Below are 56,855 nucleotides of genomic sequence, written 5' to 3'. Positions count from 1 at the left end.
CTCTCATATGCAATTGCCAGCCTCGATATAGCCTGCGCGATTGCATCGAGAGCGCCACTCGATTAAGACGCCGTCAACCTATAAATTTTATGAAGCTGCCCTTGGGCAGCTTTTTTTAGTTTGTACGTCCAAAGCCTCAGTGATATAATAGACCCACACTAAAGCAGATTTTACAGGAGATTTTATGAAGCTTGTACTAGGAATTCTGGCGCATGTTGATGCCGGAAAAACGACTTTTTCAGAACAGCTGCTGTACCACACCCGTGCCATCAGAAAGCTTGGGCGGGTGGATCATCAGGACGCCTTTATGGACCATCACCCCATTGAACGCGAACGGGGCATTACCATTTTTTCGGATCAGGCAGTTTTTGAAGTCGGGGGAGACACCTGTTATCTGGTGGACACCCCGGGACATGTGGATTTTTCATCGGAAACTGAGCGGGCCATTCAGGTGATGGATGTGGCCGTCATCGTGGTATCGGGCGTTGAGGGGGTTCAGAGCCATACCGAAACGCTGTGGAAGCTTTTGCGGCGCTACGAGGTGCCGACGTTGATTTTTATCAATAAAACAGACCGGGAAGGCGCAGATATTCCCGGAGTTATAAAAGAGCTGAAAACAAAATGCAGCTTGGACTGCCTGATGTTTACCGGGCACTATGAGGAAGGCCTCATGGACACAACACTGGCGGAGGCTGTGGCGGAAAGGAATGAAGCGCTGCTCGAGGCCTATTTGGATGAGGGCTACAAACCGGAAACGTGGCAGAGTGCTCTGGGGCAGATGTTTAAAAAGGCAGAAGTTTTTCCGGTTTTTGCGGGCTCGGCATTAAACGATACAGGAATTGACGCTTTTATCAAAGCCATGACAATGCTTCTCCATGATAAGGAAAGCCCGGAAGAGGAGCCCTTCAGCGGCCATGTGTACAAGATACGCCACGACAGCGCGGGCAGCCGCCTGAGCTTTGTTAAGGTGACCGCGGGAAAGCTGAAGGTCAAAGACGAGGTTGTGACTGGAATGGACAGTGAAGGCAGACCCATCCGGCAGAAAGTAAACGAGATTCGGATTTACAGCGGCGGGCGGTATACGACAGTGCCGGAAGCAGTGCCCGGGGATCTCTGTGCTGTGACGGGCATGGAGGCCACCCGGCCCGGAGATGGTATTGGAGAAAACCTGTACCATGCCGGCTACGCCACTGTGCCGCTGCTGACCGCCAGCGTCATCTATGATAAAGGCCTGAACGTAAGAACCGTGCTTGAGGCCTTTAAGGAGCTTGAGGACGAGGACCCTATGCTGGAGATCGTCTGGAATGAGAGCCTGCAGGAAATGCAGCTCCACATCATGGGTGCGATTCAATTGGAGGTGCTTGAGGAGATTGTCAGGGAGCGTTTTGGTCTGGAAGTCCGCTTCGGCGACTGTGAGATTCTCTATAAGGAGACCATCGCGTCTCCAGTGACTGGCTACGGCCATTTTGAACCTCTGCGGCATTACGCAGAGGTACATCTCAGGCTGGAGCCCGCCGCGCCGGGCACAGGCATTACCTTTGACAGTGCGTGTTCTGTGGATATTCTGGATACCAATTATCAGAATCTGATAAAGACCCATGTGTTTGAACGTGAGCACAGGGGTGTGCTGACCGGGTCGCCCATCACGGATATGCGCATCGTTCTGGTCAACGGGCGGGCACATCTTAAGCATACCGAGGGCGGCGACTTCAGGCAGGCGGTTTACCGGGCGATTCGTCAGGGACTGGAGCAGGCAGAGTCCGTTTTACTGGAGCCGGTCTACCGGTTTGAGATTGAGGTTCCCTCAGAGGCGATGGGGCGTGTCATGTCGGATATCCAGAAAATGGCCGGGCGTTTTGAAGCCCCCGAGCTCAGCGAGGACCAGGCAGTGATTTCCGGCTTTTGTCCGGTGGCTACGATGATGAATTACAGTCAGGAAATCCTGTCCTTCACCAAAGGCCGGGGGATGCTCAGAGCAACCTTTTCCGGTTATGAGCCCTGCCATAACGCAGAGGCGGTCACTCTGCGCATCGGTTATGATAAAAAACATGATGTGGAAAACACTTCGGATTCAGTTTTCTGTTCTCATGGTGCAGGCTTTAACGTTCCATGGGATCAGGTGGCGGAATATATTCATTGCAAGTAAAGGCGGTGTAAAGAATGGAGCAGACGAAAATTTTAGTCGTTGAGGATGACCGGGAGATTAACAGCATGCTGTGTGAAATGCTGGATGAAAACGGCTATGCGGCAGAGGGTGCGTTTACAGGTATGGAGGGGTTGTCCAGACTGAGAAGCGGAGACTATGACCTGTTGATACTGGATTTGATGCTGCCTTATAAAAGCGGCGACGCAGTGCTGCAGGAGCTCAGGAGTTTTTCCAGCCTGCCGGTCATTGTTATTTCAGCCAAGGATACTGTACAGAACAAGCTTGACCTTTTTCACATGGGCGCGGACGACTATCTGACAAAGCCCTTTGATCTGGATGAAGTGCTGGTACGGGTCGAGGCTGTCCTCAGGCGCTGCGGCAGCAGCGAAGCCCAGAGAGCGCCGGAAATTTTACAGGCTGGAAAGCTGGCGGTGGACACGGAGTCAAAGACAGCCAGCGTGGATGGGCAGGAGCTGGTGCTGACTGCCAAGGAATACGGTATCCTGGAGCTTTTGATGCGCTACCCCCATAAGGTTTTTTCAAAAGCTAATCTTTTTGAAAGTATCTGGAACGAGGAATACGCCTGTGAGGATAATATTCTGAACGTGCATATGAGTAACCTCAGGAATAAGCTGAAGGCAGCAGACCCGGAGACAGAGTATATTAAAACGGTCTGGGGGATGGGGTATCGGATGAATTAAGGTTTTCTTTAGAACTGGGTTAAGAACTTCTTTATTCCTGCGGCATAAAATGAAAGCATCAAGGAAAAGGAGACACTAAAGTGGACGAAATTGTATTAAAAGCGACGGATCTGTGTAAACATTATGGGAGCTTTAAAGCCCTTGACCATTTGAGCCTGACCATTGAAAAGGGGAAAACCTATGGCTTGATCGGCCAGAACGGTGCAGGGAAGACGACCTTTATAAGACAGGTGTGCGGACTTTCCTACCCGTCTGGCGGGGAGCTGGCGCTCTTTGGTAAAAGCGATGAAAAAGGAATGCGCGAGGGAAGAAAGCGCATGGGCTGCCTGGTGGAAACGCCGGCGCTGTACCAGGGCATGACAGCAAAGCAAAATATGGAGGCCCAGCGGATTCAGAGAGGAATCCCGGATAAGAAAGCCGCAGAGAGAACACTGGAGCTGGTAGGGCTTACGGATACGGGGCGGAAAACGGTGAAGCATTTTTCTCTTGGGATGAAACAGCGGCTGGGTATTGCTATGGCCCTTATCAGCGATCCGGAATTTCTGATTCTCGATGAGCCCATCAACGGACTGGACCCGGTGGGGATTGTGGAAATCCGCGAGCTTTTAAAACGGTTAAACACAGAGCGCGGCACCACACTGCTGATTTCAAGCCATATCCTCAGTGAGCTCTACCAGACAGTGGACCATTTTATCATTATCGACAGAGGGCATATCGTTGAATCGCTGACCCAGGGAGAACTGGATGAGCGCTGCCGCCGCCACATCGCCATTGAGGTGGACGATACGGCCAGAGCTGCCGCGGTCATTGAGGAATCCCTCCATACTGATGACTACAGGGTTATGCCTGACGGAACCATTAAGCTTTACGACCATCTGGAGGAGATACGCGCCGTATCAGCAGCTTTATCTCAGAGCGGATTACTTCTGACAGGCATCAGCGTGAGGGGTGACAGTCTGGAGGACTATTTTCTGCAAAGCATCGGAGGCCGGAAAAATGGGTAATCTGCTTCGGCTGGAATGGTACAAGCTCTGGAGGGATAAAACCTTTTACGCAGTGTTTGGCGTGACGGTGCTTCTGGGAATCTGTATCAGCTTTGACGGTCACAGCGTGACCGGGCTGCAGGTTATGGGGGCAGCGCTCCATACAGCCAATCTGCTGATCCTGCCAGTCTGTGTGTTTCCGGGACTCTTCATCGGACGTGAGTTTAACGAAGGCACTATTTATCACGGAATTGAGGGCGGACACAGCCGGCTTCAGGTATTTCTGGCTAAATCAGTGGTGTTTTTTGCCGGGTGTGAGGTGCTTATGATGGCCTTTCCAGCTGCCAATGTGCTTTTTCACAGCCTGGCTTTCGGCTTTGGCGAGCCGATGTCTGCTGAGATTGCCCTGTATCTGGTAAAGGTAGCCGGGATTGTAGCGGTGCTCAACGCAGCTTCAATGGCAACAGGTCTTCTTCTGGGGTTTTTATGCCGGGATGTCGCAAAGACGATTGGCATCAGCCTGTTTATTTTTGGGATTCTGACCTTCGTATTAAATCTTTACGGCGCAAAACTAAGTTTTTTGAATGTCCTGATTCCCATGGCGGCTGAACGTCTGCTCATGACTGAGATTCTCCCAGCAGCGTCGCTGTGGTTAATTTTAGGCTCAGGCGCAGCGTGGATTGGGGTGCTGGGAGCAGGAGCTTTTTTATGTTTTTCCAGACGTACTTTGCAGTAGAGGTGTACCATGATTAACTTGTTGAAGATGGAATGGTACAGGCTCAGGCACAGCCGGCTTTTCGGGGGACTGCTGTTGGGTATTTTTATTGCTGGATTGTTCATCGGCGCGTCCGAAACAGAGGGACAGGCTGTGGCAAGCGCTGCTACCAGTGGAAATGGCGGTGTGCAGCTGATCCTGCAGATGATGTCGGAAGCGGTTCCAATGGGTTTTCTTGCTTCGATTTTTGGCGTCATTTATCTGGGACAGGGATTTGCAGAGCGTACACCAAATCTTGCAGTTGCGGCTGGCAGTGGCAGGCACACTGTTTTTTTGAGTAAAATACTGATTTATCTCATGATTATTTCCTTGGCTATGATGGCTTACATATTGGCGGGCGTGATGGTCGCAGCTGTTACCCTGAACTTCACTGGGGAGTTTCCAAAATTTAATGGACTTCAAATAGCCGTAACTTTTTTTATGACAGGTTATGCAATGTGTGGAATGGCGCCGCTGTTTCTGGCAATATTCAGAGACTCGGCAAAAACAACACTGTTTTCAATACTGGCTTTGATGCTGCATATTTTTATGGGAGTATCCGGCGATGTGTTGAAAGGAGTGCAGTGGTGTATGCCTTTAAACCAGATGTATTCTTCTGGAGCGGGGATGGCAGAATGGCTGACAGCCGTAGGGATCGATTTTGCTTTTCTTGTGCTTCCCTCTTTCCTGGGTTGTCTGATTTTTTCAAAGCGTGAGTTAAAGTAGAGGAGATGACAATATGCTTGCTTTAATCAAAATGGAGTTTTACCAGCTTGTCCGTAACAGGCTGTTCTATCTGATGGCTGGAATCAGTATTGTTTTTGGGGTCTTGATGAGTTCGGGATATATTGGAGATACGAACCCCTTTGGTGTCCCGATGGCAGATGGATTATCTGTATTCGGAGGAATGGTCTATGATTCCACCATGTGGCTCATTGTCATTGGGGCAATGAGCGCTCTGATGCTCGGGCAGAGCGCCTCAGATAAAACGCTGGCGCTGGCTGTATCTGCGGGGCACAGCCGCACTTCTGTTTATTTTTGCAAGGCGCTTGTGTTTTTGCTGGCTGTCAATATTGTGATGTTTTTTTATCCCTTTGCGGGACTCATTGTCACCGGTGCGGCGCAGGGGTTTGACAAAGGCATTATTGCAGAGCCTTTTGCCCAGTATCTTCTCAGAGTTACCGGTATGGTTTTTCTGGCAAACTGCGCGGTTTTCAGCGTTTCAATCCTATTAATGGCCGTTTTTCAGGACGCGGCCAAGACAACGGCCTGCGCAACGCTGGCCATTATTCTGGAGTCCTTTGGGATGATATTTTTTCTGTCAAGGAGGATGCCGCCGCTTTGGCTTCCGCCTTATATGGCGAGGGTAGCGGTTTTTACACCTTTGAGTATATCCCAGGTTATCCTGATTTTGACAGCATGTCTTGGTTTTACGGCTTTACTCCTGGGCGCTGGATATTTTGTGTTCAGGAAGAGAGAGATAAAATAAAACAAAAAGGAAAGCGTGGAGTCAATGTTTGGAATCATCGTGGTTTTAGCTGTGGCTGTGGCGGTATTAGCGGTTCGGACAGTGGTTATGCGGCGGGAGATAAGGAGTATGAGCCGCCAGCTGGAGGACTTATCCGCCGGACGGTCTGAGAAGAAGATCAGTCTGACTTTAGTGGATGCCCGGCTAAACGAGCTGGCGACTCAGATCAACGAGAATATGGAGCTTCAGAAGCAGCTGCGCATTGACACGCGAAAGAGCGAGCAGCGGCTAAAGGATTCCATTGCGGGTGTTTCCCATGACCTGCGGACACCGCTGACAGCGATCATCGGTTATATTCAGATGCTTGAGCGCAGCGGACTGAACGGGGAGCAGCAGGAAAAAGCCACAATAATTCTAAAAAAAGCAAACGCCATGCGGGAGCTGGTTGAAAGCTTTTTTGAACTCTCCGTCATAGAATCAGGCCAGTCGGAGCTCGCGGAGGAAGCTGTTAATTTTACCAATATTGTCTCAGAAGCGGTGGTGGATTTTATTCCACGGTTTGAAGCGGCAGAGCTAGAGCCCGATGTTGACCTTGGGAATAAAAGCCTGTATATTGCGGGAGACACCACAGCTCTGGGGCGCATTGTCCAGAATCTTTTGTCCAACGCCCTTAAGTATACCGCAGGCAGGGTGAAGGTCGCCCTTGAGGAAAGAGACGGAGAAATAATCCTGACAGTTGTCAATGAGGTAAGGCCTGACACACCTCCGGATATGGAGCGGATTTTTGAGCGCTTTTACACAGGGGATGATTGCAGAAACAGCGGAAGTGCCGGACTGGGGCTTTACATTGTGAAATTGTTGGCGGAAAAAATGCAGGGTGCGGTGAGTGCTTCCCTTGAGAATAAAATGCTGTCGGTTTATGTTGTATTCCAAGAGGAAAAAAACAAACAGGCTTGAAGCGATTGCTTTCAAGACTGTTTTTTATATCTGCCCATAATACAGAATCTGGTTTCTGGCATAGTCAAAGTATTCATCCAGCAGATGGTCGGTGTGGTCATAGGCCTCATCGGTGATGGACTGGTTGAGCTGATGAATAAAGCCGACGGTAGTCTGTGTCTTCTTCGGGATGGCTGTGGGATGTGTCATTTTATTGTAAACAGACGTGCTGATTACGCGTTCCCAGGAGGTGTTATAGACAACGGTCAGCTGGCTGTTGCCTGCGCTGGCGATAAAGCAGCTGTTGTACTGATGGGTTTTTTCAATATAGGACGCGTACTGGCGCTCATTCCGGAGGATCTTGGCCTCATCACCGAGGCGCTTTAAGGCGGCAATATCAAAAATGGTTTCGCCGTTTTTGACTTTTTTAACAGCGCTGTGCTCAAACAGGATCATCATTTCCAGAATATCCACCATTTCGCGGCTGGAGGTTTCCCGGATGGAGATGCCCCGGTTTTTATGATAGATAATAAAACCTTCGTACTCCAGCTGTTTCAGGGCATAGCGCACTGGTGTGCGGCTCATGCCGAGCCCCTGGGACAGGGAGGCCTCGGATAAAATATCCCCTGGGATCAGCACGCCGGCCAGGATTTTTTCCTTGAGCTGTCTGTAGGCGTCTTCTTCTCTGTTTTGAATTTTCATAGTCCTTTTCTCCATTAACCGATTATTAACGTTAAATTAACGGGTTTGTGATATTTCATATCGAATACGAGTAGTATACTACAGGTGTCCGACACGGTGAGGTTGGTATTATCATATAATAATTACGGTAGAAAAACAAGTATTCAAATCGATAAATATCTAAAAAGGAGAAAATGATGAAGACAATCACTTTCGCACATCTTTCCGATCTACACATTCTAAAGGACTATGGCAACTCAATGTTTAAGGACATGGTGTGCCATATGGAAAAAAAGCCCTGCGAGGTTCTTGAAGGAATTGCCGGCTGGCTCAGGGGTAATGCCGGAAAACTGGACTTTGTTCTTTTGACTGGTGATCTGGTTCATGAGGGCGGCGCAGATGAATACCGTTACCTGAAAATGCTTTTGGAAGAATATTTTGATGGCACGCCGGTCTGTCCGGTTCTTGGAAATCATGACAGGGTGGCAGCTTTCCACGAGGGCTATGAAAACAGAGAGCCAGACACAGAGCCTGTATGCTATGCAAGAGAATTTGACGGGCTCCAGCTCATCGTGTTGGACTCCAGCGTTGGCTGTGATGCCACGCATCATTCCGGGCGCTTTGACGAGGCGCAGTTTGTATTTCTCGAAAAGGCACTGGAAAAGAAAATGCCCCGCGGGCATATCGTCGCTTTTCACCACCCGGCCTTTGACGAGTGGGCAGACGAACGGGTCAGCGCCTTTGGCGTGGAAGGCTCCGAACGGCTTAAAGAGATTATCAGCGGAAAAAATGTCCTGGCGCTGCTGAGCGGGCACACGCATGAAAATATCAATACCACTTTTTACGGCGTACCAGCCTATACAGCTGAGAGCACCGCTTTTGGTGTGGCCATCAATGAAAAGGGGATGTACATGACCCCGGCAGCAGGCTTTAATCTCTGCACGGTAACAGACCGTACGCTTCGGGTTGAGACCATGTCTTATCCGCCGAATGACCAGCCTATTACAGAGCCTATCCCTCTGGAAGCGCTTGGACAGATGATGAAAAACGCGTAAGCGGCATAAAGAAAAGGAGCAATGAGATGAATAAATTTGTTAAGGGCATTTTAGGCGTTGTTTTGTCAGCAGCGGTCGCAGGCACAACCCTGGCAGGCTGCGGCAGTACAGGCGCCGGAGGAGCCGGAAGTAATTCGGGTGTCAATGCGTCATCAGGAAAGCTTGACCCCAACAATCCCACCGAGATTACCTTTTATTCTTACAGTTTGGGATACCCAACCATGAAAGCGGGCATGGAGCATTTAATCAGCAGCTTTAATGAGACAGTCGGTAAGGAAAAGGGTGTTGTCGTTAAGGGCGTTGTGGACAACAACATGAGCCAGAACAGCGCGGATATCGCCGCGGGTATGGAGGTGGATATTGTCCAGCACGCTTTTGGAATGCTGGACGCTTCCCGGCTGAACCTTGGCTTTAAATCTTACGAAGAGCTGTTTCCTGCGGATGAGCTGGCAGAGCATACAGGTCAGATGATTCCAAATGCTCTGGAACTCGGGAAAATTGACGGGCAGATGTACGGGCTGGCTTTTACCTTCAGCACGCCGATCCTCTACATCAACAAAGGGCTTTTTGAACAGGCAGGCCTGGATACCATAAACCTGCCAAAGACCTGGGATGACGTCTACAAAGCAGCGGTACAGATCAAGGAAAAAACTGGTAAAGACGGTTTTGGCCTCGCGCCGGATAATGGCTGGATCAGCGAGGGCCTGATCTTTTCAAACGGGGGTGAGGTGCTGAGCAGCGATAAAACCGAGGCGAAGTTTGACAGCCCGGAAGCTGTTGAGGCTTATGAAATGTGGAATAAGCTCTACAGCAGCGGCGCAGCCGTAAAAGGCAGCGACAAGGATGTCATGGATGCTTTTATGGCTGGCAACGTGGCAATGAATCTCCAGTCCACCTCCCTGCTCAGCGGTTACCAGAGCGCGGCAAAGGCCGGCGGCTGGGAGCTGTTAGGCGCAGAAATGCCGCAGTTTGGTGATAAAGCCTCTGTTCCGGTCAATTCCGGGAGCTGCCTGGCAGTCCGTTCAGATGATCCGACCAAGTCTGCGGCTGAATGGGAGTTTATCAAATATGCTACCGGAAAGGAAGGCTACACCATCATCACTTCTGAAATCGGCTATCTGCCGCTGAGAATGGATATTACCGAAGATCCGGCCTATCTCAAGGATTTTGTGGACGCCAACCCCATTGTCAAAACAAACCTGAAGCAGCTTGAAAGGATCAAACCGGTGACCATCTGGCCAGGAACTGGAGCAAAGGAAGAGTATCAGGTATTCCTTGATGCCACTGTCAAGTCCATCACTGAAGGCAATGTTCAGAATGTTCTATCGGACGCTGCCAAACAGATGAATGACCTTCTAAAGAACAATTAACAATAAGGTGATGCGCAGATGAAAAAATTTTTAAAGCTTCCGGCCCAGGTTTATACCCTGGCGCCGGATATTGAAAGGGCAGGTGAGCGGATAAAGCCAAGGCCGAAATTTAAGTTTAATTATAAACCCTGGCTGTTTCTGCTGCCCGCACTTGTGCTCATTGCCTTCTGGCTCTACAGGCCTCTGGCAGAGACTGTCTACTACGCCTTTCACAGCTGGGGAATGGTGCCGGGAACCGTACCGAGGTTTGTGGGTATCTCCAATTTTACCAAGCTGCTGACCAGCAAGGATTTCTTTACCTCCATTGGAAACACCGTCTTTTATATCGTTGGCCTGCTGCCCTTTTCGGTGATTATTCCGCTGTTTTTGGCGTCTGCCACCAACGACCTTCCGTCAAAGGCCAAGAATTTTTACCGCGCCCTGTTTTTTATTCCAATGATTATGGCGCCGGTTGCCACAGCCACCATCTGGCGGTGGCTGCTGAACCCCAGCAGCGGGCTTATCAATCAACTCATCGTGGGTCTGGGAATCAGTGATACCAATATCTCTTTTTTCCTGACAGAAGGCGTGGCGCGCATGACGATTCTGCTCATCACAGGCTGGAAAATGATTGGTTTCAGCACCTTGATGTTTTCGGCGGCACTGACAGGAATTAACCGGGATTACTTTGAGGCGGCCCGTCTTGACGGAGCATCCAAGCTGCGCCAGTTTACGACCATCACCCTGCCGCTGATCTCGCCCACTGTCATTTTTATGATGATGATGAGCATTCTTTTTGCCAGCCAGTGGACCTTTGCCTATATTGATCTGCTGACGCAGGGAGGCCCGTACGGTACCACCACCAATATTTACTATGAGATGTACAAGTACGGCTTTTCATCCCTGAACGTGGGCATGAGCTCAGCCTCTGCGGTAATCTTCTTCATTATTTTCGGGATCATCGCCCTGCTGCTAAACCGGCTTTCGGCCAGGTTTGTATTTTATGATAATTAGGAGGCCACTATGAAAGCAACAACCATAAAAGCCAGCCGCAAGGCCTCGGCCGGAGTAAAGCACGCGCTGCTGATCCTGCTCAGCTTTATCGCAGTGTTTCCCCTGTACTGGATGATTGTCTCTTCCTTTAAGAATGAAGCGGAGATTTTTGGCTCGGCACTGCTGCCCACAGCGCCGACCTTTAACAATTATATCTACGCCTTTCAGAGCATGCCTATCTGGCGGATGCTTGGCAATTCGATTGTCATGTCGGTCTTGATGACGACGCTGCAGCTGTGTACCAGCCTGCTGGCGGCCTATGCGCTGACGCGTTGGGACTTCAAAGGTAAAAAGCTGATCTATGGGCTGCTGAGTCTATGCTGGCTCATACCTGTGCAGGCCATCATGATTCCCAACTATGTGACCATTGTCAATATGGGGCTGAAGGAAAACCTGCTGGGAATTGTGCTGCCGACGGCAGCCACAGCCTTTGCGATTCTGAATCTCTTTCAGGTTTTTGAAGCCTTTCCCAGAGCGCTCATTGATGCGGCCCGTATGGACGGCGACAGTGAGTGGGGAATCCTGACCCGCGTTATTCTGCCAAACATTAAGGCTTCTGTGGCCTCCCTGGGAATTTTACTGTTCATCAATTCCTGGAACGATTATATGTGGCCCATGCTCATTACATCAAAGCTGGAGAATGCTCCGATACAGATTGGCCTGCGGACTTTTGTCAGCTCAGATACCAATATGTGGGGGGCTTTGATGGCGGCCACTACAATTTCATGTATTCCCATTCTGTTGCTCTATCTTTTTATGCAGCGGCAGATTGTTGACTCTTTTGTGAAATGGGGGATTAAGTAAACCATGCTTGACTATAAAGAATACCAGATCGAATTGGATGGATGTCACAACTTTCGAGATCTCGGCGGTTTTCCAGGGAGAGACGGTACTACCTGCTATAAGGTAGCCTACCGGGCGGACGCTCTGGGTGAGCTGTCCGAGCGGGATGTTACCTGCATGAAGGATTTGGGAATATCCACAGTCATTGACCTGAGAACGCCGGAGGAGCGAAGCGCAGTGCCGGACGTGATAGCTTCAGATGGGGATTTTGACTATATTACACTGTCCCTTATGAACCAGAGTGCTGCTGATTTAGAAAATATCACACAACTGCCAACGCTGACGGAATTATACATTGACCTGCTGGAAAACCAGTCCGCTGGATTTAAAAAAATTGGCCAGATTATTTTAAATGCGCCCGGCGGCGTGGTGTTCCACTGCACTGCGGGCAAAGACCGAACCGGAGTGACCGCGGCGCTGCTGCTGGAACTTGCGGGAGTAGACCGGCGCCTCATAGTGGACAGCTATGCTAAAAGTGCGGAGCTTATGCGTGAAAAATTCCGGCGGATGCAGCCCCCAGGTCTTCCCAAAAGTGAGGCGATGGACCTGGTGGCAGCCCGGCTTTTGGGCTCAGAACCCGAATATATGGAAAAAACACTGGACTATCTGGAACGGTATTTCAAAAGCGCCAGGCAGTATTTTCTGGAAGCTGGCCTTTCTGCCGGAGAGGCAGAAGACCTGAAGAAAAGGCTTGTGAGAGGAGTATAAAGCATGGGAAAAATAGCGATAGAGCATCTCGTGAAGAACTTTAATAAAACCAAGGTACTAAAGGATATCTCTCTGGAAATAGAGGATGGCTCCTTTACAATTCTGCTGGGACCGTCGGGCTGCGGAAAATCAACGCTGCTTCGGATTATCGCAGGTCTTGAGACGCCTACATCCGGCAGGCTTTTCATCGACGATAAAGATGTGACCGACAGCGAGCCGAAGGACCGGGAGATCGCCATGGTTTTTCAGAACTATGCCCTTTATCCCCATATGAGTGTTTTTAAAAATGTAGAGTATGGACTGAAGATTAAGAAAATTCCAAAAGAGAAACGCAGAAAAATGGTAGACGACGTCTTGAAGATGGTTGATCTGTCGGACCAGGCAGAAAAGCTGCCCGCCCAGATGTCCGGCGGCCAGCGTCAGCGTGTGGCGCTGGCCCGGGCCATTGTCAAAGACCCGCGGGTTTTTCTCATGGATGAGCCTTTGTCCAATCTGGACGCTAAGCTCAGAACTCAGATGCGCTTTGAGCTCATCGAAATGTATAAAAAGGTCAAAAATACCTTTCTATACGTCACCCACGACCAGGTTGAGGCAATGTCCATGGGAACTTATATCGTAGTCATGAACCAGGGGGAGATTATGCAGAAGGGAACCCCGAAGGAGATATACACCAACCCTGCCAACCTTTTTGTGGCGCAGTTTATTGGCGCGCCGCCCGCTAATATTATTGATATGAACCATTTTTATCTTGGGGTACGTCCGGAAAATATTAAAATCGGAAGTACCGGCAGGGAGGACGCCTTTTGCCTGCCAGCCTCTGTTCTGTCAAAGGAAGAGCTGGGCGGAGAGTCCATATATCATCTAGAGACGCGCTTTGGCAAGGTTAATGTCAAGACGCCGACCTGCTGGAATAACCTGCCGCCGCAGATAGATCTGGCCTTTGATCGCAGTGACGCCATGCTGTTTGGCAAAGATGGCAGCCGTATGGGCGTGACTGGTGACGAGGTACAGGCGCTTGAGAATATGCTGGCGTCTTAGTAAAAAAGCCTAATACACATTTCTTTTCCTTATTTTAAGAGGCAGTCCCGGTAAAGCGGCGGCGGCCTCTTATTTTTGTATTAAATTTTTTAAGAAAAACCATTTATAGAAGGCGTAAAAAGTCCTCAATATTTGTATATTTTTTCAAATTATGGTAAACTTATAAAGATTTCTAAGGAAATTTAAAGGTGAGAGAAGTGTTTAAGCCTGTTGAGAACAGCACAGAAAATTTAATAGCCCACACGCGTAATATGAAATACCTTCTGGCTATGGAGGGGATATTTGTCGGCATGATCGCAGGGGGTATCGCGATTATCTACCGGCTGGCCCTGAACTTTTCAGAGAAGAACATGAGCTTTGTTTTATCCTACGCGGGTGAACACCACTGGGCCATTGCGGCATGGTTTGCCGCCCTTATCGTTATGGCGGTAATTGTCGGGAGAATGGTCAAGTGGGAGCCGATGATCTCTGGAAGCGGCATCCCCCAGGTAGAAGGAGAGCTTCAGGGATATTTTGAAGAGCCCTGGCTCAAAGTTATCATCGGAAAATTAATAGGGGGGATTCTCTGCATTATCGGAGGGTTGTCCCTGGGGCGTGAAGGCCCGTCTGTGCAGCTTGGCGCCATGGGCGGCAAGGGCTTTTCGAGGATTTTTAAACGCCTTAACATTGAAGAACGCTACCTGATGACCTGCGGGGCAAGCGCAGGGCTGGCAGCGGCATTTAACGCGCCGCTGGCTGGCATTATGTTTGCCTTGGAGGAGGTTCACAAAAACTTCTCAGCAACCGTGCTTTTTTCTGCCATGACGGCTTCCGTCACTGCGGACTTTGTTTCAAAATATGTTTTTGGCCTGGGATCGGTATTCCAGTTTCAGGTGGACTCCTCGATACCGCTGAAATATTACGGTTTTATTATCCTTCTGGGAATTATTCTGGGAGCAGGCGGCGCTTTTTACAATAAGGTGCTGGCAGGTACCCAGGATTTGTACGCCAGGATGACCTTTTTAAAAGCTGAGTTCCGTCCGGTTATTCCATTTTTAATGGCCGGGATTCTGGGCTTTACACTGCCTCAGGTGCTGGGCGGCGGACATATGATGATCGAGCTTCTGGCGCCGGGTAATCTGCCCCTGACCATGATCCTGCTGCTGCTGGTGGTGAAGTTTATCTTTTCCATGTTCAGCTTTGGTTCCGGTGCGCCAGGTGGTATCTTTTTTCCGCTTTTAGTTTTGGGCGCATACATCGGTGGATTTTATGGTATGGTCGTTGTCCGGGCAATGGGGATGGATCCGCAGCTCATCAATAACTTTATTATTCTGGCAATGGCCGGTTACTTTACCGCCATTGTCCGTGCGCCTATTACAGGAATCGTCCTGATTTCTGAGATGACGGGCTCCTTTACCCATCTCCTGTCTTTGTCGGTTGTCGCCATTGCCGCGGAGATCACTGCGGCGGCGCTTAAATCTGAACCGGTCTATGAAATGCTGCTTGACCGTATTGTCGCGAGACGCGGTGAAGAACCAGTTCCGGAAACCAGCAACAAAACGCTGATCGCCGTCTCTGTACACCACAGCTGCGGTCTGGTCGGGAAGCGTATCTGGGAAATTCACTGGCCGGAAAACTGCCTGCTGGTGGCTATCCGAAGGGGAGAAAAAGAACTGATCCCCAAGGGTGACACTAAAATAAGGCCGAGCGACACCATTGTGGCTCTGGCAAATGAGACCGACCTGAACAGGGTGAACACAGAGCTGCACGCTCTATGTGAAGAAGCGCCCGCCGCTGGCAACGGCTGATTTTCAAGCGGGTGTTACATATATAAGTATAACATTGATATCAATATTATCGGAAATGATTGAGGAGGTAAACTATGAACAAATCAGCAAAGGTACTCGCAGTGGCTGCGGGCCTGGCGCTTGTGCTTATCATTATGGTCAGCGTAGCTCTGGCGTATGCCGGAAGAGACATTACGCTGCTGCAGGACAGAATTGTTCACATCAGCGTGAATGGCTATGCGGTGGAGATTCCGCTTAATGAGGATGGGGCGACCTATGATATCCCCAGCCTTACAACGGAACATGAAAATGAGTTTATTCTGATGAACGATGCCGGAGCATCCATTGAGGTCAATGAGGCAAAGCTTCAGACCAATAAAAAAGCAAAGGTGACCGTCAAGAAAATCGACAGCAATGAAGTGCTGGAGATGGTGGTAACCAACGGTAAAGATACCCGCACAATTTATTTGAGAACCCTTTCCAAGCAGCTGCCGGAAATGCTGGCGACTGGCCAGAGCCCCTACGAAGGTGATTTTTATGTGACAGACACCGAGAAGGCCGCCATGTACAAGCTGGACCAGAACGGGAATGTTACCTGGTATGTGGCCCTGACCCCCGAACAGGCCGATGGCAAAATCTTCACAGATTTCAGACAGCATAAGCTGGAAAACGGCGATATCCGCTACAGCTACCAGATCGTTGACCCGGACGTCAGCACAATGGGGCTGGCCGATTATCTGCCGGGAACACGTGTGGTTCTTGATGAAAAATACAAGGAAGTCAAACGTGACGGCGCCCGTATCTCCTTGCTGGACCCTAACGAAACCAATCATGATAAAAAGGTCATGGGTGATCCGGTCGATGGGCATGACTTTGTTCTTCTTGGGGATAGAAACTGGATTACGGAATCCTATGTGGCAGAAACTGTGGATAATATTCCAGCGGAATTAAATCCAAATCCTCTCGGCTCAAAAGTAGTAGCCGCGGTTATTCAGGAAGTGAAGGACGGGAAACCAGTCTTTACATGGAAATCCACTGATCATCCAGAGCTGTACGCGCTCAGCGAAAAAGGCAATGATTTTGCGAACAGCAATATGAAACCTCAGGACTATCTGCATATCAATGCCATGATACTGGACCCGTCAGACAATAACCTGATCGTATCCTTTAAAAATGCCAACACCATTGTGAAAATCGACCGCAGCACTGGGGACATTCTCTGGAAGCTCTCTGGAAAGGGTGATGAATTCGGCCTGGCCGATAATCAGAAAACCTCTGGTCAGAGCAGCCTCTCCCTAACAGACGATGGCTATCTGGTTGTTTTCGACAATGGCCAGAGCACTGGAAAAACCCGTGTGCTCAAATACAAGCTTGATGAAACCAACAAAAAAGTCATTGATTTTAAAGAATACAGCATGGACGGTTACACTTCCTCCGAATTTGGAAGCGCTCAGAAGGTTGACAACGAGAAAGACGCCTATATCATTGGGTGGGGCGTCAATGGGGCGAACCAGCCTGTACTTACCGAAATGAATTTCACTGACAATAAAAAGCTTCTGGAAGTTGTGTTCCCGAATGGCGAACATACCTTCAAGGTTCAGAAGTTTGACAAAGTAAAAAATTGATAAAAAAGCAGGCGTCAGCCTGCTTTTTTAATGTTCAAGTTTCTATTGTCCGCCTTTTTTGAAAAGGTTTGATATAAACTGGCAACGGTTTTCAGCCGTTTTTTAACAAAAAGCGGCTTCTTATTATCAGGGAAAAGTGATAGAATCATGGTGGAATAAAAATCAAGGAGAACAAAGCGATGGGAATTAAATTAGTAGCATTGGATATGGATGGCACCACGCTTCAGAGTGATATTACACTGGCGCGCGAGACAATCGTAACCATTGAAAAGGCCGTCAGTCAGGGAATCATTGTCGTGCCGACAACCGGACGAGTGTTTGGAGAACTGCCTGAAGAGATTACAGACATCGATGGGGTCTCCTACGCCATTACATCAAACGGTGCGCAGGTAACGGACCTGAACCGCAAGATGACGCTTTACGAAAATCCCCTGACAAAGCAGGATTTAGATACAGTGCTGAAGGTGCTCAGGCAATATGATTTGATGATCGAAGCCTATGTGGGTGGAAGAACCGTTGTGATCGAGGACTGCATGAAAGATCTGAGCAGATTTCATGTACCCGAAGCCTATTGGGATTTCTTCAGGGAAACCCGTCACACCATAGCTGATCCGGAAGACTATTTTAACTTTTTATACAGCCATTCTGTTGAAAAGTTTAATATTTTTTTCAGCCATATGGAAAACCGGAGTGAGCTTAAAACAGTTCTTGAGAATACCACGGATCTGACGATCACATCAGCTGTGGAAAACAATCTGGAGATCAATAACCCGACAGCCAATAAATGGGACGGATTAAAGCATTTGTGCCGCCATTTGAATATTCAAAGCACTGAGGTCATGGCCATGGGCGACAGCAACAATGACTATGAAATGCTCAAGCATGCCGGATTGGCCGTAGCCATGGAAAACGGCATTGACCGTGTTAAGGAAATTTCGGATTTTATTACAAAAACCAATGACGAGCATGGCGTAGCCTATGCGCTGGAAAAGTTTATTCTTAACCCAAAAGCAGATAAACGCCAGGAACTGGCAAGCTGAAGTTGACAAAAATCTGAATTGGGAGTATAATCAATACCGTTCGATTTTAGCGAAGGGAATTTTTATCATGACACTTACAATTGCAAAGGCTCCGAACAGATGGATAACGATGAGACATTGTGCGGAGCTTAATCCGGAGGCATAGCCTCCACCAGTTCATCGGTCAAAAGTGTTATCGGGCGGCCTCAGGCGGCTTTGTTTTCCATACACTTTTTGCCGGAGGACAGCAATTTAGGATAACGGGCTGTGGATGATGTTTTCATCCGCAGCCTTTTTGTTTGGAGCGGGAGAAAACCCCTCAGGCAGAGAGCGCTGTGCGCTCTCTTTTTTATTGGAATTTTTAGATTTGAAAGGAATGATCACAATGAGTTTACTCGAAGTAAAAAATCTGTCTCACAGCTATGGAGACAAGGTATTATATCACGACGCCTCCTTTGATTTATACAATGGAGAGCATATGGGTCTGGTCGGGCAAAATGGTGCGGGAAAGAGTACCCTGATCAAAACCCTGATTGGGGAAGTCATCCCGGATGACGGCCTCATCAAATGGTTCCCAAAGGCCTCTGTAGGGCATCTGGACCAGTATGCCCAGGTAGATGCGGGCATCACGGTCTTTGAGTATCTGAAGCAGGCCTACGCCGATTTATACAGGATGGAGGAGCGGTTAAACGGGCTGTATGAAAAAATGGCGGAGGACAGCAGCGAAAAGCTGATTAACCAGGCGGCCAATTTGCAGGAAACCCTGGAAGACCGGGATTTCTATGCCATTGAAAGCCATATTTACCGTGTGGCCGCGGGGCTTGGCATTACGGCCATCGGGATGGATAAGGTTCTTGAGACGCTGAGCGGCGGACAGCGCGCAAAGGTTATCCTGGCAAAGCTGCTTCTCGAAAAGCCAGAGGTGCTGCTGCTGGATGAGCCCACCAACTTTTTGGACAAAGAGCATGTAGAGTGGCTGTCGAAATATCTTATAGGCTTTGAGGGCGCTTTTATTCTTGTATCCCATGACTTTGATTTTCTGGATCAGGTAACGACCTGTATCGGGGATATCGAGTTTGGCACCATTACCAAGTACCATGGTAACTACAGCGCCTTTCTGAAACAGAAGGGACAGAAACGGGAAGAATATATCAGGCAGTATGAAAGCCAGAAAAAACTCATCGAACGGACTGAGGAATATATTGCGAAGAATAGAGTGCGGGCCTCCACCGCGGCCATGGCCAAAAGCCGTCAGAAAAAACTGGATAAAATCGAACGTATGGCGCCGCCGACTGGCCTTACAAAGCCGGTGATCCGCTTTAAATCCACTGGACTCACCGCGCAGCGGGTTCTGGAGGTTAAGGATCTGGAAGTGGGGTATTACTATCCCTTACTGCCAAAGCTGCACTTTGTGCTGGAGCAGAACCAGCGGGTGGTCATTACCGGCTTCAACGGTATCGGCAAATCGACGCTGTTGAAAACTCTGGTTGGTGAAATTCCGCCCATTTCTGGAAGCTTTGAGTTTGCGAGAAATGTGGTCATTGGCTATTATGAACAGGATTTGAAATGGGATAGAGAGGGGCAGACACCGCTGGAAATCATTACGGAAGCTTTTCCGAAGCTGTCGCAGAAACAGACGCGATCTGCCCTGTCACGCTGCGGCGTCAAGGCGGAGCATGTTCTCCAGCCCATCACCACCCTGAGCGGCGGTGAGCAGTCCCGGGTAAAGCTCTGCAAGCTTACCCTGTCACCCTGCAACCTGTTGATTCTTGACGAACCCACCAACCATTTGGATTATCTGGCAAAGGAAAGTCTTCAGGAAGCACTGCGGGATTTTGACGGCACTGTTATTCTGGTATCTCACGAAGCCGCCTTTTATCGGGATTGGGCCGATAAGGTGGTGGAGATTGAGAAGATGGGTTTTTAAGAAACTTGACAAATTCTGAATAGCGCGTATAATTGAAAGTAGTAATTTACTAAATTTAGTAAATTACTAAATAAAATTTAAGGATAAGCAGTATGAAGATACCAACACATTTAAAACATAAGCCTGTTATTGAGGTTGAAAACTATGAGGAAATTGATGGAAGAAAGGCCTATGACAGTGATGCCAAGGGCCTTTCGCTGGGACTGGCCCAGTGGAACGACCGGGGACGGGTGGACGCTTCCGCCAAGGTATGGCGTTACACCGGGGAAAAATGGTCACGACAGTCTGAGGAGCTGCCCCTACACCGGGTTATTGACCTGGCCATACTGATCTGCCGGGCAGAACAGTATTTCAGAGAAGATTCCTACCGCCACGATAAGCTTTATGACCCGGAAAATCCGGTGATCGACCGGGTGGGACTCCAGGGAGACGCCATGACCATCGCAGTCGATACAGACAATGAAATGATTGATGAGGATATTAAGCTTTTTGCGCAGGCATTGGCGGAAGACGGCGAGCTCTTGGGTGAGCGGCTGGCTGCGCTGGCGCGCATTTTAAAAGAAATGGGGTATTAAAATGAATATGGACCGTAAAAAGGAACTGAAAGAAGAATATAAAAATTACCGTCCGGAAATGGGCCTGTTTGTTATCCGTCATATTGAAACAGGCAAAGCATTTTTAGAGGCGACAAACAATATTAAAGGAAAGATCAACAGTGATGTTTTTCAGCTGAATATGGAAACCTTTATGCGTAACCGTGACCTGAACAAGGACTGGAAACGCTTTGGAAAGGACGCCTTTGAGGTGGTGGTCCTGGAAAAGCTGGAATATGACGAGGATGATCAGGGCGGCAAAGACTACAGTGAAGAGCTGGAAATGCTCTATGGCGAGTGGCAGCGCAAGCTTCGCTCAGAAGGAACGGAGCTGTACTGAAATGATCCGAAAAATGACTGAAGCAGATCTTGAACGGGTTATGGAAATCTGGCTGGACGCCTGTATTAAAGGGCAGTCCTTTATTCCGGAGGATTACTGGAGACGTCACGCCGAAGTGGTGAAAAAGGATTATATTCCCCAGTCCGAAGTCTACGTGAATGAACAGGGTAATGCGGTCAACGGCTTTATTGCTGTGGTTGGAGGCCGCCATATCGGTGCTCTGTTTGTGGATCCAGATTGCTGGCATCAAGGCATTGGCCGTGGGCTGATGGAATACGCTCTTGACCGTTACAAAGGAATGATCACACTGGCTGCCTATGCGGAAAATGACCGGGCAGTTAATTTTTACAGGCGGCTGGGCTTTGAAGTAAAGGAAGAAGAAATTGAAGCCGAGAGTGGCTGCCGAGAATATATCATGCAAGGAGAAAGTAAATGAAACCCATTTTTTTATGTTACCCCAAGTGCTCAACCTGCCAGAAAGCCAAACGCTTTTTAGAAGCCCAAGGGGTGGATTATGAGCTGCGGGATATTGTGGAAGAAAATCCCACAAAAGAGGAACTGCTGAAGTGGATGGAGCTTTACAGCGGAGAGCCAAAAAAATTTTTTAACGTAAGCGGTATGGCTTACCGGGAGCTGGGCTTGAAGGACAAGGTGAAAACCATGAGCCGGGAAGAAATGGCGGAAATACTGTCCACCAACGGTATGCTTGTCAAAAGGCCGGAGCTGATCTTTGAAGATAAAGTGCTTGTAGGCTTTAAAGAAGAAGAATGGGCTGCTGCGCTGGGGCTTTAAAATGAAGTTTGAGGAACGCTACAGCCGGTTGCCTGAGGACGCCCTGCCCCAGGAGATCGTTCTGCTCATGGGCCGGGGGTGCTTCTGGAAAAAGTGCAGCTTCTGTGACTACCATATGGACAGCGGGCCGGATTCGGAATCTGTTTCATTGAACGGCCGCGTGTTAGAACAGGTGACGGGTGAGTTTGGCCGTCTTGTGGTGCTTAATTCAGGCTCATACTTTGAACTGCCAGAGGCAACCCAAAAAAGGGTGCTTGAGATCTGCCGTCAAAAGAAAATCCGGCATCTGCATATGGAAAGCCACTGGCTCCTTCACGAAAAAACACGGTTCTTGAAGGATGAACTGGCCCAAGAGGGCATTTCACTTCATCCGCGCATTGGCATTGAGACCTTTGACGAGCAATACCGGGAAGCGGTTATGCACAAGGGAATGGGCTATAACCAGGCACCTTCTGCCATCGCGGAAGTTTATGATGAATGCTGCCTGCTTTTTGGCATGACCGGCCAGTCACCAGAACAGTTTGAGGAGGATATTGCCATCGCTGCAAAGTATTTTTCACGTGTCTATGTCAATATTTTTAATGATAACAGCACTGCTGTAAAGGCCGACCCGGAGCTGATCCGCTGGTTTGCCAGATACAGCCTGCCTAAACTGCAAAAAGACCCCAAAATCTGTGTGTTAATGAATAACACCGATCTTGGGGTGGGTGATTAAATTATTCCTGAATCAGCTTAACAGGTGCCACAAAGGTCATCAGCATCCGTTTAAAAACGGCGTCGTCTTCCGGCGTCCGTTTTTTTATTTTGGCAGCGTGTCCTGCCTGGCGCTGTTTTTGATTTAAAAAGCGCTGATAAAGCAGCTCGTCAATATTCGCGGTACTGTACACAAAGCCAGAAGGGCTGAGAACCGCCGTGACCTTTTCAAGAACAAGGGCAGCCAGGCCATAGTCATGTGTTATGATAATGTCCTGCGGCTCAGCCATGCCGGCAATTTTATAGTCGCTGGCGTCCCGTCCCTGGTCCACCCGGATAACCTCACAGTCGTCGTCGCCCTCAAGGTCGTGGGATGTGTCGGCGACCATCAACAGCGGAATTTTATAAGAGACAGCGGTCTCTTCGCAGATCGTCCGGACGCCTTTAGGACAGGCGTCACCATCAATAATTATGCGCATATTTCATTCCTCCTTTTGGTTAAACGCAGCCAGCTCTACAGATAAATCCGATGGGGAGCGCGTTTTGAAGTTCCAGATATTCATACTGAAGTAATAGTAATTAACGTATTCGGCGATTGAGAAAAACAACAGGATCAGCCCAAAAAGGTTAAAGGGAACAAACAGTGCGCCCCGGTCTGCAAACAGCAGCACCAATAGAAACAAGGGATAAAGCCCTATCACAAAGGGTGTAACCCGTTTGAGCAGAGAAAAAATCCGAAGGACCGTTGTCCGGTTGACTGATTTACCGGAGGCAGCCTGGTCACGGTACAGCCAGTAGCCACAACCCTGGAGTAAAGTGAAAATTAAAACGGCTCCCGGCAGAATGAGCCGGATATCAAGGCCGCCTTCCAAAGTGGTGGAGAGAAGGTATACCAGATAGCCACAGACCACCATGGTTGCCAGTTCACTGAGAAACAGCCGGTGACACTGCTTGGCGTCTTTATTGTCCATATTTAAGAATGATCTCCTTTGCGTTTTTTACTGTTTTCAAGATAGGTCTCCATTCGTTTTTTGTTAAAAATCAACACGCCGGCAAAAATACCGTACAGCCCGAGGACAATAACCAGACGAACCGGATTATCCTGCATGATGCCTGCCCCCATAAGCGTTGTCATCAAAAATCCCGGGGTACGCCCCAGCAGGGCAATCAGCATGAAGCTTTTAAAATTCATTTTGGTAAGCCCGGCCAGATAACAGAAAATATCATCAGGAAAGCCGGGAAACAGAAAGATTAAAAATAAAACCATGTTCAGCCGGGAGTCTCGGATGCTGTCCAGCTTATCTGTCCATTTGGATGGAACCCATTTTAAAATAACCGGGCGTCCCAGTTTTTTCGCAATGCCAAAGGCAGCGGCGGTTCCGATCATAATGCCTGCTTCACTGAGCAGAAAGCCCTTTATCCAGCCAAAAAGCGCGCCACCCACCAGAGTGGTCGTGCCGCCAGGAAGCGGCGCAATAATGACCTGGAGAATCTGAAATAAAAAATAAATAAACGGTGTCCAGCCGCCAAAGCTGAGCAGCCACTGCTTGACAGCATCCACCGAGTCTAAGTATTCGAGCATTTCACTGTCCTTTAATTGTATTTTACCATAATTATCCGCCTGCTGTCTTTATTTAATCTAAATTTGCCTGCGGCAATCCATTTTTGAAAAAATTAGAGAAATAAGGATTGACAAATGCATGCTTTGCCATTATAATTATTAAATGTGCTTACAATAAAATAGCGTCTCAAAAAAGAGAGCAGCTGCATCTGCGGACAGGTGTCTGAGCTGGTTGAAGGAGCACGCCTGGAAAGCGTGTGTACGTGAATAGCGTACCGAGGGTTCGAATCCCTCCCTGTCCGCCATAATTATGAAAACAAGAGCGAGAGCTCTTTTTTTTATTTTTTGTAAAGATAATCCGCTTCATTCAGCAAATGAGGATATGTTTCAAATAACTGTTTTGTGGCTTGATCGGATTTGTGGATCAACGTATCAACCATATCCTGTATAACCGGAAGACGCAAGGCGAACAGCAGAATCTCAATCATATACCGAAAGTACTCGTCATAACTGAGTTCTATACTTTCATTGATTAACCGCTGAATGGTACGCTGTGTGCCGTATACCGTCGCTAAAACCAGCTTTAACTGAGTTGCTGAGTTTTTTGAAGAACAGTTGCTTTTTTTTAAAAGTTTCAAATACTCTGTTTTCTGATTAATAAAAGCAAACTCTTCAAGCAGATCCTCTTGCATGACATCAGAAATAAAACGCCGGGCTTTGGGGTCATGTTTTCGAATTTGGAAGGTGACGTTCATAAAGGTGACAATATAAATCAAAGGATCATCCTCAGGCGTGATAAAATATTTTAAATAGCCAGAAAGAATATAGTAGTCTTCTGTTAATACAGCAAGAGCTATATTTTTTTTGCTTTTAAAATAATAGGTGATCAGGCCCTGGTTAATACCGGACTCCTCTGAGAGACGTTTGTTGGAAATATTAAAATACCCATGCTCAATGTAAAGACGTTTTGCAGTTTCGTAAATTTTTTGTTTAGTATTGCCGTTTTCCTTGCGTTTCAATGTATTTTACCTCCGACTAAGTACTTAAATATTAAAACATAATTTTGAACATGTTGCAAATTATTATTGACAACTTTTTAAAATTCTGATATATTTACTCACAGGTAATTACTTGCAAGTAAATATAAAAATTAAGGGGAAATATATGAATAGTCGAAAAATAACAGCAGAAAAAAATCAGCTGTTTGAAGATGTTTTTGATGGAAAAATGCCAGAGCGAGTTCCGATCCTCAGTTCAGGAGATAATTCTTTTTGTTTGGGCTATGTCGGATTTGATTTAAGAAGAGAACAGTATAGTATTGAAAAAAATTTGGAGGCTATTGAAAAGACAACAAAAGATTTTGATACAGACTCAATTTTTGCAACGATGGTGCGTATCCCACAGATGTATAAAGTACTGGGAGCAAAAAATTTTGTCATGGGAGGAGATGGATTTTTGCAGCACCCGGAGGTGACAAGTCTGAATGAAAATGACTATGATGATTTAATCGAAGATCCGTTCAAAACGATTTGTGACAAAGCGCTGCCGCAAATTTACAATGAGTTTGGTAAAGAAGGTTTTGAAGGAAAATCTGCCTTTGCGAAGGGGATGTTTACTTTTTATTCAGTTATGGATCAACTTGATAAAGGATATCTGAAAATTGCGGAAAAGCATGGAAAGGCCGTTTATAATATGGCCTGCACAGCCGCCTGCACACCTTTTGATGTTTTGTCTGATCAGCTTCGTTCTTTTACTGGTATCAGCAAAGATATGAGACGCTGCCCAGATAAGGTAGAGGCTGCCTGTGAAGCGCTGCTGCCGTGTATGGTGAAAGCGGGGATCAAGCCAAATTCAAGCCGTTATCAGAGAACGTTTATACCTTTGCATATGGCGCCATATATGCGCACAAAAGATTTTGAACGCGTCTATTGGCCGACCTTTAAAAAATATGTAGAAGCATTGGACAAAGCAGGAGTGGGCGCGACGATCTTTGTTGAGCAGGACTGGTCCCGTTATTATGATTACCTCTTTGATCTGCCGGAAAACACAATGATGATTTTTGAAGAGGGTGACCCATCAGAGATTAAGAAAAAGCTTGGAAAGAAACATATTTTGGCTGGCTTTTACCCTATGGGTGTGCTGAAAACCGGAACGGAGAAGGACTGTCTGGATAAAGCTAAGGAAATTGTGGATGTTCTGGCTCCGGGTGGGAAATATATTTTTACATTGGACAAAAATTTATTAACGGTTCGGGATATTAATCCTGAAAATTTAAAAGCAGTGCTCCGCTTTGTCAAAGAGTACGCTGTTTATGCATAGGGGGAGATCAGATGAAATCAGAATACTACAGAAATCCTGCGGATACGCTTGAAAAATATGAAATACCGGAGGTGGCTGCAGAGTATGCCATGGATAGTCTGCAGGGAATGGAAGAGCTTGTTTACAGCTATGTATTTTTTTTAATTAGCTAGGGGGAAAAGTAATGAATGAAAATACCAGCTATTTGCTGAAAATGAGCTTAGTGTCGGGAGTGTTGGCCGGACTGGTTCTGGGAATTTATCAAATAGGGCCTTTTGGAAATCTTATGTGGCCTATTTTTATCGGATTGGGGGTCACTTTTGCATCCGGAGCAGAGCTTAAAAAAACACCAAATTATTTATGCTGTATGATATGCGGGGTTATATGGGCCTTGCTTTATCTGCAAATGGATGGTCTTCTGAGGAATGCTGGTTTAAATATAGGTGTGGTGACAGGCGTGTGCACTCTGGTTATTACTTTTGTGGTTTGTGCTGTGCACATGATCCCGCTGGCAAAGACCTGGCTTAACGTAGTTCCGCTTGTCTTTGCTGGTTTGACAGTCACTTTTTCCCAAGGGGGTCAGAATCTGCTTGGTGTGATTTTGGGATTGACTTGTGGTATCCTGGTTGCTGTGGCCATTGAGCCCGTTACAGGAATATTTATGAAAAAAGAAAATGTAGAAAAAAAGAGAGACAAAGCGTTCTTAGAAGAGAAAATATGAAAAAGAAGACTCTGGATTTCGGGATTTTGTATGTGCAAACACCTATGTGATTTTATATAATTGAAAGGCACATGGGAAGTGCATACTGACTGTGACGTTGGTATTGATGGGATGCAATAATGATGAAACAGAAAAGGCAGTAAAGTTTGGTTAGCCCAAACCGTCAGGAGAACACAAGCGGTTTGGGCAATTCTTGTTTCTGCTTAAAGCCCTTGACAGTAAAGAGGTTGTTCTGTATAATATGAAATATTGTAGATTCACTGCGTATTCGCAGTAAACATACTTAATCACACTAGGCGGGGAACTAGCGGTGCCCTGTAACCTGCAATCCGCTACAGCAGGGCTGAATTCCCCAAAGAGGTGCCAGAATTTGGAGTCTGCCGCGGATAAGCGGTGTTGACGGTTGGACCCTTCGCAATATGAACTTATGAACCCTGTCAGGTCCGGAAGGAAGCAGCAGTAAGTAAGATCTCGTATGTGCCGGAGGACTCTCTGACAAGAGCTGGCTGTCCGCGTAACGTTTGGAGACTGGTTATCAATGCGGGGTGTGTGATTAAGTATGTTTTAATTTTTTGACCAAAACCGAAAAAGAGGCCGTTTGGCCTCTTTTTTAATCCAGTTCAAACTGTCCGGTATAGAGCTGGTAATATTTTCCCTTTTGCTTTAATAATTCTTCATGATCGCCGCGTTCGATGATCCGGCCATGCTCCAGCACCATAATGGCGTCAGCGTTTCGGACAGTGGACAGGCGATGGGCGATGACAAAAACAGTGCGTCCTTCCATGAGCTGATCCATGCCCCGTTCGATGAGGGCTTCGGTACGGGTGTCGATGGAGCTGGTAGCCTCATCGAGGATGAGCACCGGCGGGTTGGCGACGGCGGCCCGTGCGATGGCCAGAAGCTGGCGCTGTCCCTGGCTCAGGTTTGCTCCGTCGGATGTCAGCATCGTGTCATAGCCCTGGGGGAGATGACGGATAAAGAAGTCGGCGTTGGCCAGCTTGGCGGCGGCGTGGACTTCCTCGTCGGTGGCGTTGAGACGGCCGTAACGGATATTATCGGCTACAGTACCAGTGAACAGGTGGGTATCCTGAAGGACCATTGCGAGGGAATGCCGCAGATCGACTTTCCGGATTTTTTTAATGTTGATACCATCGTAGGTGATCTTGCCTTCCTGAACCTCATAAAATCGGTTGATAAGATTGGTGATCGTGGTTTTGCCTGCGCCGGTCGAGCCTACAAAGGCGATCTTCTGGCCGGGCTTGGCAAAGAGAGAGACATTGTGCAGCACCATTTTGTCATCGCTGTAACCAAAGGTAACATCATGGAAACGCACATCGCCCCTGAGCTTTTCATAGGTCAGTGTGCCGTCGTGATGCGGATGCTTCCAGGCCCAGGTATTGGTTACTTCCTTACACTCAGTCAATGTCCCGTCAGCCGATTCACAGACGTTGACGAGGGTCACATAACCATCGTCTTTTTCAGGCTCAGCGTCGATGACTTCAAAGATCCGTTCAGCTCCGGCCAGAGCGGTCAGCAGCGCGTTAAACTGCTGGGAAATCTGGGTGATGGGCTGTGAGAAGGAGCGTGTGTACTGTAAAAAGGAAGCGATGGAGCCTAAGTCCATGCTGCCAAAGATGACAAGTACTGCACCGAAGGCGGCTGTCAAAGCGTACTGCACATAGGAGAGGTTCCCCATGATGGGCATGAGTACATTGGCGTAGGTATGGGCCTGAGTAGAAGCGCTTCTCAGCTTGTCATTAAGCTCAGCAAAATCATTTTTGACAATGTCCTCGTGGCAGAAAACCTTGATAACTTTTTGGCCCTCGATCATTTCCTCAATATAGCCATTGGTTTCGCCAAGCGCTTTCTGTTGTGCTTTGAAGCCCCTTGCGCTTCGGCTGCCCACGATTTTTATCACAAAGTACATGATCACAAGCATGCCGATGACGATGAGGGTCAGCAGGGGGCTCAGGATCAGCATCATGATAAAGGTTCCCGCCACTGTGACAGTGGCGGTCAGCATCTGAGGAAGACTCATGGCGATGGCCTCGCGCAGGGTGTCGACATCGTTGGTATAACGGCTCATGAGCTCGCCGTGGGTGTGGGTATCAAAATATTTGATGGGAAGGTCCTCCATGCTGTTAAAAAGGTCTCGCCGCACAGCATTAAGAGTCCCGTTGGAGATGACGATCATCATCCGGTTATAGGCATAGGCACAGGCCGCGCCGGCCAGATAGATACCACCCATTAACAGCAGCATCTGGATAAAAGGCAGGAGCGCCCCAGGCGTGAGAGGTTTTCCGATAAGAGGCACAATGCCCTGATTGATGATGGGCTTTAAGAAATATGTGCCGGCTACAGTAGCGCCAGAGCTGATAAAGACAAAGAGTATGACAAGGATCAGCAGCAGCCTGCGTTTTGCCATATAGCTGAAAATACGCAGCAGCGTTTTTTTGATGTTTTTGGGTTTTTGAACGCTTTTTTTCTTTGACATTATTCCTCAACTCCTTTCTGCTGTGAATGAAATACCTCGCGGTAAATGGCATTGTTTTCCAAGAGGTTTTCGTGGGTATCGATGGCGTCGATACGGCCCTCGTCCAGCACGATGATCTTATCCGCATCGCTGACAGAAGATATACGCTGGGCAATAATGATGGCGGTGGTATCCTTCAGGTTTTGACGGAAGCCCTCACGAATGGCCGAGTCGGTGGCGGTGTCCACCGCGCTGGTGCTGTCATCCAGAATAATAATTTTGGGCTTTTTCAGAAGTGCTCTGGCAATGCAGAGACGCTGCTTCTGGCCGCCGGATACGTTGACGCCGCCCTGCCCCAGATAGGTGTCATAGCCTTCTGGGAAGGACATGATAAAGTCATGGGCACAGGCCGCCTTGGCGGCAGCGATGACTTCTTCGTCCGTGGCATTCTCATCGCCCCATTTCAAATTGTCTTTGATTGTACCTGAGAACAAAACGTTTTTCTGGAGCACCATAGCGACAACGGACCGCAGGTGGTCCAGGGTGTAATCCCGGACGTCATGGCCGCCGACCAGCACCTGTCCGTCTGTTACATCGTAAAGTCTTGGAATGAGCTGAACCAGCGTGGTCTTTGCCGAGCCGGTTCCCCCGATGATGCCAACAGTTTCGCCCGAGGCAATGGAGAAATTAATACCTGTCAGAATATTTTCGGCTGCGTCCTCCTGGTATTTAAAGGAAACATTCCGGTATTCGATGCTGCCATCCTCAGCCGTGAGGGACGGAGAGGCTGTCTCATCCGTGATGCTGATGGGTTCTTCCAGTACTTCGACAATACGGGCAACAGAGGAACGGGAGAGGACGATCATAATAAAAACCTGAGCGATCATCATCAAAGACATGAGAATCTGTGTCACATAGGAAATAAAGCTGATGAGCTCTCCGGTCAGCAGTGTGCCGCCGATGATCATGTTGCCCCCAAACCATAAGATGGCGATAATGGTGGCGTACATGGTCAGCATCATGATGGGCATACCGAGAATAATGATTTTTTCGGCGGCAAGAGACGCCCGCATGAGACTGTCATTGGCTTCAGCAAATTTTTTCTTCTCATACCGGGCCCGTACAAAGGCTTTGACAACGCGGATGGCAATGAGGTTCTCCTGAACCTGAGCGTTCAGGCCATCATATTTTTTCAGCATGGCATTGAAACGCGGAAAGGCAAGGGTGGACATCGTGGCCAGGGCAATGGCCAGTATGGGAATGACAATGAGAAAAACACGGACAAGGTCGCCGTTGATGGCCGCTGCCATGATCGTGGCGCTGACCAGCATAACAGGTGCGCGCACCAGTACACGGATGACCATCATGTAAGCCATTTGAGTATTGGTAATATCAGTGGTCAGGCGTGTGACCAGTGACGGGGTGCTGAAACGGTCGATGTTCGCAAAGGAAAATTCCTGGATTTTGTCAAAAACAGCTTTGCGGATCTCACTGCCAAAACCCATGGCACCCTTGGCGGCAAAACGCCCGGAAAGAACGCCGAAAAGCAATGAACAGAGGGCCACCAGCACCATGATGGCACCAATTTGAAAAACGTAGCTCAGGTCACGCGTTGTGATACCCTGGTCCACGATTTTAGCCATTAAAAAAGGAATCTGGATTTCCAGAAGAACCTCTGCAATAACCGTGATCGGCGCCAGTATTGACGGAAGGCGGTATTTTGTGAGGTAGGGCTTTAGGTGTTTAATCATGGGATGCTCCTTCTTAATCATTAGTATTTATGCATGATACATACCCTTATTTTCTGCTTTTCCAAATAGAAAATGAGGGTAACCCCAGTGTATCGGAACGGAAAATTAATGTCAAGTAAAACAAAAATGGTTTTCAGGATAAATACTTAAAGAAAAAGCTTTGTTAAACTTTTATCGGACAGATACATACTGGTTCATTTACAACAAAATTTTGCTATTGCCTTTCCGCTCATCAAAAAACTTGATATAATACAAATTGACGAATTATGCAAACTATTGAACGAATATACTAAGGAGGGTAATATGAGCAAATTGAACGATATACGGTTTTTTCAGGTAAAACCGGCAATTTACTATGGCATTGGCGCCATAGAACAGGTTGGAAATCATGACTTTAAACAGGTCTGCATTGTGACAGACGAAGGGATGGTGAAATTTGGCCTGCTGAAAATGCTGACAGATGTTCTGGATAAACATAATATCAAATACCACGTTTTTTCTGACGTTGAACCGGATCCGTCCACGGAAATTGTTGAAAAGGGGCTGACACACATCCTGATGGAAAAGCCGGATGCTTTGATTGCTCTTGGCGGCGGATCTGCCATCGACTCGGCAAAAGCCATCATCTATTACTGCTACAATTTCAAAAAAATGTTCTTCGAGGAAGACTATATTAAAAAACCATATTTCATCGCCATGCCAACAACCGCGGGCACTGGCTCTGAAGTAACGGAATACGCGGTTATTACCGACAAGAAAAACAATACCAAGATTCCGCTTACCGATATTCTCATGATGCCGGACGCCGCCATTCTTGAACCCAAATTAATCGAAAGCGTTCCGCCTGCATCGACTGCGGCTACAGGAATGGACGTTTTAACCCATGCCGTAGAAGCCTATGTTTCCACCAACAACAATCCGTTTTCACGCTGTTATGCGGCCAAAGCGGCAGAACTGGTATTCAAGAGTCTGTATGAGTGCTATGTAAATGGTGGCAATCTGGAAGCCAAGGCCAGCATGCAGATCGCGTCCTGTATGGCTGGAATTGCCTTTAACAGTGCAGGTCTGGGTATTACCCACAGTATTGCCCATGCAGTCGGCGCGCAGTGGCATCTGCCACATGGTTTGGCCAATGCCATTGGTCTGCCATACGTTGTTCGCTTTAACGGACAATGTGGCAGAGCTCAGCATTTATATAACCGTCTCCTGAGCGCCATCGGTATTCCAAATGTCAGTGGAGACGCTGCGGAGATGCTGTACAACAGTATTATCACCCTTTGTAAGGAAATCAATATTCCGACGTCCCTCAAGGAACAGGGTATCGACGAGGCAGATTTTAAGGCCAGCAAGGATATTATTATTGGAAAAGCCATGAAGGATGTCTGTACTCAGACCAACCCGCTGTCACCGACCAGAGAACAGTTCAGCGAACTCCTGGATCAGATTTATTACGGCGCATAAGCTATCAGAATAGACCTTTTTAGAGCACCCCTAAGGGGTGCTCTTTTTTAGTACATAAAATACGCTTGCACTTTTAGATTTAAAAGATTAAAATAAAGAAGATGATGCATTTGTTGAAAAAATTAAAAGTAAAAATGACTTAAATGGAGAATATGCCATCATTTTGTTTTAAAAATACCATTTAGTGTATATAAATAAGTAGATTATAATAATTATAAAAGGAGGAAGGGAAATGGCAAAGAAACCCGCCACGCCGCTGGCTTACTTGATGGATATGCTTTATATCCAGGGTTCCCAGCTGGCAAGAACTGTCCATGTTGACCGTACGATTATCAGCCGATGGAGAAATGGACGTGTTGAGCTGGGGCCTAAATCACCTTATTTTGAAGAAATTATCCGTGCCATTGTAAAGGTCAATAAAGAACGGGGCTTGAATACGCTGGAACGGTTCTTTTCCTCGCTGGAACCGGGGATTGCTGTGGACACAGAACAGGATCTGGAAAGCTGCGTATCCCGGTGGCTGGTCGACAGGGAATTTGAAGCAAAATACGCAGATAAGGAAAGCGGAAACAGTCTGTACACCGCGACCTATAAAATTTATAAAGGCATCACGGGTAAAATGGATGCACTGGATGATATGTTTGATACACTGGCGTCCCTGCCGAAGGGGGAAACCTTCTGGGGCTATGACGCAGACTCACGTGTTTTCAAACAAAATAACAATGATACACGGAAAATACAAAAGCGCTTTCTGGAGGCAGAAAAAAATAAAACAAAGCTCATTACCATGATCTATTTAAACCGCTCACAGGAAGAGATTTATAATATGTTTGAGTACTGGCTGCCCATACTGCTTTCCACAAGTGCTAAAGCTTACTACACCTACGACATGGAGCGCCCTTTCTATGACTATATTTTCAGTATTAAGGGCAAACAGACGCTGGTAGGAATAAACGGCACAAACGGCGATACCTATTCCGCCATTTACACCGACCCCATGAGCCAGCGCCAGTTTGATGATTTTCTGGAAAGACATCTTGAGCGTTTTCAGCCGCTGACTAAAAATTTGGGGAGCCGCGTGGTCTGTAATGATTTCACCCGGGAAAACATGGAAGCTTTTAACCGTAATGATACAGACCAGTATGTTATCGCCACTTCCATGTCATTCCTATCTTCAGGAAAAAATATTATTGAAGGAATTTTAATGGACCTGTGCCTGAGCAGTGAGGAAGAACACCGTCTTATCGACTATTATGATAATTGCCGGGTAGGGCTCAGTCAGTTTTTATCCAAGGAAAAATATACGCGGATTATTTTAAGCCTCGATTATATTAAAAGTCTGGGTCAGCAGCCGGTAATTGAAGTACCGGTTTTTTCCGCGCTGCTGAAACGTAAGGTGGAGGTGGCTGGGAAGCATGTTATTAAAGAGCTGGTTTCTTTTTTTGAAATTTGTGAAAAGCGATCCCAAGGTACAGATAGCCCTGAGGCCGCCGGCATCACCTGAGTTAATCGAAAACCTCAATATCTGGGTAAAAGATGGCGCGGCTGCCTACTTCCATTTTGATAATGACCTCTCCACCCGTATTGTAACCGAGGTATTCTCGGCGGTTAATACCTTCTATGCGATGGTGGATAAATACTGGGAACAGCTTCCCTATGACAGCAAAGACAAGGAATGGGTCTACGACCAGATCAGTAAAATCAGCGGGGAAAAGCTTTGATATTCACACATGTGTCAACTTAGCAACGTGAATGTTTTGCGGGTGGGTTTAAAAACCAGGGCTGCAGCGCTATAATAAAGAAGCCGAATGTATCAATGAGCTCTCCGAAGAACTACAAAATCAGGTAGTACCACTGGATACCGAGCGCCACGGTGCCAGTGGCAATGTTCTCATTAATGCAAAAAAAGATGTGCTTTTAAGCACATCTTTTTTTGTTTTATTGAATATTCATTTCCATGGTGTGCAGCAGATTGCGGCAGAGAGCCAGGATGATCAGAGCGATCACGACATTGACTGCGCAGTCCACAAACAGTCCAGCCGCCAGATTCCCGGCAACGAGGCCGACAGCCACGCCGGCGATGGCGCCCGGAATCAGCAGGACAACAAGGATCAGGTAATAGAGCATCACGACCAGCACCTTGCTCTGCATATTGCCAAGAATACGCTCGATTAGTATGTTGCCGGCTGACAAAAGTGCTGCCAGCCCCACACGGGCAGCGATGACCGCGATGATCTCAGCGGCGGGGGCGCCCAGAATCAAGCCGCAGGGAATAAAGATAATCAAACCACTGACAAAGCTGTCCACCACAGATTCCAGACTGGCAAAAACCAGTTTTTTGAACGGATTCTGGGGAATCATATAAATGTAAGGCAAGGTCAGCTCTTTGACCCAGCGTCCCATAGCCCCTGTCAGCACCTGAAGGTAGCACAGCATGCCGAAGATCAGCATCAGACTGATATGCTCTTTTGCCAGCAGGCTGGCGAGAATGGCCACCACGGTGCAGATAAGCGTAAACTGGTTTAAAAACAAATAACCTGAGCGGCGGTTTTCCAGCAGATGCTTGAAAAAGAATGCGGATGCCCCGTGACCACGGCCAATGCCTGTTTTTTTACGGCTGATTTTGGATGCGTCCTTGGTGTCACTGATGCGCCCATCCTTGGCGGCGGTTTTAGTGGTATAGGTTTTTTCAGCCGACTGAAGGACATCTTCATAATAGTCCGATTCGCTCCGGCAGATATAAAGGATGATCAGACCGATCAGAGCGATGAGCAGTACCAGAAAGATGAGGGCCTTCAGGAAATTTCCGGCAATCAGCCCCATGGTGAAGGCCTTTGTCCAGCCAAGGACCGGAATGTATTCCATCAGGCTGGAATCTGCGGCGTTGAGCAGCGCTTCGTAGAAATTCTGGGTTTTAAAAAGCGAGGTCAAAAACAGGGCGGCCATCAGGAAGCCGAAACAATAGAGCACTGCCCTTACCACACGGCGGCGGGTGTCCTCTCCCCGGGTATAGGAATAAATGGCAAGCGCCAGGATTTCACCGACCACCAGAAACAGGCAGTAGCCAACAAAAAGGGCGATGAGCCCGGGTGTGCCAACGCCAAAGATTGTCCGGAGAGTAGTCCCCTGGAACAGGATAAAAAAACCCAGCAGCAGGGACATGCCAACCTGTTTAGCCAGGCCATAGGCCAGGATCTTTCTCGGAGAAACCGGCGCCAGAAAGAGCAGGTTGACATCTGCCATGGTAAAGAAGCTCCCCCCGGAGGAAAGCCCCTTCTGTATCTGGGTGACAAGCAGGAACAGAAACAGACCAATAAGGATCGCGCCCAGTAATGGGAGATTCTGGCTTTGCGCGAGAGGCGTATCCTCTCCGGGTGTAAAGACAGTTGACACAAGGGCAAAGCCGAAAAAAAGGATCACGAGAATGGTCACGACCAGATGGCTGGGGTGGTTCTTCAGGTCAAGAAGACGGTTTTTAAAGGTAGTTTTCCAAAGATAAAAAATACTGGACATCCTAAGCCTCCCCTTCGGTAATGCTGAAGAAAAGCGCCTCCAGAGATTCGTCGGCTTCAGTGACCTCCTCTGCCCGCCGGGTTGCCCGGATTTCGCCGTTCATCATAATATGGGCCACATCCCAATAATCCTCCACCGAATCGATCATGTGTGTGCTGATGAGAAGTGAAACACCCTGATCTCTGAGCTCAGAAAAAATCAGCTTCAGTTCTTTGATGGCATGGGGGTCAAGACCCACCATGGGTTCATCAAAAATGATGACCTTCGGTTCAAACAACAGAGCACAACAGATGCTGACCTTTTGCTGCATTCCCTTAGACAGCTCCTTGCCGAGCTTTTTGCGCTTGTCGTCAAGCTCGAAGCGTTCGATAAGAGCGTCAGCTTTTGCTTTCCAGTCAGTGAGACCATAGGCCCGGGCGATAAACTCCAGATGCTCCTCGATCGTCAGCATATCGTAAAGAGCAGGAAGTTCGGGAATATAGCCCAGCTGGCGCTTGGCGTCAAGAGACCGGCAGGGCGCACCGTTAATTTCAATGGTACCCTCAAACCGGAGCAGCCCGCAGATACATTTGATAATGGTTGATTTACCAGCGCCGTTTGGTCCCAGGAGTATAGCGATCTCACCATCTCCGACGGTAAAATTGAGGTCGTTGTTGGCTTTGGTTTTTCCGTACTTTTTTGTAACGTTGTTTACTGTGATCATGGTTGTTTCCTTTCGGTTCCGGTTTGTCAGCGATTTGAATATCGGGTATAATAGAGAAACCAGAGAATTGATTTGACAAGAATTCTTGTCAAAAAGTATATCATTGACAAGAAAAGTTGTCAAGCCAAGAAATTTTAAAGTCGTAAGAAGGAAAGCATATGAAACATAAAAAGTTAAAACAGACTCTTGTCGGCATCGCAGCAGCGCTGCTGTTTTTATTGCCGGCGGGAGGGATCGCGGTCAATCACATGTCCTATCAGCCAGAAGCCGCAGCACAGCAGGCTTTGAAGGGGAACAGCCGAGTAGTGGTAAAGGGAGGCGGAACCATTGCCTTTGAACCAGAAAAGCGAATAGGAGAGACGGGCGTCATTTTTTATCCCGGCGCTTTTGTTGCCCCTGAGGCCTATGCGCCTCTGGCTCTGGAAATTGCGGAGCAGGGTTATCCGGTTTATATTGTCAGAATGCCCATGAATCTGGCAGTGCTCTCGCCAGAACGGGGAAGTGAGATCATGGCACTGCATCCGGAAATTGAAAGCTGGATCGTTGGCGGACACTCTCTGGGCGGTGCCATGGCGCCGGAATTGGCAGAGGCGAAAACTAAAGTAAAGGGAATCTTTTTTCTGGCGGCCTACCCGGCGGATGATGGTATCAGGGATACAGAGGTCCAGGTGGTTTCGCTCTGGGGAAGTGATGACGGTGTCGCGGATTTGGATAAGGTGAAGGCAGCGGAAGCCGCTTATCCAGGAGCAGCGGTCATGACAGAGATCGAGGGCGGCAATCACGCGGGCTTTGGTGATTATGGCGCGCAGAAGGGAGATAACCCGGCGGACATTTCAAATACAGAACAAATGCATCAGGCAGCAGCGGGGATTCTCGGACTGCTTGAGAAGATCCGTTAGCCATGGAAAATCTGGACATTTTTATGAAAAAGTACCGATTGCAGCTAAATGCCCAGCAGCGTGAGGCTGTTGGCAGGATCTCTGGGGCTACACTGCTTCTGGCTGTGCCAGGCAGCGGGAAAACCACCGTGGTCATTTGCCGGATTGCTTATATGATCCGAGTGAAAAAGATACCTCCAGAATCCATTTTAACACTGACCTTCAGTAAAGCCGGCGCCCGTGACCTGAGCCGGCGTTATCTGAAAATTTTTGGCGAAAAGGGCGCGGAAGGCCTGCGGTTCAGTACCATACACAGCTTTACCCTGTCGGTTATCCGTCATTATGAACGTTTATATCATCGCCGGGCTTTTCAGATTGTCGAGAATACCGGAAGCATTATCAGGGAACTTTTTCAGGAGCTTTTTAAGAGCTATCCGGCGGAGAATGATATTGTGGACATTGTGTCGGCCATTACCTACTGCAAAAATATGCTGCTCTCTGAGGAAGAAATCGGGGAGATGAAAGTGGGTGATGTGGATTTTCCAAAGTTGTTTAAGGCCTATGAAGCATATAAACGCAGGCATCATCTGATGGATTTTGATGATATGCTCAAATACGCCTGGCTTCTTTTAAAAAAGAACCCTGAGCTGCTAAAGGTTTTTACCAGCCAGTACAAGTACATCAATATTGATGAAGCCCAGGATACCTCGAAGATTCAGTATGAAATTATCCGGCTTCTTTCAGGAGAGGATGGCAATGTCTTTATGGTGGGCGACGAGGACCAGAGTATCTATGGTTTTCGCGGGGCTTATCCTGACGGGCTGCTGAGCTTTAAGGAGACTTACCCTCACGGTGAGGTGCTGCTCATGGAAACCAACCACCGCAGCACCCAGGAAATCGTGAACGCGGCCAACCGTTTTATCCGGCTTAACAAGGAACGCTATGTTAAAAACATGCGGACAGATAATGAAAAGGGGGTGCCGGCAGTCCATGAATATGTAAAATCTGTGGAGGACCAGTACTGGTTTATCCTTAAATCGGTCAAAAACGAGGGCAAAGAAACGGCTGTGCTCTACCGCAATAACGAGTCGGTCATCCCGCTGGCAGATCTTTTTGAGCGGGAGGGAGTGCCTTATGCGGTTAAGGAGCATAATCCTCTCTTTTTTACGCATTTTATCGTGCAGGACATCAGAAGCTTCGCGGCTCTCGCGGCAGATCCATCAGATTTTGAAACTTTTGAAAAAATATATTATAAGATGAACTGTAATATTTCAAGAAAAAACGTATTGGAGGCTGGAAAGCTCAGCGAATCCGGACAGGATGTTTTTGAGGCTTTGCTGTCCCTTGATGAAATCCCTGAATGGCTTGTGGAAAAGGTGGAAAATATCCGTGCGGCATTTAAGCGTCTGGCCTCCATGAGCGCCCAGGAGGGGCTGGACTTTATCATCTGGAATATGGGCTACCGGGAACACTTGGATTACCGGGTTTCCTGCGGCTACCGGGAAGAGCAGCTGAACCAGAAGCTGGATATTCTAAAAACACTGGCGGGCAGGGAGAGTACCATGGACGCCTTTTTGAAACGTCTGGACGCACTGCAGGAGGCTCTGCGGGGCTCAGCTTTGCATCAAAAAGCAGATGTGACCTTTTCGACGATCCACTCCAGCAAGGGACTGGAATTTGAAAAAGTCTTTATCATTGACGCGGTGGAAGGCGAATTTCCATCGATGGCAGCCCTTGATGACAGTGAGGAGGGCCGGCGGCTTTTCTGTGAGGAGGTTCGTCTTTTTTATGTCGGCGTGACCCGCGCCAGGCGTGAGCTGGAGTTTATTTCGGTGGGAAAAAAGAACAGCCGGCATAACAGACGCCCGGTATCGCAGTTTGTCCGCGTTTTTCTGAGAGAAAAAGCGCCGGAGGCCGCGCGCAAAAAAATTACAGGCGGTGTGATCGGAGAGACATCCAAAGCCCAGGGGAAAGGCTTCGGCATTTTTGACGTATCCATTGTCAGAAAGGCAGAGCTGAAGGAAGTGGACTGCTCAGCGTATGTCCCCGGTGCAGCGGTGACGCACCAGGGCTTCGGTGAGGGTATCATTCTGGAGATGAAAAAGGATATGGCGACCATTGATTTTGAAGGGTGCGGCCGTAAAAAACTGAACATAAAGGTCTGTGTCACCAATAAAATTATCCGATTGCAGGATTAAACTTGACAAGAAACAGGACGAACGGTATACTGTAAACAAATGTAAAACCGTTGAAGATGGGGTAAAGCGTGTGACGTGTTAACAGAGAGCCGGGGGGCTGGAAACCGGTAATAAACGAGCATGGCATAATGGGCATCTGAGGGTGTGATGAAAGAGTGATCGAGTATTTCACAACGTTTCGAGGGCGTTAACCGGAGAAGGTGTGCTGGCATCTTAGACAAAGTGCGCAGTTATGCGAAAAAAGGTGGTACCGTGGGTTATAACAGACTCATCCTTTATAAGATAAGGATGGGTCTTTTTTATTTGTAGAATAAGCAAGGAGATAGAGATGATCAGAGAACCGTTAAAAGAGCTAAAGAGCTTAATCAGCCGGCTGGAAGCCTCCAGCCCCTTTTACCAGAAAAAGTTTAAAGAATGCGGCGTAGAGGCCGGAGATATCAAAAACATGGAGGATTTCAGAAAGCTGCCCTTCAGTGACAAAGATGAGCTCAGAAAGGCATATCCTCTGGGAATTCAGGCTGTGCCGGACGAAGAAGTGGTGCGTATTCATTCATCCTCTGGCACCACCGGGCAGCCGGTCATTATTCCTTATACCAGAAAGGATGTGGAGGACTGGGCCATTATGTTTGAGCGCTGCTACCGTTATGCGGGCATGGACAATAAAGACCGTATCCAGATCACACCGGGCTATGGCCTCTGGACGGCGGGTATTGGTTTTCAGGCAGGGGCAGAACGGCTTGGAGTAATGGCCATTCCCATGGGGCCTGGGAATACCCAAAAGCAGTTGAAAATGCTGGTGGATATGCAGAGCACTGTACTGGCCAGCACCTCCTCATATGCTCTGGTGCTGGCAGAAGAGGTGGCTAAACAGGGTCTGCAGGATAAAATTAACCTGAAGCGTGGAATTATCGGTTCAGAACGCTGGGGTGATAAAATGCGTAAGCGTATCGTAGATGAGCTGGGGATTGAAATCTTTGATATTTATGGTCTGACCGAAATCTATGGCCCGGGTATTTCCATCGACTGTCATCATCACTGCGGCATGCATTATTGGGATGATTACCTCTTTATGGAAATCATCGATCCCGACACACTGGAGCCGGTGGAGGAAGGCGCTTATGGGGAAATGGTGCTCACAACCCTGCACAAAGAAGGCGGGCCGTTGCTGCGTTACCGCACCCATGATATCACTCGTTTTATTCCGGGGCCATGCCCGTGCGGCTCAGAACACCCGAGGCATGACCGCATTGTGGGAAGAACCGATGACATGGTCAAAGTAAAGGCCGTCAACATTTATCCAGGGCAGATCGACGAGCTGCTAAAGGAAATCGACGGTGTCAGCTCAGAATATCAGGCCATCGTGGCAAATGAGAACGGCAAGGATGTCGTGCATCTGCGGTTTGAGGTGGAGCAGGGTGTTGACAAGGAGGAGATCCAGAAGGAAGTTAATTATCAGTTCAAATCCAAAATCGGTATTACAGTGATCCCTGAAGCAGGATTCATCGGTTCACTGCCGCGCTCGGAAAAGAAATCCGTCAGAATCATTGATAATCGGTTTGAATAGGGTTTTCAGGTTTAAGTTTCGCTTAAACACCGGTTAATAACCAGTAAAATTTCAGAAAAATCTCGAAAAAGCAGAGAGACTCTGATATAATATTAAAAAATGTAAGGAGTGTGCAAAAAACTCAAGATGAAAAATAAAAAGAATAAGTCAAACCGTTTTAAGGTTATTTTACATGAAGTATCCGACGATGGCGCGGGAACGAAGATCATAGAAGATACAGAGACTGGTATTACTTATCTTTACTGTTATGGTGAAGGCGGCGCCGGGCTAACCGTTCTGCTGGATGAAGAGGGCGAACCGGCTGTGGCTCCTGAGAGATAACAGGACTATTTTAAATAGACAATCCTCCTGGATGGGCAGGAGGATTTTTTTATGTAAAAAGTTAGTTAAAAATAACAAAATTAATGATAATCAAAGAAAAAGTGGGTATAATTAAAGATAGCGAAATAGGAAACCAATACAGGAGGAAAAAGAATGAGTACATATATTGAAGATATCATGGCACGTGAGGTGCTGGATTCAAGAGGAAATCCAACCATTGAGGTCGATGTTTACCTGGAAGATGGATCCATGGGCAGAAGCATGGTGCCTTCCGGCGCATCGACTGGTGCCTTTGAAGCAGTCGAACTGCGTGACGGTGATGACAGCCGTTACATGGGAAAGGGTGTCTTAAAGGCAGTTGAAAATGTTAATTACATGGCAGAACACCTGGTTGGCATGGATGCTTTAGACCAGGTTGCGCTGGATGAAGCCATGATCGCCATTGATGGTACCCCCAATAAAGGAAAAATGGGCGCAAATGCCATTTTAGGAATCTCCATGGCCAACGCATACGCCGCGGCAGAATCTCTTGGACTGCCATTGTTCAGATATTTAGGCGGCGTCAATGGTAAGACGCTGCCAACCCCAATGATGAATATTTTAAACGGCGGTGAACACGCCGACAACAATGTGGATATTCAGGAATTTATGATTATGCCCGTAGGTGCAAAGAATTTTTCTGAAGCGCTGCGCATGGGCTCGGAAATCTTCCATAATCTTAAGAAGGTACTCCAGAAAAAAAGGCTGGTAACCAGTGTCGGCGATGAAGGCGGATTTGCACCAAATCTTGAATCCAACGAGGAAGCCCTTGAAGCTATCATTGAAGGCATCCAGGCAGCCGGCTACCGTCCTGGCGATGATGTGCGTCTTGCGATGGACGTTGCGGCCTCTGAAATGTACAATAAGGAAAGTGGAAAATATATATTAAAGGGTGAAGGTAAGGAGCTGACAACAGATGAAATGATTGACTTCTATGAACGCCTGATCACTAAATATCCCATCATCTCCATCGAAGACGGTTTGGACGAAGAAGACTGGGAAGGCTGGAAGATCATGACAGAGCGCCTTGGCAAAAAAATCCAGCTGGTTGGCGATGACCTCTTTGTCACAAACACAGAACGCCTGAAGAAAGGGATTGACCTTGGCGTTGCCAACTCGATTCTCATCAAGGTTAACCAGATTGGGACCTTGACCGAAACTCTGGACGCCATTGAGATGGCAAAACGTGCTGGCTATACCGCCATCGTTTCACACCGTTCCGGTGAAACCGAAGATGTTACCATTGCCGATCTGGTAGTCGCTATGAATGCAGGCCAGATTAAAACCGGTGCGCCGTCCCGTACAGACCGTGTGGCAAAATACAACCAGCTGCTTCGGATTGAAGAATATTTGGGACAGACAGCCATTTACGGCGGGATCAATTCCTTCTATAATTTGAAAAATGTTTAAGTTAGAATTAAGGGCGGGGGCGTATCATTAGCATTGTAAGAGAATCCCCCTCTCTTTTACAAGAACAATCGAATAGCGACAGAACAAGGCCGGGAATTACAGCAGTGTAATTCCCGGCCTTTTGTGGTCTTACGGTAATTTACTACGCGTTGTACAATTAATTGACCGCTTGAATAGAGTAAAGTGTGTCGTTTGATTATGCAACGTTTTTTATTACAAAATTTTAAAGGGGGCATGTAAAATCGAAAATGAATTTCAGCACCTTATTGACACCATCGTCAACTTTGGTGCGGGTCAATTCCGGGATGGCTATATTTTAGCGGTTCCTTCTGAATCTTTAAAAGAAAAGACGTTTAAACAGTTATCCGATGTATTGGAAGAAATTATTATGATTCAAAATTTAATTAAAGAAAGAAAAGGAGATTAGTATGGAGTATATTTTAGCTGGATATCGTGACGTGGAGTTTGATTCAAAGGATGGGAAGCACATCAGCGGTTTCACCTTGTATCTGCTTGGTAAGAAAAAAGGTGTTAACGGCTATGTCGCTTTTAAGAAATGGCTGTCCCGTGACCTGGTCGATGAAAGCGGCGTGGATATAGCACAGGCCTTGAGCAATCCGGTTCTGCTGTTCTGTGATACCGATGGTAATCCCGTCCGTCTGGAATTACCAGAAATTTAAGTACATGGGTAACCTGCTTACTCAGGAAATCGCCCTGGCAGGCCTGCTTTTCGGTGGCATTATGTCTTTGATCGTTTCGATCGAATGGAGTAAATGGCTATGAGTGTTGAAGAATTAACCTTGTTTTTTCAGTACGTCATGCTCGGCTTTGCCATGGGTACGGGTTTATGGTTGTTGGCATTTGCAATGCGTTCTCTTTGGAATGCGTTCAAATCTGCAATAAATCTATGAAGAAAGGAGAGACTTCTATGCCTGTTGTATTAGAAGTAGCACCGTCAATGACTGATGCGATCCAAGGTATCTTTACCGGTGCAGCCACTGAAATGGGTGGTATGCTGGTGCCGATCTTCACCGCCGGCGCGGTGATTATCGTTGGTATTCTTGCCTTTAATTTAGGCAAGCGTGTATTCAAATCTGCAACAAGATAGCAGATTCCTTCTACATTTCCCCCCTTATTTAAAAAAGTCTGTCGGCTTTCCTCTTTAGGTTGGCAGACAGACTTTTTAATTTAGAGAATATTATAATTGTTCTTTATGTTTTCAATATGTTGCATTTTTTCAACTTCTGTTTTTTGTGTTAACGGAAATAGTTTTTGAAAAGTAAAGTCAATTTGCGTATCTGATAAAACGGTACTGGTATTTTCTATGATTGTTTTAATTGTAGAGATAACATTTTCTCTTTTTACGACTTTGCAAGCATCTGTTTGCAATTCGATTTTTTTTAAAGTACAGCGTTCACTAAAAACAATAATTGAGTGGTATATACTATCAACTTCATTTGATAAATAGTTTTTTAGCCATTTGATGTGACCTTTGTTTTGAATAATGGGATTGAAAAAACGTTCTTTTCGGACTTTATTGCCATTTGGAAGTGTTTGAGTCCAGTTCTTCTGTGATTCACTTCCAAAAATCCAACCACTATAGTTTTTTGATTCAAAGACGTATATGCCTGTGCTATGAATCATTATTAAGTCGATCTCGGTTGTTTCATTATTTCCTTTTGGAATATAGCAATTAAACAAAAACTTTTTATGGCCATCAAGTTTTTTTAACCTATCATAGGTTAAGTATTCTCCGTATTTGCCTTTATCGAAACGGACAGAGGAAAAAGAACTCTTAGTTTGTAGAGCATATTCTGTTTTATCATATTTAAATTTACCGATGATAAATTGTAAAGCAAATAGAATAAAAGGTGAAAGAACAATAAGTGCAAATAAATAAAATATCATAATATGAGCCCTCTCTTTATGTATTATTGTTTTATTATATTTTTAATAGTGTTAAAAGTAAAGATAATATCTTGGTGTATTGAAAGGATTTCAAATGAATATAAGAATTAGCAAAAATATATTTTTTAAAGTTATCGCTTTATTACTATGCATATATATTGGGTTTGCACCCTTTTTTCAGCCAAAAAAGGTGCAAGCCTCACCGTTTCTTTTGGGAATTACCGCATTGCTAACAACTGGAATGATAGCAGGTCGTTATGTACAAACCAATGTTTTATATACACCTGAACAAATGAATCGGATTAATGAACAATGGACAGCAAACCTCCAAACGGCATTTCCCGATCCAGACGATTATAACCATCAAATGAACGCTTTACAAAACCTCAACCAGAAACTTTTAAACGGTGAGGAAGTCAACTGGAGCAAATACAGCGGGAAAGCCCTATACGCTGTCCTAAAAGGGGTGGTGGATGTGGTATGGCCAACCATTCCCGAAGACGAATCCCAAGGTCGAACTCTCTTAGGAACTTATGGTGACAACCGTCTTTATGTTACTCTTAATCCAGAAACAACAGAAGGTATGTGGCCTACTATAAAAATACCGTACTTTCCGTTAACAGGTTGGTACTTCGAGGATTATGGTTCATATAAAAATTGTGTTGTTAATAATGTTATAGCAAAAGATGGTAAACGTTATGCCGGTTTCTATGTCGATATTGTTGGCAGCAGTAATTATCGTATTAATAGACCGGGTTCATTTGGTTTTTCGTTTTTTGTGTCTCCTTTTCCGGATTGGTCTGTTGGTTTAGATAATGATCTTATTCTTACAAAATTTTTAGGTTTAGCAACAGGTGATCAAACGTCTATCTATCGACCAGATTTTAAAAACAAGTTACCAGACAAAGTAAAACTCCCAACCCGCCTGCCCCAAACTGTCATAAATAATATTACAAACTATGTTGACAATTCGACCGAGAACCTCATCATTGCTCCAACCCCTGACGAGCTCCCGCAGCTGCCCGAGGATTACAATCCCGTTACCGATGACCTCCCAGACCTCCCCGGCTATCAGGACGTAGTGCCCGATCAAGAACCCACAACCGACCCCGAGCCAACCCCTACACCACCAGAGCCGACCCCTACGCCGCCCGAGTACGACGGTTCCGGCTGGGTCAATCCCATTGGAAACTTTTTAGCCGGATTGCTGGAATTCCTCAAAACCGCCTTTGTCCCCACCCAGAGCCTGGACTTCAGCCCACTACAAAACATGGAATCTGGTACCTTCGGGGCAAAGTTCCCGTTCAGTCTGCCTTCAGACTTTGGAAAAATCCTGGGCGTGATCCAGGCTGACCCCATCACCCCAAAGTTTGACGTCAGCATCCCATTATCAAAGGTCGGGTATCAAGATATCCCTATGGAAATCGACCTGGAGCCCTATTCCAACATTGCCGGCATCTGCAAATCCGGCTTTGTGATTCTGTTCTGCATCGGGCTGTTCTTCCTGACCCGGCGCTTTATGTCCCCAGGAGGTTGAAACCATGATTGCCGATTTATTCATTATGCTCATAAACTTCCTGATCTGGCTCATCGCTTCCGCCGTCAACCTGGTCGTTGGCATCCTGCCCGACAGCCCCTTTAATAACCTGGATTTATCCTTACCGTCCGAGGTGGTCGGCTATATTAACTGGTGCTTTCCGGTCAAGGAAATCCTCGGAATTCTGGCCGTCTGGGCCATTGCCATGGTGGCCTGGTACGTTATTAGTATCATACTGCGGATTTTTAAAATTGTCTCATAGCAGACAACGCTTGGCGGCGCCGGAATACGTGCGCACAGCACCCGGCGCCACTGATCGGCCGTCTGCGGAAAGGAAAAAATATGTTACTCTTTGTTGAAATACTCCAAAACCTTTTATTAATCATTGCGATTCCTACAGGCGCTTTCTGTATTGGCTGTCTGTTTATGGACGGCTTACAAAAACGGGAATATCCCCCATATCCGGGAGAGGATGCGGAGGATGAAGCTTTTTTCGATGATGACGAAATCGACACCTTCGATGTCTTTGACGACGCGGAGCAGGAGGACAAAAATGATGATCATACCCGTTGAGTACACCCCGATTTTCTTTATTGTCGCCCTGGTCAACCTCTCCCTTTGCTTCGGCGTCCTGTTTCTGCTGACCTGGCTTGAGCAAAAACGAAAGGATGATGATCAATGATAACCGCCTACACCGGCACCCCCGGTTCCGGCAAGTCCCTGCACTCCATACGGCACATATTGCAGTATTTAAAGGCCGGAAAACAGGTGATTGCCAACTTCCCAATCAAGGTAAACAACCTCCCGGAAAAGCACCGAAACGGCCGTTATTTCTACGTAAAAAACGAACAGATCACCGTAGATTACTTGTACCAGTTCGCTACTATGTATCATCCCACTGATGCCGAAAACCAGACCCTTGTCATGATTGATGAAGCGTCCATCAAGTTCAACTGTCGGACTTACAGCAGTAAAGACCGTCTGGCTTTCTGCGATTTCTTCGCCCAGCACCGCAAGCTTGGCTATGACATCGTTCTGGTCTGCCAGAACCTGCGCCAGCTCGACCGCCAGATCAGGGACAACGTTGAAATCGAACTGGTACACCGAAAGTTGAACCGTTTTTCATTCTTTATGTTTCTGCCCTTCCCGCTCTTTGTGGCCATCGAGCGGAATAAAGCCATTAACAACGAAAAAAACGGCAGTGAATTTTTTCTATACTCAAAGAAAGTAGGGAGCTTATATGATACGTTCTATGATTTTTCTGGTACTAAAAACCGCAAGGCTAATGCGGAGTTGGCTGCGCTGGTTCTTGCGACCGAGATAACCGCAGCACCGTCAACAACGTACGGAAAGGGGAAAAAGCGCCGCACCGCCCGCCACCCGGATGGGGTGCCGAAGGCGGGGCCCCGTCGCGTGCCGGACGGAGCGGAGCGAACCCCGCCTACTGCTGATGACGCTTAAATGGTAGATATGCACTCAATATATAATAATATTATTCGTTTTAATTATTTTCATAATAGCCGTATTTCGCGTGAAATGCCCCATATCCGGGTTTTAGGCGTTTTAGGTATAGAAGCACCTTTGGTGTGTGTTTGAATAAGTGAACAAAAAGAAATATTATTACTAAGTGTCGAAACGAGCCGCCCGGCAGCATCTGAACGCCGGGAGCCTCTTTCACCATAACTACCAAAGCAGCCGAACAACGGCAGCACAAAGTAAGTTGTTTCAGTCGGCGGTTACGGATCGGCTGTATTAACAAGAAAAGGAAGGTTATCAATGGACTTTTGTTTAATTTTTAAGTTTTTTTTATCCGTCGCTTTAATATCGGGGATGGCCGTCATCCTGCTTGGGCCATCTTATTTAGCACAACGTTCTTCTATTTTGAGTTTCCTTTTTAATTTTTTCGGGATTCTCTCTTTTATCCTAATGGTGTTTTTGATTTTAATGATTATTTGGATTCCTGAAACACGTACGATTTTTGCATAAAGCGGATCGGCTGTAACGTTTGGGCTCGGTGCGCTAAGCTAGTATTACCTTAGCGCACCTCTGACGCTTGACGCAAATTTTAGTCGATGGCTGAATGACGCCATTGTAAACCATGTGCAAAGTTGACGCAATTTTGACGCAATTTCAAAAAAGCCTTAACTTCTGACGCATTTATAAGTAAAAACGTTATAAATAGGGGGGATGTTTATGCGTGACAGTAATAGCCGGAAATGGCAGATTACCATTAATAATCCGGCGCAAAAGGGTTTTACTCATGAGTATATTCGTGAGCTTTTAGCAACGTTCAAATCCCTTGTTTACTGGTGCATGTCCGATGAGATCGGTGAGGAGGGCACCTACCATACACACATCTTTGGGGCCTTTTCATCCTGTGTTCGCTTCTCGACCATCAAAAAGAAGTTTGAGGGCGCTCATTTTGAAATGGCCAAAGGCACCAGTAAGGAGAACCGGGATTATATTTTCAAAGAAGGGAAGTGGGCAAAGGATAAAAAGAAAGAAACCAACCTGGTGGATACCCATGAGGAGTTTGGCGATATGCCTGTAGAACGTCAGGGACAGCGAAACGATTTGATTGATTTATACGACATGATTAAACAAGGCATGACGAATTACGACATCATGGAAGAAAACCCGGCCTATATGATGAACCTGGACAAAATCGAAAAGGCCCGCCAGATTGTAAAGGAAGAAAAATACAAGAACATCTTTCGGGAACTGGAAGTCACTTACCTTTGGGGGGCTACTGGAACCGGAAAAACCCGGTCCGTTATGGAGAAATTCGGCTATGAAAATGTGTATCGTGTGACGGATTATGACCACCCGTTTGACGGCTATAAGGGGCAGGATGTTGTGATTTTTGAGGAGTTCCGGAGCTCGCTTAAGATTCAGGAAATGCTTAATTACCTGGATGGGTATCCGTTGGAACTTCCCTGCCGTTACATGAACCGGATCGCCTGTTTTACCAAGGTGTATATCATTACCAATATCCCACTAAGGGAGCAATACGAACTGGTGCAAGCCAGCTATCCGGAAACCTGGGCGGCCTTTAATCGCCGGATCACCTTGGTTTATGAGATGATTCAAGACGATGATAATGACCTGGAAGGATTTCATCAGTTAAGCTTTTAAATGATGGGTTTATTGGCTCGGATCAGCGCCGCAGCCAGGACAGTTTTGTGATAAAATATTGTTTTATACGTTATAGGGGGTAACGAGATGGCAAAATATTTTACGTATGAAGAACGCTGTGAACTGCAAGGCTATGTCAAAGCTGGGATGACGCAAAGGGAAATGGCTGAGTTGTTAGAAAAGAGTATTCGAACGATTCGAAGGGAGTTAATTCGTGGAAAAACAGCCCTTAAAGCCGCGCATTTCAAAACCTACTATGAATACCGGGCAAAGACCGCACAGAAGGTTTATGAAGTCAATCGGAAGCGAAAAGGCCGAAAGCATAAGCTACTCAGTGATGCCCAGTTGATGCAGGATATTGAAGAGGCTATTTTAATGAAAGATTACTCCCCGGATATTACACTTGGCCGTATGAAATTAGAAGGCAAAAAATATAAAGTATCCATCTGCACGCGAACACTTTACCGTGCGATACATCAAGGCCTTTTTAATCACATTTCCAATAAAAACTTACGGTTTCAAAACATTCATCATAAAAAAGAAGAAACAGCCATTAAACCAAAAAAACATCCCATTGAAAAAAGCATTGAAAAACGTGCGCTTTCCATTCTGAAAAGAAAACAGTTCGGGCACTGGGAAATGGACTGTGTTCTTGGGAAAAGAGAAGCGGGTAATGCATTGTTAGTCTTAACAGAACGTAAAGCCCGTTATTCCTTCATTTTTCGCCTGCAGCGCAAAACACAGGAGGAGGTCATACGAGTTCTGGATATGCTTGAAAAAACTTACGGTGAGGATTTTAAAAAGATCTTTAAAACCATCACCGTTGATAATGGCTCAGAGTTTTTGGACTATGAAAGCCTTGAACGTTCCATCACAGGTAATCGAAAGCGGACAACAATCTATTTCTGTCATCCCTACACTGCTTCAGAACGTGGCAGTAATGAAAACTATAACGGTAAGATTCGCTGGTATATTCCAAAGGGATTAGACATTGGTGTCATTCCAGATCGTTACATCTGGGAGACCCAGCACCGCATTAATGACCGCCCCAGAAAAATATTAAATTATCATACCGCCACGGAAGTTATCCACACTTTCTTTGAAAATATTCCTTAAATTTTAAAAAAAGCGGACATTTATTCTTGACATTTGCCTACGGTAATTTACCCACAGACTTATCCACAATTTCTGCGGTGTTTGTGGATAAGATGTGCACTGTTTCTTTTTTGATTATGCACAGATTGTGCATAACTCAGGTTAAAGCTGTGGGTGCTTTTCAAAAATAATATCAAAATGTGTCATTTCTAAATCCGATCCGCAAGAGATAGCCCGGTCATAGCACTTGTTTTCATACATTTCGTGAACCTCGGATACGGTGACCTTATCGTTGTCAAGAAAGTTATCCATCATGTTGATTTTACGCACGGTGTCGCTGACGGCTTGCTTGAAAAGTTGTGGATAACTGTCGGTGAAGATTTCCCCAGTGCACGGATGCTGCCAGGGCTCTTCTGCCACGTTAAGCACCAGGTATTCATTTGTGTACAGCGGATAGAAGACGCGGGTCACCAGCCGGTCTTCCTGGATCAGTCTTTCGATGGGCTGAAGGAAATGCTTTTTCCGGTTGTTGGGGTCAGAAAAAAGTCTGGCAAGTTGGGCGGTGTCTTCCACTGTGTCTTTTATGCAGTTCCTCGGCGTGTTTTCACCGTAGATATACTTCATAATAAAGGTAAAAAACTGTTCCAGTGCGTTAAGCGTTCTTGGACTGGGTGTAAAAAGCTTTTCGAGGGGAAAGAAGCAGCCAAGCTTCTGGTATTCATATTGATAATGGGCAACATCCAGGAGAACCTCAAAGTATTTGTGGTAATAAGAGTAGATTCGGCTTCCGGGAATAGTACTCTCACAGTGACCGGTTTTATAAAAGATATAAGGATGGGTGGCCACGTCCAGAGAATGATGGCAGCTGAAGCCAGCGAGATAGCTCAGGATAATGTCCCGGTCCCGCTCGTTGGTAAAGGCGTACTTAAAACCATAGTAAAAAAAGGCATCGACTCTTTTCTTGTGGATGAGATTACCATAGCGGTGCAAAGGCCTTGCGCCCTTCCATGGCATGGGGTGGTGGTAATAAAAGAAATCCGGGCCCTGAGTACCCAGACGATATGCGTCGTAATGGTTAAGGATAATGGCGTTCATGGTACTGTGCTCTGGAAGCGCATCGAGTGCCTCACGTCCGCAGCAGTAATGGTTCAACATGTCTGACATAAAAGGTTTAACCTCCTTGTTGGTCATTTTAATAAAGTTATTTTACCATAAACGGCATTAAAATTCCTTGATAAAAATAAAGAGTTGTAGGGAAGTGGCGGGTTGGTTATAATGTTTTTATAAATAGAGCAAATTCACAGAATAATATAGAAGGAGAACCATCATATGTATCTAAAAGGAATCGGAATCGCATCGCATCCTCCGGTGATTATACCTGAGGTTGGAGGCGGCAGAGAACTGATGGCGGAAAAGACTGTCCGCGGCATGCGCGATCTGGCGTTAAAGGTAGCAGAAACCAAACCAAAAGTGATCGTTTGTATTACCCCTCATGGAAATGTTTTTCAGGACGGCGTCAGTGTCATTTATGAAACCAGGCTCGAAGGGGATATGTCAGAGTACGGCGCGCCGGAAATCCGCCTGGAAAAGCGCTGTGATATGGGGCTGCTGGAGGAAATGAACCGCCGCTTTGCTCAGTCAGACTGTCAAAGTATCTTTTTGAACCAGAAAACAGCCGAGGAATTCGACATTGAGCGGAAACTGGACCACGGCTGCATGGTTCCGCTTTATTATATCGAAAAGTATTATCAGGACTATAAGCTGGTCCACATTACCATTGGAGAGCTCAGTCTCATTGAGCTTTTTAGAACAGGGCGTGTTCTGCGTGAAGCCATTGAAGCTTATGGGAAGGATGCCCTGATCTTGGCCAGCGCCGACTTGTCCCATTGCCTTAAAAATGAAGGACCTTACCAGTTTAATGTCATGGGGCCGGTATTTGATGAAAAGATCGTCCAGGGTATAGAGTGTAAAGACTATTATTCCATTTTAACTCTGCCGCCTAAAATTTATGAGCCTGCCGGCCAATGCGGACTCCGGTCAATCGTTATGGCGCTTGGTGCAACCGACAGCATAAAAACCCATTCCAGTCTCTTTTCTTATGAAGGGCCCTTCGGTGTCGGTTATCTGAGTGCCTTTATTGATTTTGCGCTCGAGGAAAAAGACCCGATTAACGAAAGCCTCATTACCCGGTATGAACGGGACATGGTCAGGCAGCATGAGGAAAGACTGAAGGCGGAGGACGATTATCTGGCGCTGGCACGCCTGACTATTGATACATGGGTAGAGGAAGGACGCAAGTTTAACTGGAGACAGTATCTGGATGAGATCAGGGATCAAAGAGTAAAATCAGCCCTGGAAAGCCAGCAGGCCGGTGTCTTTGTTTCGATCTATAAATCCGGTGAGCTGCGGGGATGCATGGGAACATCCCAGGCGGTAACGGAAAATATCGCGGAAGAAATTGTGCGCAATGCCATCGAAGCCTGTGCCTATGACCCGCGTTTCCTGCCAGTTGAGCCCCAGGAGCTTTATCAACTGGAGATTTCAGTGGATATTTTAGGGAGACCGGAATATATTGAAAATTTAAGCGAGCTGGACCCGTATCAATACGGTATTATTGTGGAAAAGGGTGTAAACCGCGCTCTGCTGCTGCCGGATCTGCCAGGCATCAATACTGCTGAGCAGCAGGTGGAGATCGCCAAAGAAAAAGCAGGCATTATTGATATACAGGATGACTTTGAACGGGTGATAATTGAGCGGTTTGAAGTGGAACGCCATCAAACCGACATTGTATTTTAAAAATAAAGGAGGCAGAGCATGGGACTGAGAGACTGGTCCATAAGAAAAAAGCTGATTCTCTCAAATATGATGATGATCATCATCCCGGTTGTCTTAATTCTGACCATTGTCGGCGGTGCTGTGTTTAGCCTTCTGATGATTATGCTTCCGGAAAACCAGGCCAATATGCTGTTTAAAGTAGATGGAACCGTTTCGACCTATCAGCTCCAGCTGGCTTTTGATTCCATGTGTGAGAAAATCTCTGGAAAAGATAAAGAAGACAAGAATGATCTGACCGCCCTGGCGGCTGCCCTGGAAAAACTTGGGGCGTCAATCGCTGTAACCGGGGGAGATCTGCCTTATCTCACCGATGGTGTTACCATCGATGAAATTGAGACAGAGGCCAGGGAAATCACAGGGACTGCAAATATTGAAGATCAGCCGTTGTTTCTGAGGAATGACAAAGGGCTCGTATACCTTATGCCTGTTACCAATCAGGCCGGCGAGAGAATACGCCTGCTTGTTGTCAGCAGCGAGATGGATTTTGGAGAGAGCTCCTATGCGATCTGGGATAACTGGGATAATATCAAACTTGCCATTAAGATCAGTGCGGCAGTGGTTGCTGGTATCGCGGTGGTCATTGTAGTGGTAACTGGACTGGTATTGGCCGGGAAGCTTTACAAAACGATGATTCATCCTATCAAAAGTATCCAAAAAGGTGCCCGGGAGATTCGGGACGGGGTGCTGGACCACCCTGTAGAAGTCTACAGTAAAGACGAGCTTGGCGAGGTGTGCGGCGATTTTGAAGAAATGCGGGTTCGGCTCAAAGAGTCTGTTGAGCTGCAGCAGCGTTATGAAAGCTCCAGGAAAGAACTGATCGCCGGAATATCCCATGACCTGTCAACGCCGCTTACCTCCATTAAAGGTTATGCTGGCGGTATTCTTGGCGGTGTAGCCAACACTCCGGAAAAACAAAAGCATTATCTGCGCACCATCTACGATACCGCCTGTGATATGGAAGGGCTGGTAGATAACCTGTTTCTGTTTTCCAAGCTGGATATGGGAAAAATGGATTTTCAGATGGAAAGTATTTCGGTAAAAACATATCTTGCGGATTTTTGCGAGGAAGCGCGCTTGAAGGTGCAGGGCAGTACAGTGAAAATCCGGTTGGATGATCAGCTGAAAGAGGAAAGGTTTGTGACCATTGACCGGACACAGTTTGCGCGGGTGCTCTGGAATTTGCTTGAAAACAGCCTTAAATACGCTGGAAAACAAAATATAGAAATGAAAATAATCTTGTCAGAAGAAAAGAAAAATGTAGCGCTGCACTTTGAAGATAACGGCTCGGGAGTTGAACAAGAAGCGCTTGAAAAAATTTTTGACAGCTTTTATCGGACCGATCCTGCCAGAAGCAGCTTGAAAAGGGGCAGTGGGCTAGGACTTTCAGTTTCCCGTGAGATTATTGAAGGTTTTGGCGGCAGCATCTACGCAGAAGCCGCAGAAATTGGAGGGCTGGCAGTAATTATGCTGCTGCCGATAGCGGAGGACTAAGATGAAAAAAATTCTGATTATAGAGGATGACCGCAAAATTGCAGAGTTAGAAAGAGACTACCTGGAAATCAATGATTTCCAGGTAGCGCTAGCGGCTGACGGCGATACTGGACTCTTATTTGCGGTGAGAGATGATTTTGATTTGATTGTGTTGGATTTAATGCTGCCAGGTGTAGACGGCTTTACGATTTGCAGGAGAATCCGTGAAAAAAAGGAAACTCCGATTATAATGGTATCGGCCAAAAGAGATGATGTCGATAAAATACGAGGCCTTGGTTTAGGCGCGGATGATTATATGGTAAAGCCTTTTAGTCCGGCAGAACTGGTTGCGCGTGTCAAGGCGCATATTGGCAGGTTTGAACGGCTGACCAGCCAGGAAAAAAGAAAACAGCACCATATAATAGAGATAAACGGGCTTCGGATTGATAAGGACGCCAGAAGAGTTTATCTCAGAGGAGCAGAAACGGCCCTGGCCAACAAAGAATTTGACCTTCTTTTGTTTATGGCAGAAAATCCTAATATTGTATTTAATAAAGAAACCTTGTTTGAAAGAGTATGGGGCCTGGATGCAGTGGGAGATACCACAACAGTTACTGTCCACGTAAACCGCCTTCGCGAAAAAATCGAAACAGACAATCGTGAACCACGCTATATTGAGACCGTTTGGGGGGCAGGATATCGGTTCAAAATATAAATTGCAAAAATATTGAAAAAATGCTTGACAAAACCGTGTTATAAAACTATAATAATAAAAATCTCGTGATGATGGCAAAGGGGAAACACCTGTTTACATACCGAACACAGAAGTAAAGCCCTTTAGCGCTGAAAGTACTTGGTGGGCAACTGCCTGGGAGGATAGGATATCGCGGGGCTTTTTTATGCCTTTGATTTTTGCTGAAAATAAAAGGTATAAAAAGTTTAAAAAAAGCTTGACATCAAGAATGGCGAGCGCTATAATAATTAAGCTGTCTTGAGAGAACAGCAGCCACAACGCTTTTAAAGTTTCAGCAAAATGAAATTTAAAAATAAATTTCAAAAAAAGCTTGACAGGCAAAGTCGTTTGATGGTATACTATAAAAGTTCTCTCGCGAGAAAAGCACTTGCGGGAAAACATATAATTCTCCAAAGTATAACTCGCTTCGGAGAAGGGTCATAGAAAAGAGAATAGTACCATAAAACCTGAAATTCCAGCTGATGAAAATCAGCAAAGGATAAAAACGCAAGTGCGATGAACACTTCAAAAAATCATCAAATGAACCAGATCAAGAAGCCGAAAGGCTAAACGATAAACTTTTTATTGAGAGTTTGATCCTGGCTCAGGACGAACGCTGGCGGTATGCTTAACACATGCAAGTCGAACGAGAAGGTTTTGAATGATCCTTCGGGTGAAATTAGAACTGGAAAGTGGCGAACGGGTGAGTAACGCGTGGGTAACCTGCCCTATGGAAAGGAATAGCCTCGGGAAACTGGGAGTAAAGCCTTATATTATGGTT

57 protein-coding genes, 1 tRNA gene, 2 rRNA genes and 1 other RNA gene are annotated in these 56,855 nt (G+C 46.9%); 50 read left to right on the top strand and 11 right to left on the bottom strand.

The window, feature by feature from the left end; translation table 11 throughout:
• Window positions 1-184: 184 nt before the first annotated feature.
• The 7 genes from FYJ53_RS10670 to FYJ53_RS10640 all read left to right on the top strand — a co-directional run bounded on the left by FYJ53_RS10670 (window position 185) and on the right by FYJ53_RS10640 (window position 7,009).
• Entirely contained in the window at window positions 185-2,146 is a 1,962-nt protein-coding gene (locus FYJ53_RS10670) for a translation factor GTPase family protein (protein WP_148428192.1), read from the top strand.
• Window positions 2,147-2,160: 14 nt separating this feature from the next.
• Entirely contained in the window at window positions 2,161-2,847 is a 687-nt protein-coding gene (locus FYJ53_RS10665) for a response regulator transcription factor (RefSeq protein ID WP_148428190.1), read from the top strand.
• A gap of 80 nt (window positions 2,848-2,927) precedes the next feature.
• Entirely contained in the window at window positions 2,928-3,851 is a 924-nt protein-coding gene (locus FYJ53_RS10660) for an ABC transporter ATP-binding protein (RefSeq protein WP_148428188.1), read from the top strand.
• On the top strand, window positions 3,844-4,566 hold the full coding sequence (locus FYJ53_RS10655; protein ID WP_148428185.1) for an ABC transporter permease: 723 nt from the start codon (window positions 3,844-3,846) through the stop codon (window positions 4,564-4,566). Before FYJ53_RS10660 ends, FYJ53_RS10655 begins: the two co-directional genes overlap by 8 nt.
• A 9-nt stretch (window positions 4,567-4,575) precedes the next feature.
• Window positions 4,576-5,310: a hypothetical protein gene (locus FYJ53_RS10650; RefSeq protein ID WP_148428183.1), complete on the top strand. Its 735-nt coding sequence runs from the start codon at window positions 4,576-4,578 to the stop codon at window positions 5,308-5,310.
• A 13-nt stretch (window positions 5,311-5,323) separates the two neighbouring features.
• Window positions 5,324-6,073, top strand: coding sequence for an ABC transporter permease (locus FYJ53_RS10645; RefSeq protein WP_148428181.1), 750 nt, complete (start codon window positions 5,324-5,326; stop codon window positions 6,071-6,073).
• A 24-nt stretch (window positions 6,074-6,097) separates the two neighbouring features.
• Window positions 6,098-7,009, top strand: coding sequence for a sensor histidine kinase KdpD (locus FYJ53_RS10640; protein ID WP_148428179.1), 912 nt, complete (start codon window positions 6,098-6,100; stop codon window positions 7,007-7,009).
• A gap of 24 nt (window positions 7,010-7,033) precedes the next feature.
• On the opposite strand, the gene FYJ53_RS10635 is transcribed toward FYJ53_RS10640, so the two are convergent.
• Window positions 7,034-7,690 (bottom strand): GntR family transcriptional regulator, encoded by a 657-nt coding sequence (locus FYJ53_RS10635; RefSeq protein ID WP_195840253.1) that lies wholly within the window; start codon window positions 7,688-7,690, stop codon window positions 7,034-7,036.
• A 176-nt stretch (window positions 7,691-7,866) separates the two neighbouring features.
• Between FYJ53_RS10635 and FYJ53_RS10630 the strand changes: the two genes are divergently transcribed.
• From FYJ53_RS10630 to FYJ53_RS10560, 15 genes are all read left to right on the top strand, one after another.
• Entirely contained in the window at window positions 7,867-8,724 is an 858-nt protein-coding gene (locus FYJ53_RS10630; RefSeq protein ID WP_187367915.1) for a metallophosphoesterase, read from the top strand.
• Window positions 8,725-8,750: 26 nt separating this feature from the next.
• Window positions 8,751-10,094, top strand: a complete 1,344-nt coding sequence (locus tag FYJ53_RS10625; protein WP_148428173.1) for an ABC transporter substrate-binding protein — start codon at window positions 8,751-8,753, stop codon at window positions 10,092-10,094.
• Between the two features lie 18 nt (window positions 10,095-10,112).
• The gene (locus tag FYJ53_RS10620; RefSeq protein ID WP_148428171.1) at window positions 10,113-11,087 is read left to right on the top strand and encodes a carbohydrate ABC transporter permease; all 975 of its coding nucleotides are present in this window, start codon (window positions 10,113-10,115) and stop codon (window positions 11,085-11,087) included.
• Between the two features lie 9 nt (window positions 11,088-11,096).
• Window positions 11,097-11,930, top strand: coding sequence for a carbohydrate ABC transporter permease (locus tag FYJ53_RS10615; protein WP_090411747.1), 834 nt, complete (start codon window positions 11,097-11,099; stop codon window positions 11,928-11,930).
• A gap of 3 nt (window positions 11,931-11,933) precedes the next feature.
• Window positions 11,934-12,677, top strand: coding sequence for a tyrosine-protein phosphatase (locus FYJ53_RS10610; protein ID WP_148428169.1), 744 nt, complete (start codon window positions 11,934-11,936; stop codon window positions 12,675-12,677).
• Window positions 12,678-12,680: 3 nt separating this feature from the next.
• Entirely contained in the window at window positions 12,681-13,715 is a 1,035-nt protein-coding gene (locus FYJ53_RS10605; RefSeq protein ID WP_013382663.1) for an ABC transporter ATP-binding protein, read from the top strand.
• A 188-nt stretch (window positions 13,716-13,903) separates the two neighbouring features.
• Window positions 13,904-15,502, top strand: a complete 1,599-nt coding sequence (locus FYJ53_RS10600; RefSeq protein ID WP_090411743.1) for a ClC family H(+)/Cl(-) exchange transporter — start codon at window positions 13,904-13,906, stop codon at window positions 15,500-15,502.
• Window positions 15,503-15,576: 74 nt separating this feature from the next.
• On the top strand, window positions 15,577-17,106 hold the full coding sequence (locus FYJ53_RS10595) for an aryl-sulfate sulfotransferase (protein ID WP_013382661.1): 1,530 nt from the start codon (window positions 15,577-15,579) through the stop codon (window positions 17,104-17,106).
• Window positions 17,107-17,285: 179 nt separating this feature from the next.
• Window positions 17,286-18,146 carry a Cof-type HAD-IIB family hydrolase gene (locus FYJ53_RS10590; protein ID WP_013382659.1) on the top strand — a complete coding sequence of 287 codons (861 nt, stop codon included), beginning with the start codon at window positions 17,286-17,288 and terminating at the stop codon, window positions 18,144-18,146.
• 364 nt (window positions 18,147-18,510) lie between these two features.
• Complete coding sequence (locus FYJ53_RS10585; protein ID WP_187367914.1) at window positions 18,511-20,052, top strand: ABC-F family ATP-binding cassette domain-containing protein; 1,542 nt, start codon at window positions 18,511-18,513, stop codon at window positions 20,050-20,052.
• 92 nt (window positions 20,053-20,144) lie between these two features.
• A complete protein-coding gene (locus FYJ53_RS10580) occupies window positions 20,145-20,627 on the top strand; it encodes a DUF6530 family protein (protein ID WP_148428165.1) in 483 nt (160 codons plus the stop codon).
• 1 nt (window position 20,628) lies between these two features.
• On the top strand, window positions 20,629-20,985 hold the full coding sequence (locus tag FYJ53_RS10575) for a GIY-YIG nuclease family protein (protein ID WP_148428163.1): 357 nt from the start codon (window positions 20,629-20,631) through the stop codon (window positions 20,983-20,985).
• A gap of 1 nt (window position 20,986) precedes the next feature.
• Window positions 20,987-21,421, top strand: coding sequence for an N-acetyltransferase (locus FYJ53_RS10570; RefSeq protein WP_187367913.1), 435 nt, complete (start codon window positions 20,987-20,989; stop codon window positions 21,419-21,421).
• Entirely contained in the window at window positions 21,418-21,777 is a 360-nt protein-coding gene (locus FYJ53_RS10565; protein ID WP_013382654.1) for an arsenate reductase family protein, read from the top strand. The genes FYJ53_RS10570 and FYJ53_RS10565 overlap by 4 nt, the downstream gene beginning before the upstream one ends.
• Window position 21,778: 1 nt before the next feature.
• Complete coding sequence (locus FYJ53_RS10560; protein WP_090411731.1) at window positions 21,779-22,492, top strand: hypothetical protein; 714 nt, start codon at window positions 21,779-21,781, stop codon at window positions 22,490-22,492.
• Between the two features lies 1 nt (window position 22,493).
• Here the strand turns inward: FYJ53_RS10560 and FYJ53_RS10555 are convergent, their stop codons facing one another.
• From FYJ53_RS10555 to FYJ53_RS10545, 3 genes are read right to left on the bottom strand one after another with little or no spacing between them, the layout of a single operon-like run.
• Window positions 22,494-22,949, bottom strand: coding sequence for a DUF188 domain-containing protein (locus tag FYJ53_RS10555; RefSeq protein WP_148428159.1), 456 nt, complete (start codon window positions 22,947-22,949; stop codon window positions 22,494-22,496).
• Between the two features lie 3 nt (window positions 22,950-22,952).
• The gene (locus FYJ53_RS10550) at window positions 22,953-23,441 is read right to left on the bottom strand and encodes a hypothetical protein (protein WP_013382651.1); all 489 of its coding nucleotides are present in this window, start codon (window positions 23,439-23,441) and stop codon (window positions 22,953-22,955) included.
• Between the two features lie 2 nt (window positions 23,442-23,443).
• The gene (locus FYJ53_RS10545) at window positions 23,444-24,052 is read right to left on the bottom strand and encodes a TVP38/TMEM64 family protein (RefSeq protein WP_090411725.1); all 609 of its coding nucleotides are present in this window, start codon (window positions 24,050-24,052) and stop codon (window positions 23,444-23,446) included.
• Window positions 24,053-24,244: 192 nt separating this feature from the next.
• Here FYJ53_RS10545 and FYJ53_RS10540 point away from each other — a divergent pair.
• Window positions 24,245-24,336: transfer RNA gene (locus FYJ53_RS10540), tRNA-Ser, on the top strand.
• A gap of 33 nt (window positions 24,337-24,369) precedes the next feature.
• Here FYJ53_RS10540 and FYJ53_RS10535 read toward each other — a convergent pair.
• Window positions 24,370-25,050 carry a TetR/AcrR family transcriptional regulator gene (locus tag FYJ53_RS10535; RefSeq protein WP_148428157.1) on the bottom strand — a complete coding sequence of 227 codons (681 nt, stop codon included), beginning with the start codon at window positions 25,048-25,050 and terminating at the stop codon, window positions 24,370-24,372.
• A gap of 145 nt (window positions 25,051-25,195) precedes the next feature.
• Between FYJ53_RS10535 and FYJ53_RS10530 the strand changes: the two genes are divergently transcribed.
• The 4 genes from FYJ53_RS10530 (at window position 25,196) to ffs (ending at window position 27,603) form a co-directional block, all read left to right on the top strand.
• Window positions 25,196-26,350, top strand: a complete 1,155-nt coding sequence (locus FYJ53_RS10530; protein WP_154557326.1) for a uroporphyrinogen decarboxylase family protein — start codon at window positions 25,196-25,198, stop codon at window positions 26,348-26,350.
• An 11-nt stretch (window positions 26,351-26,361) separates the two neighbouring features.
• Window positions 26,362-26,502: a hypothetical protein gene (locus FYJ53_RS21145; RefSeq protein WP_013382647.1), complete on the top strand. Its 141-nt coding sequence runs from the start codon at window positions 26,362-26,364 to the stop codon at window positions 26,500-26,502.
• A gap of 11 nt (window positions 26,503-26,513) precedes the next feature.
• On the top strand, window positions 26,514-27,050 hold the full coding sequence (locus tag FYJ53_RS10525) for a DUF1097 domain-containing protein (protein WP_013382646.1): 537 nt from the start codon (window positions 26,514-26,516) through the stop codon (window positions 27,048-27,050).
• 287 nt (window positions 27,051-27,337) lie between these two features.
• Window positions 27,338-27,603: signal recognition particle sRNA large type (gene ffs, locus FYJ53_RS10520), an RNA gene on the top strand.
• Between the two features lie 57 nt (window positions 27,604-27,660).
• On the opposite strand, the gene FYJ53_RS10515 is transcribed toward ffs, so the two are convergent.
• Both FYJ53_RS10515 and FYJ53_RS10510 read right to left on the bottom strand, forming a co-directional pair.
• The gene (locus tag FYJ53_RS10515; RefSeq protein ID WP_070081188.1) at window positions 27,661-29,544 is read right to left on the bottom strand and encodes an ABC transporter ATP-binding protein; all 1,884 of its coding nucleotides are present in this window, start codon (window positions 29,542-29,544) and stop codon (window positions 27,661-27,663) included.
• Window positions 29,544-31,274 (bottom strand): ABC transporter ATP-binding protein, encoded by a 1,731-nt coding sequence (locus FYJ53_RS10510; RefSeq protein ID WP_013382644.1) that lies wholly within the window; start codon window positions 31,272-31,274, stop codon window positions 29,544-29,546. Before FYJ53_RS10510 ends, FYJ53_RS10515 begins: the two co-directional genes overlap by 1 nt.
• Window positions 31,275-31,577: 303 nt before the next feature.
• Between FYJ53_RS10510 and FYJ53_RS10505 the strand changes: the two genes are divergently transcribed.
• From FYJ53_RS10505 to FYJ53_RS10495, 3 genes are all read left to right on the top strand, one after another.
• A complete protein-coding gene (locus tag FYJ53_RS10505) occupies window positions 31,578-32,735 on the top strand; it encodes a 1-propanol dehydrogenase PduQ (protein ID WP_090411719.1) in 1,158 nt (385 codons plus the stop codon).
• 232 nt (window positions 32,736-32,967) lie between these two features.
• The gene (locus FYJ53_RS10500; RefSeq protein WP_154557325.1) at window positions 32,968-34,239 is read left to right on the top strand and encodes a hypothetical protein; all 1,272 of its coding nucleotides are present in this window, start codon (window positions 32,968-32,970) and stop codon (window positions 34,237-34,239) included.
• The gene (locus FYJ53_RS10495; RefSeq protein ID WP_154557324.1) at window positions 34,178-34,456 is read left to right on the top strand and encodes a hypothetical protein; all 279 of its coding nucleotides are present in this window, start codon (window positions 34,178-34,180) and stop codon (window positions 34,454-34,456) included. The genes FYJ53_RS10500 and FYJ53_RS10495 overlap by 62 nt, the downstream gene beginning before the upstream one ends.
• Window positions 34,457-34,673: 217 nt before the next feature.
• On the opposite strand, the gene FYJ53_RS10490 is transcribed toward FYJ53_RS10495, so the two are convergent.
• Together FYJ53_RS10490 and FYJ53_RS10485 are read right to left on the bottom strand one after the other, a co-directional pair.
• Window positions 34,674-36,248, bottom strand: coding sequence for a putative ABC exporter domain-containing protein (locus tag FYJ53_RS10490; RefSeq protein ID WP_090411715.1), 1,575 nt, complete (start codon window positions 36,246-36,248; stop codon window positions 34,674-34,676).
• 1 nt (window position 36,249) lies between these two features.
• Window positions 36,250-36,951 carry an ABC transporter ATP-binding protein gene (locus tag FYJ53_RS10485; protein ID WP_148428155.1) on the bottom strand — a complete coding sequence of 234 codons (702 nt, stop codon included), beginning with the start codon at window positions 36,949-36,951 and terminating at the stop codon, window positions 36,250-36,252.
• Between the two features lie 158 nt (window positions 36,952-37,109).
• Between FYJ53_RS10485 and FYJ53_RS10480 the strand changes: the two genes are divergently transcribed.
• The 8 genes from FYJ53_RS10480 to FYJ53_RS10450 all read left to right on the top strand — a co-directional run bounded on the left by FYJ53_RS10480 (window position 37,110) and on the right by FYJ53_RS10450 (window position 44,469).
• A complete protein-coding gene (locus tag FYJ53_RS10480) occupies window positions 37,110-37,850 on the top strand; it encodes an alpha/beta hydrolase (RefSeq protein ID WP_148428153.1) in 741 nt (246 codons plus the stop codon).
• A gap of 2 nt (window positions 37,851-37,852) precedes the next feature.
• Complete coding sequence (locus FYJ53_RS10475; protein WP_148428151.1) at window positions 37,853-40,027, top strand: ATP-dependent helicase; 2,175 nt, start codon at window positions 37,853-37,855, stop codon at window positions 40,025-40,027.
• A 328-nt stretch (window positions 40,028-40,355) separates the two neighbouring features.
• A complete protein-coding gene (locus tag FYJ53_RS10470) occupies window positions 40,356-41,591 on the top strand; it encodes a phenylacetate--CoA ligase family protein (protein ID WP_148428149.1) in 1,236 nt (411 codons plus the stop codon).
• 126 nt (window positions 41,592-41,717) lie between these two features.
• A complete protein-coding gene (locus FYJ53_RS10465) occupies window positions 41,718-41,912 on the top strand; it encodes a DUF6440 family protein (RefSeq protein WP_013382635.1) in 195 nt (64 codons plus the stop codon).
• 153 nt (window positions 41,913-42,065) lie between these two features.
• Window positions 42,066-43,361 carry a phosphopyruvate hydratase gene (gene eno / locus FYJ53_RS10460; RefSeq protein WP_148428147.1) on the top strand — a complete coding sequence of 432 codons (1,296 nt, stop codon included), beginning with the start codon at window positions 42,066-42,068 and terminating at the stop codon, window positions 43,359-43,361.
• A gap of 428 nt (window positions 43,362-43,789) precedes the next feature.
• Window positions 43,790-44,041 (top strand): hypothetical protein, encoded by a 252-nt coding sequence (locus FYJ53_RS10455; protein WP_154557323.1) that lies wholly within the window; start codon window positions 43,790-43,792, stop codon window positions 44,039-44,041.
• A gap of 99 nt (window positions 44,042-44,140) precedes the next feature.
• A complete protein-coding gene (locus FYJ53_RS21680; protein ID WP_256369820.1) occupies window positions 44,141-44,272 on the top strand; it encodes a hypothetical protein in 132 nt (43 codons plus the stop codon).
• A 17-nt stretch (window positions 44,273-44,289) separates the two neighbouring features.
• A complete protein-coding gene (locus tag FYJ53_RS10450; protein ID WP_154557322.1) occupies window positions 44,290-44,469 on the top strand; it encodes a hypothetical protein in 180 nt (59 codons plus the stop codon).
• A gap of 80 nt (window positions 44,470-44,549) precedes the next feature.
• On the opposite strand, the gene FYJ53_RS10445 is transcribed toward FYJ53_RS10450, so the two are convergent.
• Window positions 44,550-45,269, bottom strand: coding sequence for a nuclease-related domain-containing protein (locus tag FYJ53_RS10445; RefSeq protein WP_154557321.1), 720 nt, complete (start codon window positions 45,267-45,269; stop codon window positions 44,550-44,552).
• Between the two features lie 94 nt (window positions 45,270-45,363).
• Here FYJ53_RS10445 and FYJ53_RS10440 point away from each other — a divergent pair, with 94 nt between their 5' ends.
• The 7 genes from FYJ53_RS10440 (at window position 45,364) to FYJ53_RS10415 (ending at window position 51,057) form a co-directional block, all read left to right on the top strand.
• Entirely contained in the window at window positions 45,364-46,806 is a 1,443-nt protein-coding gene (locus FYJ53_RS10440; RefSeq protein ID WP_154557320.1) for a hypothetical protein, read from the top strand.
• A gap of 4 nt (window positions 46,807-46,810) precedes the next feature.
• Window positions 46,811-47,068, top strand: a complete 258-nt coding sequence (locus tag FYJ53_RS10435; RefSeq protein ID WP_090414102.1) for a hypothetical protein — start codon at window positions 46,811-46,813, stop codon at window positions 47,066-47,068.
• A gap of 80 nt (window positions 47,069-47,148) precedes the next feature.
• A complete protein-coding gene (locus FYJ53_RS10430; RefSeq protein WP_154557319.1) occupies window positions 47,149-47,379 on the top strand; it encodes a hypothetical protein in 231 nt (76 codons plus the stop codon).
• Complete coding sequence (locus tag FYJ53_RS21675) at window positions 47,360-47,488, top strand: hypothetical protein (protein WP_256369819.1); 129 nt, start codon at window positions 47,360-47,362, stop codon at window positions 47,486-47,488. Before FYJ53_RS10430 ends, FYJ53_RS21675 begins: the two co-directional genes overlap by 20 nt.
• Window positions 47,485-48,267, top strand: coding sequence for a zonular occludens toxin domain-containing protein (locus FYJ53_RS10425; protein WP_154557318.1), 783 nt, complete (start codon window positions 47,485-47,487; stop codon window positions 48,265-48,267). Before FYJ53_RS21675 ends, FYJ53_RS10425 begins: the two co-directional genes overlap by 4 nt.
• Window positions 48,268-48,999: 732 nt before the next feature.
• Entirely contained in the window at window positions 49,000-49,941 is a 942-nt protein-coding gene (locus FYJ53_RS10420; protein ID WP_154557317.1) for a replication protein, read from the top strand.
• An 87-nt stretch (window positions 49,942-50,028) separates the two neighbouring features.
• Complete coding sequence (locus tag FYJ53_RS10415) at window positions 50,029-51,057, top strand: IS30 family transposase (protein ID WP_154557316.1); 1,029 nt, start codon at window positions 50,029-50,031, stop codon at window positions 51,055-51,057.
• Between the two features lie 141 nt (window positions 51,058-51,198).
• Here the strand turns inward: FYJ53_RS10415 and FYJ53_RS10410 are convergent, their stop codons facing one another.
• Window positions 51,199-52,200, bottom strand: coding sequence for a zinc dependent phospholipase C family protein (locus FYJ53_RS10410; RefSeq protein ID WP_013382633.1), 1,002 nt, complete (start codon window positions 52,198-52,200; stop codon window positions 51,199-51,201).
• A 165-nt stretch (window positions 52,201-52,365) separates the two neighbouring features.
• Between FYJ53_RS10410 and amrA the strand changes: the two genes are divergently transcribed.
• From amrA to FYJ53_RS10385, 5 genes are all read left to right on the top strand, one after another.
• Window positions 52,366-53,832, top strand: coding sequence for an AmmeMemoRadiSam system protein A (gene amrA / locus FYJ53_RS10405; RefSeq protein ID WP_148428145.1), 1,467 nt, complete (start codon window positions 52,366-52,368; stop codon window positions 53,830-53,832).
• Window positions 53,833-53,850: 18 nt separating this feature from the next.
• Window positions 53,851-55,362, top strand: coding sequence for a HAMP domain-containing sensor histidine kinase (locus FYJ53_RS10400; protein ID WP_148428143.1), 1,512 nt, complete (start codon window positions 53,851-53,853; stop codon window positions 55,360-55,362).
• A gap of 1 nt (window position 55,363) precedes the next feature.
• Window positions 55,364-56,056 carry a response regulator transcription factor gene (locus tag FYJ53_RS10395; protein WP_090411703.1) on the top strand — a complete coding sequence of 231 codons (693 nt, stop codon included), beginning with the start codon at window positions 55,364-55,366 and terminating at the stop codon, window positions 56,054-56,056.
• A gap of 61 nt (window positions 56,057-56,117) precedes the next feature.
• Window positions 56,118-56,234: ribosomal RNA gene (gene rrf / locus FYJ53_RS10390) — 5S ribosomal RNA — on the top strand.
• Window positions 56,235-56,655: 421 nt separating this feature from the next.
• Window positions 56,656-56,855 (top strand): 16S ribosomal RNA (locus tag FYJ53_RS10385); the annotation flags it as partial.

Source organism: Eubacterium sp. BL-380-WT-2B (genome assembly GCF_009696115.1).
In the GTDB taxonomy this organism is placed as follows: Bacteria; Bacillota; Clostridia; order Eubacteriales; family Eubacteriaceae; genus Eubacterium; species Eubacterium callanderi.
The sequence above is the reverse complement of the archived record's forward strand: the minus strand, read 5'-3'. Positions and strand labels throughout refer to the sequence as shown.

Bases quoted from the DNA above. Each gene is read 5' to 3' on its own strand.
- FYJ53_RS10670 (WP_148428192.1), top strand. From the start codon at position 185: ATGAAGCTTGTACTAGGAATTCTGGCGCATGTTGATGCCGGAAAAACG.
- FYJ53_RS10665 (WP_148428190.1), top strand. From the start codon at position 2,161: ATGGAGCAGACGAAAATTTTAGTCGTTGAGGATGACCGGGAGATTAAC.
- FYJ53_RS10655 (WP_148428185.1), top strand. From the start codon at position 3,844: ATGGGTAATCTGCTTCGGCTGGAATGGTACAAGCTCTGGAGGGATAAA.
- FYJ53_RS10650 (WP_148428183.1), top strand. From the start codon at position 4,576: ATGATTAACTTGTTGAAGATGGAATGGTACAGGCTCAGGCACAGCCGG.
- FYJ53_RS10645 (WP_148428181.1), top strand. From the start codon at position 5,324: ATGCTTGCTTTAATCAAAATGGAGTTTTACCAGCTTGTCCGTAACAGG.
- FYJ53_RS10640 (WP_148428179.1), top strand. From the start codon at position 6,098: ATGTTTGGAATCATCGTGGTTTTAGCTGTGGCTGTGGCGGTATTAGCG.
- FYJ53_RS10635 (WP_195840253.1), bottom strand. From the start codon at position 7,690: ATGAAAATTCAAAACAGAGAAGAAGACGCCTACAGACAGCTCAAGGAA.
- FYJ53_RS10630 (WP_187367915.1), top strand. From the start codon at position 7,867: ATGAAGACAATCACTTTCGCACATCTTTCCGATCTACACATTCTAAAG.
- FYJ53_RS10625 (WP_148428173.1), top strand. From the start codon at position 8,751: ATGAATAAATTTGTTAAGGGCATTTTAGGCGTTGTTTTGTCAGCAGCG.
- FYJ53_RS10620 (WP_148428171.1), top strand. From the start codon at position 10,113: ATGAAAAAATTTTTAAAGCTTCCGGCCCAGGTTTATACCCTGGCGCCG.
- FYJ53_RS10615 (WP_090411747.1), top strand. From the start codon at position 11,097: ATGAAAGCAACAACCATAAAAGCCAGCCGCAAGGCCTCGGCCGGAGTA.
- FYJ53_RS10610 (WP_148428169.1), top strand. From the start codon at position 11,934: ATGCTTGACTATAAAGAATACCAGATCGAATTGGATGGATGTCACAAC.
- FYJ53_RS10605 (WP_013382663.1), top strand. From the start codon at position 12,681: ATGGGAAAAATAGCGATAGAGCATCTCGTGAAGAACTTTAATAAAACC.
- FYJ53_RS10595 (WP_013382661.1), top strand. From the start codon at position 15,577: ATGAACAAATCAGCAAAGGTACTCGCAGTGGCTGCGGGCCTGGCGCTT.
- FYJ53_RS10590 (WP_013382659.1), top strand. From the start codon at position 17,286: ATGGGAATTAAATTAGTAGCATTGGATATGGATGGCACCACGCTTCAG.
- FYJ53_RS10585 (WP_187367914.1), top strand. From the start codon at position 18,511: ATGAGTTTACTCGAAGTAAAAAATCTGTCTCACAGCTATGGAGACAAG.
- FYJ53_RS10580 (WP_148428165.1), top strand. From the start codon at position 20,145: ATGAAGATACCAACACATTTAAAACATAAGCCTGTTATTGAGGTTGAA.
- FYJ53_RS10575 (WP_148428163.1), top strand. From the start codon at position 20,629: ATGAATATGGACCGTAAAAAGGAACTGAAAGAAGAATATAAAAATTAC.
- FYJ53_RS10570 (WP_187367913.1), top strand. From the start codon at position 20,987: ATGATCCGAAAAATGACTGAAGCAGATCTTGAACGGGTTATGGAAATC.
- FYJ53_RS10565 (WP_013382654.1), top strand. From the start codon at position 21,418: ATGAAACCCATTTTTTTATGTTACCCCAAGTGCTCAACCTGCCAGAAA.
- FYJ53_RS10560 (WP_090411731.1), top strand. From the start codon at position 21,779: ATGAAGTTTGAGGAACGCTACAGCCGGTTGCCTGAGGACGCCCTGCCC.
- FYJ53_RS10555 (WP_148428159.1), bottom strand. From the start codon at position 22,949: ATGCGCATAATTATTGATGGTGACGCCTGTCCTAAAGGCGTCCGGACG.
- FYJ53_RS10550 (WP_013382651.1), bottom strand. From the start codon at position 23,441: ATGGACAATAAAGACGCCAAGCAGTGTCACCGGCTGTTTCTCAGTGAA.
- FYJ53_RS10545 (WP_090411725.1), bottom strand. From the start codon at position 24,052: ATGCTCGAATACTTAGACTCGGTGGATGCTGTCAAGCAGTGGCTGCTC.
- FYJ53_RS10530 (WP_154557326.1), top strand. From the start codon at position 25,196: ATGAATAGTCGAAAAATAACAGCAGAAAAAAATCAGCTGTTTGAAGAT.
- FYJ53_RS21145 (WP_013382647.1), top strand. From the start codon at position 26,362: ATGAAATCAGAATACTACAGAAATCCTGCGGATACGCTTGAAAAATAT.
- FYJ53_RS10525 (WP_013382646.1), top strand. From the start codon at position 26,514: ATGAATGAAAATACCAGCTATTTGCTGAAAATGAGCTTAGTGTCGGGA.
- FYJ53_RS10515 (WP_070081188.1), bottom strand. From the start codon at position 29,544: ATGTCAAAGAAAAAAAGCGTTCAAAAACCCAAAAACATCAAAAAAACG.
- FYJ53_RS10510 (WP_013382644.1), bottom strand. From the start codon at position 31,274: ATGATTAAACACCTAAAGCCCTACCTCACAAAATACCGCCTTCCGTCA.
- FYJ53_RS10505 (WP_090411719.1), top strand. From the start codon at position 31,578: ATGAGCAAATTGAACGATATACGGTTTTTTCAGGTAAAACCGGCAATT.
- FYJ53_RS10500 (WP_154557325.1), top strand. From the start codon at position 32,968: ATGGCAAAGAAACCCGCCACGCCGCTGGCTTACTTGATGGATATGCTT.
- FYJ53_RS10490 (WP_090411715.1), bottom strand. From the start codon at position 36,248: ATGTCCAGTATTTTTTATCTTTGGAAAACTACCTTTAAAAACCGTCTT.
- FYJ53_RS10485 (WP_148428155.1), bottom strand. From the start codon at position 36,951: ATGATCACAGTAAACAACGTTACAAAAAAGTACGGAAAAACCAAAGCC.
- FYJ53_RS10480 (WP_148428153.1), top strand. From the start codon at position 37,110: ATGAAACATAAAAAGTTAAAACAGACTCTTGTCGGCATCGCAGCAGCG.
- FYJ53_RS10475 (WP_148428151.1), top strand. From the start codon at position 37,853: ATGGAAAATCTGGACATTTTTATGAAAAAGTACCGATTGCAGCTAAAT.
- FYJ53_RS10470 (WP_148428149.1), top strand. From the start codon at position 40,356: ATGATCAGAGAACCGTTAAAAGAGCTAAAGAGCTTAATCAGCCGGCTG.
- FYJ53_RS10465 (WP_013382635.1), top strand. From the start codon at position 41,718: ATGAAAAATAAAAAGAATAAGTCAAACCGTTTTAAGGTTATTTTACAT.
- eno (WP_148428147.1), top strand. From the start codon at position 42,066: ATGAGTACATATATTGAAGATATCATGGCACGTGAGGTGCTGGATTCA.
- FYJ53_RS10455 (WP_154557323.1), top strand. From the start codon at position 43,790: ATGGAGTATATTTTAGCTGGATATCGTGACGTGGAGTTTGATTCAAAG.
- FYJ53_RS21680 (WP_256369820.1), top strand. From the start codon at position 44,141: ATGAGTGTTGAAGAATTAACCTTGTTTTTTCAGTACGTCATGCTCGGC.
- FYJ53_RS10450 (WP_154557322.1), top strand. From the start codon at position 44,290: ATGCCTGTTGTATTAGAAGTAGCACCGTCAATGACTGATGCGATCCAA.
- FYJ53_RS10445 (WP_154557321.1), bottom strand. From the start codon at position 45,269: ATGATATTTTATTTATTTGCACTTATTGTTCTTTCACCTTTTATTCTA.
- FYJ53_RS10440 (WP_154557320.1), top strand. From the start codon at position 45,364: ATGAATATAAGAATTAGCAAAAATATATTTTTTAAAGTTATCGCTTTA.
- FYJ53_RS10435 (WP_090414102.1), top strand. From the start codon at position 46,811: ATGATTGCCGATTTATTCATTATGCTCATAAACTTCCTGATCTGGCTC.
- FYJ53_RS10430 (WP_154557319.1), top strand. From the start codon at position 47,149: ATGTTACTCTTTGTTGAAATACTCCAAAACCTTTTATTAATCATTGCG.
- FYJ53_RS21675 (WP_256369819.1), top strand. From the start codon at position 47,360: ATGATGATCATACCCGTTGAGTACACCCCGATTTTCTTTATTGTCGCC.
- FYJ53_RS10425 (WP_154557318.1), top strand. From the start codon at position 47,485: ATGATAACCGCCTACACCGGCACCCCCGGTTCCGGCAAGTCCCTGCAC.
- FYJ53_RS10420 (WP_154557317.1), top strand. From the start codon at position 49,000: ATGCGTGACAGTAATAGCCGGAAATGGCAGATTACCATTAATAATCCG.
- FYJ53_RS10415 (WP_154557316.1), top strand. From the start codon at position 50,029: ATGGCAAAATATTTTACGTATGAAGAACGCTGTGAACTGCAAGGCTAT.
- FYJ53_RS10410 (WP_013382633.1), bottom strand. From the start codon at position 52,200: ATGTCAGACATGTTGAACCATTACTGCTGCGGACGTGAGGCACTCGAT.
- amrA (WP_148428145.1), top strand. From the start codon at position 52,366: ATGTATCTAAAAGGAATCGGAATCGCATCGCATCCTCCGGTGATTATA.
- FYJ53_RS10400 (WP_148428143.1), top strand. From the start codon at position 53,851: ATGGGACTGAGAGACTGGTCCATAAGAAAAAAGCTGATTCTCTCAAAT.
- FYJ53_RS10395 (WP_090411703.1), top strand. From the start codon at position 55,364: ATGAAAAAAATTCTGATTATAGAGGATGACCGCAAAATTGCAGAGTTA.